The organism is Streptomyces sp. NPDC101165, from assembly GCF_044768135.1.
Classification (GTDB): Bacteria; Actinomycetota; Actinomycetes; order Streptomycetales; family Streptomycetaceae; genus Streptomyces.
Map to the genome: position 1 here is coordinate 263720 of NZ_JBIWPG010000006.1, position 57671 is coordinate 321390.

The 57671-nt window shown below is 69.9% G+C and carries 48 protein-coding genes and 2 tRNA genes; 25 read left to right on the top strand and 25 right to left on the bottom strand.

What is annotated here, in order from left to right; translation table 11 throughout:
- Positions 1-250 precede the first annotated feature (250 nt).
- From ACIRVH_RS15005 to ACIRVH_RS15030, 6 genes are all read left to right on the top strand, one after another.
- Positions 251-1075 (top strand): SDR family oxidoreductase, encoded by an 825-nt coding sequence (locus ACIRVH_RS15005; RefSeq protein WP_403952600.1) that lies wholly within the window; start codon positions 251-253, stop codon positions 1073-1075.
- 388 nt (positions 1076-1463) lie between these two features.
- The gene (locus ACIRVH_RS15010; protein WP_403952602.1) at positions 1464-3176 is read left to right on the top strand and encodes a SulP family inorganic anion transporter; all 1713 of its coding nucleotides are present in this window, start codon (positions 1464-1466) and stop codon (positions 3174-3176) included.
- Positions 3176-3601 carry an ATP-binding protein gene (locus ACIRVH_RS15015; RefSeq protein ID WP_403952604.1) on the top strand — a complete coding sequence of 142 codons (426 nt, stop codon included), beginning with the start codon at positions 3176-3178 and terminating at the stop codon, positions 3599-3601. Before ACIRVH_RS15010 ends, ACIRVH_RS15015 begins: the two co-directional genes overlap by 1 nt.
- Before the next feature lie 49 nt (positions 3602-3650).
- A complete protein-coding gene (locus tag ACIRVH_RS15020) occupies positions 3651-4046 on the top strand; it encodes an anti-sigma factor antagonist (RefSeq protein ID WP_403952606.1) in 396 nt (131 codons plus the stop codon).
- 49 nt (positions 4047-4095) lie between these two features.
- On the top strand, positions 4096-4461 hold the full coding sequence (locus tag ACIRVH_RS15025) for a zinc ribbon domain-containing protein YjdM (RefSeq protein WP_403952608.1): 366 nt from the start codon (positions 4096-4098) through the stop codon (positions 4459-4461).
- Positions 4462-4621: 160 nt separating this feature from the next.
- Complete coding sequence (locus tag ACIRVH_RS15030) at positions 4622-4972, top strand: ArsR/SmtB family transcription factor (protein WP_403952610.1); 351 nt, start codon at positions 4622-4624, stop codon at positions 4970-4972.
- Between the two features lie 93 nt (positions 4973-5065).
- Here the strand turns inward: ACIRVH_RS15030 and ACIRVH_RS15035 are convergent.
- Positions 5066-5138: transfer RNA gene (locus ACIRVH_RS15035), tRNA-Ala, on the bottom strand.
- Between the two features lie 182 nt (positions 5139-5320).
- Here ACIRVH_RS15035 and ACIRVH_RS15040 point away from each other — a divergent pair.
- Both ACIRVH_RS15040 and ACIRVH_RS15045 read left to right on the top strand, forming a co-directional pair.
- Positions 5321-5869: a helix-turn-helix domain-containing protein gene (locus ACIRVH_RS15040; protein ID WP_393474798.1), complete on the top strand. Its 549-nt coding sequence runs from the start codon at positions 5321-5323 to the stop codon at positions 5867-5869.
- Positions 5870-6000: 131 nt separating this feature from the next.
- Complete coding sequence (locus tag ACIRVH_RS15045; RefSeq protein ID WP_403952614.1) at positions 6001-7356, top strand: serine/threonine-protein kinase; 1356 nt, start codon at positions 6001-6003, stop codon at positions 7354-7356.
- On the opposite strand, the gene ACIRVH_RS15050 is transcribed toward ACIRVH_RS15045, so the two are convergent.
- Positions 7320-8582, bottom strand: coding sequence for a hypothetical protein (locus tag ACIRVH_RS15050; RefSeq protein ID WP_403952617.1), 1263 nt, complete (start codon positions 8580-8582; stop codon positions 7320-7322). The genes ACIRVH_RS15045 and ACIRVH_RS15050 overlap by 37 nt on opposite strands.
- Before the next feature lie 304 nt (positions 8583-8886).
- A complete protein-coding gene (locus ACIRVH_RS15055; RefSeq protein ID WP_003999697.1) occupies positions 8887-9015 on the bottom strand; it encodes a DLW-39 family protein in 129 nt (42 codons plus the stop codon).
- Positions 9016-9363: 348 nt separating this feature from the next.
- On the opposite strand from ACIRVH_RS15055, the gene ACIRVH_RS15060 reads away from it, so the two are divergent.
- The 3 genes from ACIRVH_RS15060 to ACIRVH_RS15070 all read left to right on the top strand — a co-directional run bounded on the left by ACIRVH_RS15060 (position 9364) and on the right by ACIRVH_RS15070 (position 11286).
- Complete coding sequence (locus tag ACIRVH_RS15060) at positions 9364-9702, top strand: DUF6344 domain-containing protein (RefSeq protein ID WP_403952620.1); 339 nt, start codon at positions 9364-9366, stop codon at positions 9700-9702.
- 169 nt (positions 9703-9871) lie between these two features.
- On the top strand, positions 9872-10519 hold the full coding sequence (locus tag ACIRVH_RS15065; RefSeq protein WP_403952623.1) for a UTRA domain-containing protein: 648 nt from the start codon (positions 9872-9874) through the stop codon (positions 10517-10519).
- Positions 10516-11286 carry a glycosyltransferase family 2 protein gene (locus ACIRVH_RS15070; RefSeq protein ID WP_403953036.1) on the top strand — a complete coding sequence of 257 codons (771 nt, stop codon included), beginning with the start codon at positions 10516-10518 and terminating at the stop codon, positions 11284-11286. The genes ACIRVH_RS15065 and ACIRVH_RS15070 overlap by 4 nt, the downstream gene beginning before the upstream one ends.
- On the opposite strand, the gene ACIRVH_RS15075 is transcribed toward ACIRVH_RS15070, so the two are convergent.
- Positions 11268-11492, bottom strand: a complete 225-nt coding sequence (locus tag ACIRVH_RS15075) for a ferredoxin (RefSeq protein WP_403952625.1) — start codon at positions 11490-11492, stop codon at positions 11268-11270. The genes ACIRVH_RS15070 and ACIRVH_RS15075 overlap by 19 nt on opposite strands.
- 70 nt (positions 11493-11562) lie before the next feature.
- Positions 11563-12033 carry a hypothetical protein gene (locus tag ACIRVH_RS15080; protein WP_403952628.1) on the bottom strand — a complete coding sequence of 157 codons (471 nt, stop codon included), beginning with the start codon at positions 12031-12033 and terminating at the stop codon, positions 11563-11565.
- 169 nt (positions 12034-12202) lie between these two features.
- On the opposite strand from ACIRVH_RS15080, the gene ACIRVH_RS15085 reads away from it, so the two are divergent.
- Together ACIRVH_RS15085 and ACIRVH_RS15090 are read left to right on the top strand one after the other, a co-directional pair.
- A complete protein-coding gene (locus ACIRVH_RS15085) occupies positions 12203-12679 on the top strand; it encodes a hypothetical protein (RefSeq protein WP_403952630.1) in 477 nt (158 codons plus the stop codon).
- A gap of 406 nt (positions 12680-13085) precedes the next feature.
- Positions 13086-17219 carry an AAA family ATPase gene (locus tag ACIRVH_RS15090; RefSeq protein WP_403952633.1) on the top strand — a complete coding sequence of 1378 codons (4134 nt, stop codon included), beginning with the start codon at positions 13086-13088 and terminating at the stop codon, positions 17217-17219.
- Between the two features lie 200 nt (positions 17220-17419).
- Here ACIRVH_RS15090 and ACIRVH_RS15095 read toward each other — a convergent pair whose 3' ends face one another.
- The 10 genes from ACIRVH_RS15095 to dnaA form a co-directional block, all read right to left on the bottom strand.
- Complete coding sequence (locus ACIRVH_RS15095; protein ID WP_403952636.1) at positions 17420-17593, bottom strand: hypothetical protein; 174 nt, start codon at positions 17591-17593, stop codon at positions 17420-17422.
- A gap of 77 nt (positions 17594-17670) precedes the next feature.
- Positions 17671-17747, bottom strand: a tRNA-Ile gene (locus ACIRVH_RS15100).
- A 112-nt stretch (positions 17748-17859) separates the two neighbouring features.
- On the bottom strand, positions 17860-18585 hold the full coding sequence (locus tag ACIRVH_RS15105) for a DUF3566 domain-containing protein (RefSeq protein WP_403952639.1): 726 nt from the start codon (positions 18583-18585) through the stop codon (positions 17860-17862).
- A 19-nt stretch (positions 18586-18604) separates the two neighbouring features.
- Positions 18605-21199 (bottom strand): DNA gyrase subunit A, encoded by a 2595-nt coding sequence (gene gyrA, locus ACIRVH_RS15110; protein ID WP_403952641.1) that lies wholly within the window; start codon positions 21197-21199, stop codon positions 18605-18607.
- 42 nt (positions 21200-21241) lie between these two features.
- Positions 21242-23311, bottom strand: a complete 2070-nt coding sequence (gene gyrB / locus ACIRVH_RS15115; RefSeq protein ID WP_403952643.1) for a DNA topoisomerase (ATP-hydrolyzing) subunit B — start codon at positions 23309-23311, stop codon at positions 21242-21244.
- Positions 23312-23675: 364 nt separating this feature from the next.
- Positions 23676-24227, bottom strand: a complete 552-nt coding sequence (locus ACIRVH_RS15120; protein ID WP_403952645.1) for a DUF721 domain-containing protein — start codon at positions 24225-24227, stop codon at positions 23676-23678.
- The gene (gene recF / locus ACIRVH_RS15125; protein ID WP_403952647.1) at positions 24224-25345 is read right to left on the bottom strand and encodes a DNA replication/repair protein RecF; all 1122 of its coding nucleotides are present in this window, start codon (positions 25343-25345) and stop codon (positions 24224-24226) included. Before recF ends, ACIRVH_RS15120 begins: the two co-directional genes overlap by 4 nt.
- A gap of 52 nt (positions 25346-25397) precedes the next feature.
- Positions 25398-26273 (bottom strand): phosphogluconate dehydrogenase (NAD(+)-dependent, decarboxylating), encoded by an 876-nt coding sequence (gene gnd / locus ACIRVH_RS15130; RefSeq protein WP_403952650.1) that lies wholly within the window; start codon positions 26271-26273, stop codon positions 25398-25400.
- Between the two features lie 154 nt (positions 26274-26427).
- Positions 26428-27558 (bottom strand): DNA polymerase III subunit beta, encoded by a 1131-nt coding sequence (gene dnaN, locus ACIRVH_RS15135; RefSeq protein WP_403952653.1) that lies wholly within the window; start codon positions 27556-27558, stop codon positions 26428-26430.
- 1133 nt (positions 27559-28691) lie between these two features.
- Complete coding sequence (dnaA, locus tag ACIRVH_RS15140; protein ID WP_403952656.1) at positions 28692-30680, bottom strand: chromosomal replication initiator protein DnaA; 1989 nt, start codon at positions 30678-30680, stop codon at positions 28692-28694.
- Positions 30681-31054: 374 nt separating this feature from the next.
- Here dnaA and rpmH point away from each other — a divergent pair, with 374 nt between their 5' ends.
- The 9 genes from rpmH to ACIRVH_RS15185 all read left to right on the top strand — a co-directional run bounded on the left by rpmH (position 31055) and on the right by ACIRVH_RS15185 (position 38010).
- Positions 31055-31192: a 50S ribosomal protein L34 gene (gene rpmH, locus ACIRVH_RS15145; RefSeq protein WP_015659252.1), complete on the top strand. Its 138-nt coding sequence runs from the start codon at positions 31055-31057 to the stop codon at positions 31190-31192.
- Between the two features lie 21 nt (positions 31193-31213).
- Positions 31214-31585 carry a ribonuclease P protein component gene (gene rnpA / locus ACIRVH_RS15150; RefSeq protein ID WP_389179025.1) on the top strand — a complete coding sequence of 124 codons (372 nt, stop codon included), beginning with the start codon at positions 31214-31216 and terminating at the stop codon, positions 31583-31585.
- Positions 31582-31947 (top strand): membrane protein insertion efficiency factor YidD, encoded by a 366-nt coding sequence (gene yidD, locus ACIRVH_RS15155; RefSeq protein WP_403952659.1) that lies wholly within the window; start codon positions 31582-31584, stop codon positions 31945-31947. The genes rnpA and yidD overlap by 4 nt, the downstream gene beginning before the upstream one ends.
- A 3-nt stretch (positions 31948-31950) precedes the next feature.
- Positions 31951-33231 (top strand): membrane protein insertase YidC, encoded by a 1281-nt coding sequence (yidC, locus tag ACIRVH_RS15160; RefSeq protein WP_403952662.1) that lies wholly within the window; start codon positions 31951-31953, stop codon positions 33229-33231.
- 15 nt (positions 33232-33246) lie between these two features.
- The gene (locus ACIRVH_RS15165; protein ID WP_393474735.1) at positions 33247-33759 is read left to right on the top strand and encodes a protein jag; all 513 of its coding nucleotides are present in this window, start codon (positions 33247-33249) and stop codon (positions 33757-33759) included.
- 117 nt (positions 33760-33876) lie between these two features.
- Positions 33877-34593, top strand: coding sequence for a 16S rRNA (guanine(527)-N(7))-methyltransferase RsmG (gene rsmG / locus ACIRVH_RS15170; RefSeq protein ID WP_403952665.1), 717 nt, complete (start codon positions 33877-33879; stop codon positions 34591-34593).
- Positions 34594-34902: 309 nt separating this feature from the next.
- Positions 34903-35976: a ParA family protein gene (locus ACIRVH_RS15175; protein WP_403953039.1), complete on the top strand. Its 1074-nt coding sequence runs from the start codon at positions 34903-34905 to the stop codon at positions 35974-35976.
- Positions 35973-37073: a ParB/RepB/Spo0J family partition protein gene (locus tag ACIRVH_RS15180; protein ID WP_403952668.1), complete on the top strand. Its 1101-nt coding sequence runs from the start codon at positions 35973-35975 to the stop codon at positions 37071-37073. Before ACIRVH_RS15175 ends, ACIRVH_RS15180 begins: the two co-directional genes overlap by 4 nt.
- 319 nt (positions 37074-37392) lie before the next feature.
- Positions 37393-38010 carry a GNAT family N-acetyltransferase gene (locus ACIRVH_RS15185; protein ID WP_403952671.1) on the top strand — a complete coding sequence of 206 codons (618 nt, stop codon included), beginning with the start codon at positions 37393-37395 and terminating at the stop codon, positions 38008-38010.
- A 77-nt stretch (positions 38011-38087) separates the two neighbouring features.
- Here the strand turns inward: ACIRVH_RS15185 and trxA are convergent, their stop codons facing one another.
- From trxA to ACIRVH_RS15220, 7 genes are all read right to left on the bottom strand, one after another.
- Complete coding sequence (trxA, locus tag ACIRVH_RS15190) at positions 38088-38414, bottom strand: thioredoxin (RefSeq protein WP_403952674.1); 327 nt, start codon at positions 38412-38414, stop codon at positions 38088-38090.
- A 44-nt stretch (positions 38415-38458) separates the two neighbouring features.
- Positions 38459-39424, bottom strand: coding sequence for a thioredoxin-disulfide reductase (trxB, locus tag ACIRVH_RS15195; protein ID WP_403952676.1), 966 nt, complete (start codon positions 39422-39424; stop codon positions 38459-38461).
- Positions 39425-39594: 170 nt separating this feature from the next.
- The gene (locus ACIRVH_RS15200) at positions 39595-40524 is read right to left on the bottom strand and encodes an anti-sigma factor family protein (RefSeq protein ID WP_403952679.1); all 930 of its coding nucleotides are present in this window, start codon (positions 40522-40524) and stop codon (positions 39595-39597) included.
- Positions 40521-41246: an RNA polymerase sigma factor SigM gene (sigM, locus tag ACIRVH_RS15205; protein WP_403952681.1), complete on the bottom strand. Its 726-nt coding sequence runs from the start codon at positions 41244-41246 to the stop codon at positions 40521-40523. Before sigM ends, ACIRVH_RS15200 begins: the two co-directional genes overlap by 4 nt.
- A 26-nt stretch (positions 41247-41272) precedes the next feature.
- Entirely contained in the window at positions 41273-42991 is a 1719-nt protein-coding gene (locus tag ACIRVH_RS15210) for a serine/threonine protein kinase (RefSeq protein WP_403952683.1), read from the bottom strand.
- A 118-nt stretch (positions 42992-43109) separates the two neighbouring features.
- Complete coding sequence (gene murJ / locus ACIRVH_RS15215; RefSeq protein WP_403952686.1) at positions 43110-45476, bottom strand: murein biosynthesis integral membrane protein MurJ; 2367 nt, start codon at positions 45474-45476, stop codon at positions 43110-43112.
- A gap of 46 nt (positions 45477-45522) precedes the next feature.
- A complete protein-coding gene (locus tag ACIRVH_RS15220; protein WP_403952689.1) occupies positions 45523-47889 on the bottom strand; it encodes a DUF6049 family protein in 2367 nt (788 codons plus the stop codon).
- 257 nt (positions 47890-48146) lie between these two features.
- Here ACIRVH_RS15220 and ACIRVH_RS15225 point away from each other — a divergent pair, with 257 nt between their 5' ends.
- Complete coding sequence (locus ACIRVH_RS15225; RefSeq protein ID WP_403952692.1) at positions 48147-49613, top strand: CCA tRNA nucleotidyltransferase; 1467 nt, start codon at positions 48147-48149, stop codon at positions 49611-49613.
- 44 nt (positions 49614-49657) lie between these two features.
- Here ACIRVH_RS15225 and ACIRVH_RS15230 read toward each other — a convergent pair whose 3' ends face one another.
- The 3 genes from ACIRVH_RS15230 to ACIRVH_RS15240 all read right to left on the bottom strand — a co-directional run bounded on the left by ACIRVH_RS15230 (position 49658) and on the right by ACIRVH_RS15240 (position 52886).
- Positions 49658-50968 carry an MFS transporter gene (locus ACIRVH_RS15230; RefSeq protein WP_403952695.1) on the bottom strand — a complete coding sequence of 437 codons (1311 nt, stop codon included), beginning with the start codon at positions 50966-50968 and terminating at the stop codon, positions 49658-49660.
- Between the two features lie 111 nt (positions 50969-51079).
- Positions 51080-52162, bottom strand: coding sequence for an inositol-3-phosphate synthase (locus tag ACIRVH_RS15235; RefSeq protein WP_403952698.1), 1083 nt, complete (start codon positions 52160-52162; stop codon positions 51080-51082).
- 43 nt (positions 52163-52205) lie between these two features.
- Complete coding sequence (locus ACIRVH_RS15240; protein ID WP_403952700.1) at positions 52206-52886, bottom strand: helix-turn-helix transcriptional regulator; 681 nt, start codon at positions 52884-52886, stop codon at positions 52206-52208.
- A gap of 363 nt (positions 52887-53249) precedes the next feature.
- Between ACIRVH_RS15240 and ACIRVH_RS15245 the strand changes: the two genes are divergently transcribed.
- Positions 53250-55913 carry a transglycosylase domain-containing protein gene (locus ACIRVH_RS15245; RefSeq protein WP_403952703.1) on the top strand — a complete coding sequence of 888 codons (2664 nt, stop codon included), beginning with the start codon at positions 53250-53252 and terminating at the stop codon, positions 55911-55913.
- 128 nt (positions 55914-56041) lie between these two features.
- Positions 56042-57574: a glycosyltransferase family 87 protein gene (locus ACIRVH_RS15250; RefSeq protein ID WP_403952706.1), complete on the top strand. Its 1533-nt coding sequence runs from the start codon at positions 56042-56044 to the stop codon at positions 57572-57574.
- Positions 57575-57671: the final 97 nt, after the last annotated feature.

The window sequence follows — 57671 nt, forward strand, 5'->3', positions numbered from 1 at the left end:
AATCCCCTTTGTGGGGGGGCCCGCCCCGGGGGGGGGGGGGGGGGGGGGGGGGGGGGGGGGGGGGGGCGCCGGGGGGGGGGGCCCCCCCCCCCACGGCTCGTTCTTGCCGCCCCTCGTTCGTTCCGGTCTGCGGACCGCATACGCGCCTTGAATGGATATTCACCCCATATGCGACATAGTTGTATAGAAAGTGATCAAGTATCCCGAGAGGCGGCCCGGCCCGCCCCACCCTCCTCACAAGGACCGCCCCTTGAAGACCGTCGTCGTCACCGGAGCCACCAGCGGCATCGGCAAGGCCACCGCGCTCGACCTGGCCGCCCGCCGCTTCCACGTCATCGGCACCGCCCGTACCCCCGACAAGGCCGAGAAGCTCATGGCCGCCGCGGCCGAAGTCGGCCTCACCGTGCGCACCGTCCTCCTCGACGTGACGGACCGGCGCTCCTGCCAGGACGCCGTCACGGAGATCGACGAGCTGACGGACGGGGGCCCCTGGGCCCTGGTCAACAACGCGGGAATCGCACCGGTCGGCGCCTTCGAGGACGTGTCCGAGGAGGACGCCCGGGACGCCCTGGAGGTCAATCTGCTGGGCGTGGCCCGGATGACCCGGCTGGTGCTGCCGGGCATGCGGCGCCGGGGCGAGGGGCGGATCGTCCAGATGAGTTCGCTCGGGGGGCTGGTCTCGGTCCCGTTCACCGGCTGGTACTGCGCGAGCAAGTACGCGCTGGAGGGCCTGACCGACAGCCTGCGCATGGAGATCGCCGGCAGCGGCGTCCACGCCTGTCTGATCGAGCCCGGCTTCATCAACACGCCCATGCTCTCCAAGGGGCTGGCGGATTTTCCGGCCGACTCGCGGTACGCGCACGGCTACATGGCCGCCCGCCGGCTCGTCGCCTCGTGGTCACCGCCCGGCCCGGAGGCCGTCGCCCGCACCGTGCGCCGTGCCCTCCTCGCCCAGAAGCCGCGCCGCCGCTACCGCGTGGGTCCCGGGGCGGTACCGGCCCCCCTGCTGCGTCTCGCGCCCGCCGCCTTCAGCGACCTCGTCGCCCGCACCGCCCTGCGTCTCAAGAAGGGGTGAGAGGGCGCCCGTGACGGGCGCTTCGACCGATCCGGCCCGGGCCGGCGGCCGCTGCCGTCAGGCCGCCATGGGATGCCGGACGGCGTCGGTGGCAGATGCCGCCGGAGCGGCACGTCCCGCGGCGCCCGTATGACGGAGCAGAGCTGGACCTGCCCGTTCACGGCCCGCACCGGAGACTGACGGCCCCGTGCCGGCACGTCGGTTCCGGATACAGGAATTGCCAAATTTCGCAATTGCTTAGATGCTATGTCTGCTGTGCTCGCAGGTAGCCGCGGGCACAGCTTCTGCCCGTCTCGCATCCGGCGGGGGTTCTGCAAGGAGGTCGAGGGGTCGTGTCGGTTCCGCTGTGCCTCAGCTCCACGCAGGTGGAAGCGCCGGTCACCGCCCGATGAGTACGGCGTCGAACACGGCGTTCGCCCGGTCGGTCCGGGGACGGATCGCCTCGCTGCTGCCCTCCCGCTCCGATCTGACCCGGATGCGGCGTGATCCGCGCCGGGACCTGCTCGCCGGGCTCACCGTGGCGATCGTCGCGCTGCCCCTCGCCCTGGGCTTCGGTGTCTCCTCCGGGCTCGGTGCCGAGGCGGGCCTGGCCACCGCGGTGGTCGCCGGCGCGCTCGCGGCCCTGTTCGGCGGGTCCGATCTGCAGGTGTCGGGACCGACCGGGGCGATGACCGTCGTCCTCGTACCGATCGTCGGCCGGCACGGGCCCGCCGGGGTGCTCGCCGTCGGGCTGATGGCGGGCGTCATGCTCGTCGCCCTGGCCGCGCTGCGGACCGGGAAGTACATGCAGTACGTGCCCGCGCCCGTGGTGGAGGGCTTCACCCTCGGCATCGCCTGCGTGATCGGACTGCAGCAGGTCCCGAACGCGCTCGGCGTGGCCAAGCCCGAGGGCGACCGGGTGCTCGTCGTCACCTGGCGGGCGGTCGAGGAGTTCGCGAAGACGCCGAACTGGACCGCCGTCGGCCTCGCGGTCGCCGTGGCCGCGGTCATGCTGGCCGGTGCCCGGTGGCGGCCGACGATCCCCTTCTCCGTCCTTGCCGTGATCGCCGCCACCGTCGTCGCGCAGGCCGCCCGGCTGGACGCGGCCGAGCCGATCGGCGACCTGCCGTCCGGGCTGCCCGCACCCTCCCTCTCCTTCCTCGACCTCGGCTCGCTCGGCTCCCTGCTCGCCCCGGCCGTGGCGGTCGCCGCGCTGGCCGCCCTGGAGTCCCTGCTGTCGGCGTCGGTCGCGGACGGCATGACGGTGGGGCAGAAGCACGACCCGGACCGCGAGCTGTTCGGACAAGGCCTGGCCAACATCGCCGCCCCGCTGTTCGGCGGCGTACCGGCCACCGGGGCGATCGCCCGTACCGCGGTGAACGTGCGGACCGGAGCGAGCTCCCGGCTGGCCGCGTTCACGCACGCCGCCGTCCTCGCGGTGATCGTCTTCGTGGCGGCACCGCTGGTGGCGAAGATCCCGCTGGCGGCGCTGGCCGGCGTCCTGCTGGCCACCGCGATCCGCATGGTCGAGGTCGGCTCGCTGAAGGCGATGGCCAGGGCCACGCGGTCCGACGCCGTGATACTCGTCCTGACCGCGGTCGCGACCCTCGCCCTCGACCTCGTCTACGCCGTCATCCTCGGCCTGGTCGTCGCCGGCGCCCTCGCCCTGGGCGCCGTGGCCAGGCAGGCCCGCCTGGACCAGATGCCCCTCGACCGCGGCGACCACACCGCCGAGGAGCACGCGCTGCTCGCCGAGCACATCGTGGCGTACCGGATCGACGGGCCGCTGTTCTTCGCCGCCGCGCACCGCTTCCTGCTGGAACTGACCGAGGTCGCGGACGTACGGGTCGTCGTGCTGCGCATGTCCCGGGTGTCCACGATGGACGCGACCGGCGCCCTCGTCCTCAAGGACGCCGTCGAGAAGCTGAACCGGCGCGGCATCCTCGTCCTGGCCTCCGGCATACGCCCGGGCCAGCGCCAGGTCCTCGAATCCGTCGGCGCCCTCGAACTGCTGCGGCACGAAGGCCGGGACCACGCCACCACACCCGAGGCCCTCGAGGCCGCGCGGAACCACCTGGAGCACGCCGGAGTCCTGCCCGCCCAGCCCGCCGCGGAGGCGTGATGCCGAGGGAGGCCGACGTCCTGCCGCTACGGCATGTACTCACCCTGCCGGCCGTGCCGGCGGCGGTGCGCACGGCCCGCGAGACGACGGAGCAGGTCCTGACGGAATGGGGGATCGGGCTGCGGCACCCCACCGCCGGCCCGGCCCTGCTGATCCTGAGCGAGCTGGTGACCAACGGCGTGCGGCACGCCGCCGTGCTCTCCCCGCAGCTCACCGTGGTCTACGCGGCGAGCCGGGACTGCCTGTCCTTCGCCGTCCACGACCGTCACCCCTACCAGCCCCAGCTGTACGGCGCCCTCGCCGACACCGGGGCCGGCGGGCTGGCCACCGTCATGGAGCTCACCCTCGGCCTGGGCGGCACCGCAGTCGTGCGCGCACACGCCGACGGCAAAGGCAAGGGCATCTGGATCACCTTGCCCCTGTGACCCCGGACCACAGCCCCTCCCCGCCACCGCACGAGGAAGTTCCATCCGCATGACCATCGACTGGCGCTACACCATCGAGCAGGATCTCGGCATCCTCTCCGTCACCGGCTACCTGGGCCCGGAGGCGGTACGCCGTTTCGGCGGTGCGATCGGCTGGGTCGTCGCCCGCGGCACCGGACCGGTCGTCCTGGACCTGACCGAGCTGCGCGGCTGGTCCGCCGAGGGCCAGCTGGCCATCACCGAGGCCGCCCGCCGCCTCGCCGATTCCGGCCGGAGCCTGGAGCTGGCCGCCATACCCGCCGACGGGTCCCTGGTCCCGGCCGGTGACTGCCCGGACATCCCGGTCCACTGCGACCTGGCCGCCGCGCTCGCCGCCCACGGCCGAGGGCCGTCGGCTCCGGAGGAGGGGCAGCAGGAGTGGCGCACCGACGGCTGGCCCGCCTGACACCCACATGACATCCGTAGCGGCTCACTGAATGAAAGAGACTGTTCCCATGAGCGAAAACCTTCCCTCTTGCCCCGAATGTTCCGGTACGTACACCTACGAGATGGGTGCACTCCTCGTCTGCCCCGAATGCGGCCACGAGTGGTCGACGGCCGAGGGGGCGACGGCCGAGGGGGCGGCCGACGTGGGCGGGGACCGGGTGATCAGGGACGCGGTCGGTAACGTGCTCGCCGACGGCGACACCGTGACCGTGGTGAAGACGCTCAAGGTCAAGGGCAGCCCGACCGGCATCAAGGCGGGTACCAAGGTGCGCAACATCCGGCTCGTCGACGGCGTGGACGGCCACGACATCGACTGCAAGGTCGACGGGTTCGGCGCCATGCAGCTGAAGTCCGGCGTGGTGAAGAAGGTCTGAACCGCGCTCCCGGCATCCGTGCGGCCCGCCTCCTCGGTGCGGGTTCGGTTCTGCCGGTGCCGCGCGCGAGGATGGGGCGCATGTTCGTGACGAGTGGGTGGATGCGATGGCGAGTGGTCCGGCCAGTGGGGCCGTGCCGCGCTGGGGAGGGGACGGCAGGGTGAGTACGCCGCTCTACCAGATGAAGGCCGAGTTCTTCAAAACACTCGGTCACCCGGCCCGCATCCGCGTCCTGGAACTGCTGAGCCAGCGCGAGCACTCGGTGGCGGAGATGCTGCCCGAGGTGGGGATCGAGCCCGCGCACCTGTCCCAGCAACTGGCCGTGCTGCGGCGGGCCAACCTGGTGCGGACCCGCAAGGAGGGCTCGAACGTGTACTACTCGCTGACCAGCCCGGAGGTGGCGGAACTGCTGCGGGTGGCACGCACGATCCTGTCGGGCGTACTGGCGGGGCAGGCGGAACTGCTCGCCGACCTGAAGGCGGCCCAGCCGGAGGGGAAGCAGCCGTCGTAGCGCCGGCCCGGCACTCGCGCCCACACGATCGCGGGCCACGCACGCAAAGACCCCTCCGACCACGTTTCCGCAGTTCAGAGGGGTCATACGTTGTGGAGCCTAGGGGAGTCGAACCCCTGACATCCGCCATGCAAAGACGGCGCTCTACCAACTGAGCTAAGGCCCCGGAAAGGGAAGCGTCAGCCGGATCTTGCGTTCCGGCGGGCGCCGCAGACCAGAGTACCGGGTCACCCCCCGTATCCCGCAAAAAGATTGGGGGTCCCCGCGGATGACCACTCTCCGTAAGATGCTCGTCGTGGTTCGCTACAGCGAACCGCGGATTGTTTGGGGAAGCGATGGGGAGACGCAATGGACGCCGCACAGCAGGAAGCGACCGCGAGAGCGCGGGAGCTGCAGCGGAACTGGTACGGGGAGCCGTTGGGGGCGCTCTTCCGTAAGCTCATCGACGATCTCGGGCTCAACCAGGCCCGTCTCGCGGCGGTTCTGGGCCTGTCGGCCCCGATGCTGTCGCAGCTGATGAGCGGCCAGCGCGCCAAGATCGGCAATCCCGCGGTGGTCCAGCGGGTGCAGCTGCTGCAGGAGCTGGCGGCACAGGTCGCGGACGGCAGCGTCAGCGCGGCCGAGGCGACCGACCGGATGGACGAGATCAAGAAGTCCCAGGGGGGATCCGTGCTCAGCAACACCACTCAGACCACGAGCGGTTCGGGGGCACCGACGGTCAAGCGCGTGGTGCGCGAGATCCAGTCGCTGCTGCGCTCGGTGGCCGCCGCCGGCGACATCATCGAGGCCGCCGACACCCTCGCCCCGAGCCACCCCGAACTGGCAGAGTTCCTCCGGGTCTACGGCGCCGGCCGCACCTCGGACGCGGTCGCGCACTACCAGTCCCACCAGAACTGACCCCGGGGCCCGGTTCCTCGGAGGGGGTCCGGGGCCGGGCCCAGGGGCGTAAGAGGGGGGATGCAGGGGGCACAGGGGGTAGAGGGGGTACACGGGGAACGCGAGGCTAGGGGGAGGAGCGGCGGACTGTCATGGGTGAGGTCTTCGCCGGCCGGTACGAGCTGGCCGACCCGATCGGGCGTGGCGGCGCGGGTGCCGTGTGGCGTGCCTGGGACCACCGGCGCCGGCGCTATGTGGCCGCCAAGGTGCTCCAACAGCGCGACGCCCACTCGCTGCTGCGCTTCGTACGGGAACAGGCGTTGCGCATCGACCACCCCCATGTCCTCGCCCCGGCCAGCTGGGCCGCCGACGACGACAAGGTCCTGTTCACCATGGACCTGGTCGGGGGCGGCTCACTGGTCCACCTCGTCGGCGACTACGGACCACTGCCGCCGGCGTACGTGTGCCTCCTGCTCGACCAGCTGCTGTCGGGACTCGCCGCGGTGCACGCGGAAGGGGTCGTCCACCGGGACATCAAGCCCGCCAACCTGCTGCTCGAAGTGACCGGCACCGGCCGGCCGCGGCTCAGGCTGTCCGACTTCGGCATCGCCATGCGGTTCGGTGAACCACGGCTGACGGAGACCAACCTCGTGGTGGGCACGCCCGGTTACCTGGCGCCCGAGCAGATGCTGGGCTCCGACCCGGACTTCCCCGCCGACCTGTTCGCCGTGGGCCTGGTCGCCCTGTATCTGCTCGAAGGTGCCAAGCCCGACGCCAAGGCCCTGGTGCAGTACTTCGTGGAGCACGGAACTCCCGGCCCGCCCAAGGGAGTTCCCGAGCCTCTCTGGCAGGTCGTCGCCACCCTGCTCCAGCCCGACCCGATGGCCCGTTTCCGCACCGCCACGGGAGCGCGCAAGGCGCTCGCCTCCGCCGCCGAACTCCTGCAGGAGCCCGGCCCCGACGACGAGTTGATCGAGATCTTCGACCAACTCGGGCCGCTGCCCTCCGGGTTCGGCCCCGACGGCCCGCTCAAGCGCGCGTCCGGAGTCCGGGTACGGGAACCACAGTCGGCCACGGACACCGACAGCACCGGGAGACCGGCAGCCGACCCCCGCCTGAGCGACGGCGACTCGCAGCACTACGCGCTTCCCCCGATGTCGGACACCGGCAGCTTCCCTCTCCCGCCCCCACAGCCGACCCCGAGCCCCCAGCCGTACGCCCAGCAGGCACACCCCGGCACCCGGCACGGCATGCCCCCCGCCCCGGCAGCCCCGCCGCCCCCGGTCCCCGAGGCGCAGCCGCACGTCGACACCTCCACCGCTTCGTACACCGCTCAGGACCCGCGGATCCCGCCTCCCGCGTGGCCGACAGGAATGCCCCGCGCGCACGGCCGCCGGGCCCGCCGCGCCGCCCGCCGCCCCGGTCCCCCGGCCAAGGCGGCGATCCCGATCCTGCTTCTGGCGCTGGCCTGCTACGCCGTGGGCTTCTGGGCGCTGACCCGCATCTGAGCCCGCCGGGCCGCCACGGTCCACCCGCCCAGCACCAGCAACAGCACGGTCCCGGTACCGATCCCCCCGACGGCCAGCGCCCGCATCGCGGTGTCACCGCCGCCGGTGCTCCCGGTCGCCGCCACCACCCGGTCCTGTTCCGTGAGCGTGAAGACGTCGTCCGGCACGGGTCGCCCGGCGTACCGGGGCCCGCTCCGCCCTTGCCCGTCGAGCCGTACCCGCAGCGTCACGTCGTACGGCCCCTGCCCGAAGGTGTCGGCCATCTGCTCGCTGAGGTGCACGACCAGGTAGTAGTCACCGGCGAAGCGCATCGCGCTCTCCCCGGTGAGCACGGCGTACCGGTTGGCGTACTCGACCGGCGGCAGCGGTGCGAGGGCGACGGGCTTGCGGGAACCGGTGTAGCCGAGCGAGGCGTCGTCGGCGAGTCCGCGGACCGGGTTGTAGAGCGACAGGTTCAGGGCGCCGCCGACATAACCGTGGCCGCTCGTGGAGCCGTCCAGTTCGGCGACGGCGTGCACCCGGCGTCCCCAGTCGACCGGCACCTTGTAGAAGAGGGTCCGCCCCGGGGTGATGCGGGTCCGCCAGACTCCCTCGCCCAGCAGGCGGGCGGTGGTGAAGCCGGTGCCGCCGGTCCGGTCGCGGGGGTCGCCGGCGAGAGGCTCGGGGGAGGCGGAGTCCCAGGCCTGGGGCGCGGTGGTGGGCCCCGCCTTCGCCAGGCGGGGTTCCGTGACCGGCTTGATCTCCAGATCCCATGGCTGCGCCTGGCCCGCCGTACCGGAGTCGACGCGTTCCACGAGCACGTAGTACGTCCCCGCGCCCGGGCACAGCGTCCGGCCGGGCTCACGTTCGGCCAGGGCCGTGACCGGACGGGGGCTCAGTGCGGCGCCGAAGCGGGCGGAGGCGTTGGAGCAGGAGCCGCCCGAGGCGTCCTGGACCGAGACACGGATGCCGTCGGTGGCCGTGACCGTGGCGTCGGCGGCAGGTACGGCGGTGACGGGAACGTACGCCGTGGTGGTCGCGGTGGCGAGGTCCAGGCGGTAGAAACGCCTGCCGTTCCTCGGGAGGGAACTGCGGTAGGTCCGGCCGGGCTCCAGCCCTGGGGCCTCGGCGGGGCTCGCCGCGCCGGTGACCGGCAGCGCATCCGGAGCGAAGGCGTACGCCCCCGGCTCGCCGGCTGCCGCGACCCCGCCCGGCAGTGCGGCCACGGCGCACAGCACGGCGCTCACGACAGCCGCCCGGCCGCCCCGCCGCCACCATGTCGTACGCCCTCGCCCCCGCACGTGCCACCCCTCCGTCGCCGCGTACCCGACCGGGGCCCATCCTTCCCCGGGCACCCCTGCGCCATCCGTGGAATCCGTACGACCGTCCGAAACACCCGCCCCGTCCGTCCCCGTGTCTCCGCGCCCCGCAGGAACGCCTACACCACCCGCCGGGGACCCGCAACACGAGTCGTACCGAGGGACCCGCCCGGACAACACAAAACCCCGACCGCGCAGGCGGCCGGGGTCTGATCAGATTCTGGATCGGTACTCACGAACCCGTGGGCACGGAGTCAGTCGCCTCCGTCCACAGGTCCTGCTCGGCGCGATCCGCCTGGATCTGGCGGTACACGAGGAGCCCGCCGATGGCGGCCAGTGCGACCAGGAGCAGCTTCTTCACCGCGCGACCTCGTCTTTCCTTGACGTAGGGGACCTCTGGCGCCCGACTATACACACCGACCGATATCGATCGGTGACCTGCGCCGACCCCCAACTCCCGCCCCCGGAAGCGCAATAGACCAGGTCGGCGCCGCTCCGATCGGAGGGTGATCACACCCCCACGGACCGTGACTTTGCTCCCCCTTCGCACTCCCTCACCTGGTTTTGGCGCTTTTCCGACCTTCTTGCGTCCATCCGAGTGGTGTTCATCGGAACATCGACGCGCCACGGGCGGAGGTCCACCACTTCGCGAACCTCATACACATCATGAGGAAAGTACGCAAATCGCCCAACCCGAAAGTGAGGGGCCATGACCCAGAACAAGGTCATGAAGCTGTGGACCGCCATCGTCACCGCCTTCTTCGCGCTGTGCACGGCGCTCGGACTCGCCACCGCCACCGCCACCACCGCGACGGCCGCACCCCGGACCGAGAGCCCGCAGAGCACCACCGCGGAGCGGACGGTCCCGACGATCACGGCGATGCACCCCTGGGCCTGGTCCCATGGCAAGTCACTGCCCCCCACGATGAAGCAGCGGATCCGGGCCGAGGCCCACGGAAAGTCCCCCAGTTGCCGGCACCGCCCCCTCGACGAGACGGAAGCGCAGACGGACCCGGCGAACCAGACCACGGCACCCCTCGACTGCTGAGCCGCACGGCAGCACGCAGCACCGCAGACGTTTCGACATGACGGCGACTTGCGTACGCACCAGTCGACACGGACAGACCCCCGGCCGGGACGGCCGGGGGTCTTGCGCGTTTCACGGGACCACGACCGCCAGGTCGTCGGGTCCTCTTCAGGAGTCGTAGCCTGGACGCGTGGCCAGGGCCTACGAGGAGATCGCGGACGACAGGCCGCCCGGGCGCGACACGTATGTACGGCGTCCTCGCACCCGGGTGGTGCGCGACAGCGGCCGTCACCAGTGGGAGAAGGACCGGGCCCGGCAGCCCCGGACCACCCGGGCCGCGACCGGCGCCACGGAGCACGACACCGGTCTGGTGTCGGCCGACCTCGTCTTCCTCGCGCGCTACCGCACCATCGAGGCACCCGCACCGCTGGCCGAGGTCTTCGGCGTGCCGGAGGGAACACCCCTCCTGGAACGGAGCTACCGCACGCGGTGCGCGGCGGAGACGGCCCCCTTCAGTCTCGTCACCTCTTATCTCCTGCACGCCGTGGCGGCGGCCGACCCCGACCTCCTGGACGTGTCCAAGGAGCCCTGGCCCGGCGGCACCCACCACCAGCTCGCCACCGTGGACGTGGAGATCGACCGTGTCGAGGAACGATTCACCGCGCGTCCGCCGACCCCGGAGGAGACCCGGGAGCTGGAGCTGCCGGCCGGCAGCGCGGTGATCCTGGTCCGGAAGACCTCGTACGACACCCGCGGCCGGGTCGCGGAGGTCTCCGACGTCGTGCTGCCCGGCGACCGTACCGAACTGCTCTTCACCACTCGACTGGAAAGGTGGTGAATGCCGCCGTGCCCCGGCGCATCACCGTAGTCACCGCTGTCCACGCCCCGTCCGCCCGCTTCCTGCCGGAGGCCCACAAGTCCCTGTGCGAGCAGTGGCTTCCGGACGGCTGGGAGTGGAACTGGGTGATCCAGGAGGACGGTACGACGGACGCGGTCCGCCCGTACGTCCCGGACGACGAGCGGGTGAGCTTCCGTCAGGGCCGGCCGGGCGGGCCCGGTGTCGCCCGCACGATCGCGCTGGCGCACGCCACCGGGGAGTACGTGAAGGTCCTGGACGCCGACGACCAGCTCGCGCCCGGCGCCCTCGCCCGCGACCTGGCCGTGCTGGAGGCGGACCGCACGATCGGCTGGACGACCTCCCGGGTCCTGGACCTGCTGCCCGACGGCTCCACGGCCGGCTTCCCCGGCGACCCGGACGACGGCCCGGTCGAGCGCGGGGCGGTCCTCCGCTTCTGGCAGGACAACGGGTTCCGGGCCCAGGTGCATCCGGCGACGCTCTTCGTCCGCCGGGACCTGCTGACGGCCCTGGGCGGCTGGATGGCCCTGCCCGCCTCCGAGGACACCGGCCTGCTGCTGGCGCTGAACGCGGTCAGCCGCGGCTGGTTCTCCGCCGAGGTGGGGCTGCTGTACCGGAAGTGGGAGGGGCAGGCGACCGGGCAGGCCTCGCACGTCGACCCGGCCGAGCGGGAGGCGCGCATGGCCGTGGCGGAGGCCAGGGCGCGGGCGCTCGCGGACTTCGGGTGGACCTACCCCGCCGGTGGCTGACCGCGGCCCGCTCCGTCCCGTCCGGTGAGCACGATGGCCTGCGAGGGACATTTCTCGGCCGCCTCGCGCACCTGTGGATCCTCCCCGGACTCTTCCCGGCCGGGCCGGACCACGCCGTACTCGTCCTCGAACGCGAACACGGACGGGGCCCGGTGCGCGCACTCGGCGGAGCCGTAGCACGCGGCACGGTCGACGGAGACCTTCATACGTCCTCCAGCCTCGACTGACGTTCAGGACGTCACTGCCCCTGTGGGCCGCCCGGTGAACCGGTGCTTCCTAGCCGCGCCGCGGCCCGCCCGCTGCGGCGAGCCAGTGGGCGACCCGGCGGACCGTCGGTTCGTCGAGCCGGTCGACCAGCGCCCGCACCGCCTCGGCGTCCTCGGGGGAGAGGTCGTACAGACCCGCCTTGCTCAGGCCCGCCATGAGCACCTGGTGGCGGCGGTCCGACATCCGCTCGGCGAGCTTGGCCGGCGCCTCGGGGCGGGCCGGGGACGCCTCGGGCGCGGACGGCTGGGCGGCCGGGGTGTCGAAGCGGCGCCAGGCGCCGTCCTGCGGACCCCACACCGCGACCGTCACGTCGGCTCCGCGCGCGCGTACGGTCTGGGCCATGTCTCCCACGGCGTAGAGCACCGGGGTTCGGTCGGGGGACTCCGCGCCCACCCGCCAGGAGGCCTGGGAGGGCTGGTAGAACATCGCGACCCAGCGCGGGGTACCGGGAGGTTGCGGGCAATCAGGACGATTCACCATGGCACTCATCCCTTCGGGAACGGCAGGCGGGCCGACCCTAGCTGACGGACCGTCAGGTTTCCAGGGCGATCCGCGGCACGCTTCTGGCCTCTTCACGGCCGGCATGGCACCCTGCCCGCGCCCCGTCCCCGACAGCACACGGAGCCGTCTCGGCAGAGGGAGAGCGAAGATGAGCGGACTCGAAGAGGCAGTGACCAGGGCCGCGGCGCCGGCGGCGCTGAGAAGGATCCACGCCGACCGCGCCCGCAGCGCGTACGACCGTGCCGCCGCCACCTGCCGCCACGCCGGTGTCACCCAGGAGGCCGCCCAGCTCGTGCCGACGAGCCCCGTCGGCAGGGCCGCGGCCGCGCTGCGCCTGTCGGCCGGATCGCTGGACGCGCTGACGGCGAGTGCACCCGATCCCGCGGCGGACGCCCGCTGCGCCCGGAACGCCGCCGCGGCGGCCGCCCTGGCGGCCCAGGTGGCCGCCGCGCGCGACACCGCCGGCGCCGCCCCGGCCCTGCGCGCCGCTCTGACCGCCTCCCAGGCGGCGGCAGCCGCCGCGGGCGGCACGGCCCCCGGCCGGAACGCGGCACTGAACGCCACGGCCGACGAGGCCGAACACCATGCCGTCACCGCCGCCCGCACGGCGGGGTGGATCGACTAGGAGGCGATCGTCCGGGAGGTACCGGTACCCGGCCCGTTCGGCACCGGCCCCTCCCCACGTGGGGGCCGGTGCCGAACGGAGCGGGTGTCGTCGGTCCGTGCCGCGTCGGCGTATCGGCACGAACCGAAGTGCATGTCCGTGATGTCGCTGGATGTCGTCGATGTCGCCGACGCCCTCGGGGAAATTGACCGAGAACGTTCGGCGCGCCGGGTGTCTTTCCGAGCGCTGAGCCGGTGGCCTGTTCGGACGGTGTGTGATGAGGCGGATACCGCGTCGTGATCCTGCCATTTGTCGTCCACGACGAGGAGGTTCCGGTCTCCGGAGCACCGTGTAACCGCAGGTCAGCCGTATAGGGTGAGTTTTCCGGTCCGGACGTCCAGACACGGGGGGAGTGAGGGGTGGGGCCTTGGGTTCCGACTCGGGGGCACGCGTGGCCTTCGCCGAGCGTCTCGCGCTGCTCTACAAGGAGGCCGGCAACCCTCCCCTGAAGAGCGTGTCCGAGGCGGTCGTACGGCTGCATCGCGTGGACGAGCGCGGGCGCCCCGTGCGGGTGTCCGCCCAGCGCATCAGCGACTGGCGGCGCGCCAAGAACGTACCGGCCCAGTTCGCCGCCCTCGCGGCCGTCCTGCAGATCCTGATCCCGGAGGCCCGGCGCGCCCGGCCCGTTCCCGTCTCCGGCGGCCTGTACGACCTCGCGCAGTGGCAGCGCCTGTGGGAGCGCGCGCTGGCCGACCCGGCCGGCGAGCGCCCCGCGGCGCCCCCGGAGGAGAACCGGCAGGCACCGGCCGAGGCCCCGCCCGTCGCCGGCGGTGTGTGCCCCTACCGGGGACTGGCCCCCTACCGGCAGGAGGACGCCCGCTGGTTCTTCGGGCGGGAGCGGAGCACGGAGGCCGTCGTGACCCAGCTGCGCGCGACGGAGCGGTCGGGCGGCCTGATCATGCTCGTCGGCGCCTCGGGGGCCGGGAAGTCGTCGCTGCTGAACGCCGGCCTGGTGCCCGCGGTGGAGAGCGGCGCCCTCGCGGACGGCGGCGGCCGGCCGAGCGCCGTGCTCCAGTTCGTACCGGGCGCCGATCCGCTCGGCGAGCTGACCCGCCGCATCCCGGAACTCGCCACCCTGGCCGCGAAGGCACGGCAGGCCGAGGAGGACGCCGCGGAGAACCCGGCGGCGCCGGGATCCGACGCCCCGCACTTCGCCGGGGCGGTACGCAAGGCGGTCACGGCGTGGGCGCACCGGGAGACACCCTCGGACGCGTCGGTCACCTCTGACGCCTCGGACGCCTCGGACGCCTCGGACAAGGCCACGTCCGGCGACGCATCCCCCACCAACCCCGCGGACGCGCTTCCGGCCACCCGCCCGGTCATCATCGTCGACCAGTTCGAAGAGACCTTCACCCTCTGCCCCGACGAGTCCAACCGCCGCACCTTCCTCCAGTTCCTGCACGCGGCCTGCACCCCGCCCGCGGACTCGCCCGGCCCCGCGCCCGTCGTCGTGGTCCTCGGCATCCGCGCCGACTTCTACGAGCAGTGCCTGGTCTATCCGGAACTGGCCGACGCACTGCAGCACCGGCACATGGTGCTCGGGCCGCTGACCACGGCCGAGCTGCGCGAGGCGGTGACCGGACCCGCCAAGGCCGTGGGCCTGGAGCTGGAGCCGGGGCTGGCCGAGCTGATCGTCCGGGAGGTGAGCGCCGACGGCCCGCGCGGCGCCCACGACGCCGGAGTGCTCCCCCTTCTCTCCCACGCCCTGCTCGCCACCTGGCAGCGCCGCAAGTCGGGACGGCTGACCCTGGCCGGCTACCGCGCGGCCGGCGGCATCCAGGGCGCGGTCGCGGCGACCGCCGAGCGCGCCTGGTCCGGCCTCGACCCCGCCGCCCGCACGGCCGCCCGGCTGCTCCTGCTGCGGCTCGTCCGGCTGGGCGAGGACACCCAGGCCACACGCCGGCGCGGCACGCGGCGCCAGCTGGCGCAGGAGTCGACGGACCCCGGCAAGACCGAGGAGTCGCTCGAAGCCCTGGTCCGCGCCCGGCTGGTGACGCTCGACGCGGAGACCGTGGAGATCACCCACGAGGCGCTGCTGCACGCCTGGCCGCGGCTGCGCCACTGGATCGACGAGGACCGCAGCGACCATCTGGTGCGCCAGCGGCTGGAGGAGGACGGCCGCGCCTGGGAGGCCACGGAACGGGACAGCTCGCTGCTCTACCGCGGCTCCCGGCTGGAGCAGGCCCGCGGCTGGGCGAAGTCCGCCGGTGACACCTATCTGACCCGCAGCGCGGTGCAGTTCCTGGCCGCCTCGGTCCGGCTGCGCAAGCGCACGGTCCTGATCAGCCGCGGGGCCGTGGCGGCGCTGGTCGTCCTCGCCGTGCTGGCCGCCGGTTCGGCGGTGGTGGCGTGGCAGCAGCGGGACGACGCCGTGTTCGAACAGGTGCTCGCCGAGGCGGACCGGGTGCAGCACACGGACCCCTCACTGGCGGCCCAGCTCGACCTGGTGGCCCACCGCCTGCGGCCCGGCGACGAGGGCACGTACAGCCGCCTGATCTCGATCGTGAACGCGCCCCTGGCCACCCCCCTGCTCGGCCACACCGGCGCCGTCTACCTCACCTCCTTCAGCCCCGACGGCAGGACACTGGCCACGGCGAGCTACGACCGGACCGTCCGCCTGTGGAACGTGGCCGACCGCAGCCGCCCCAAGCCGCTCGGCAAACCCCTCACCGGACACACCAGCTGGGTGAGCAGCGCGGTCTTCAGCCCGGACGGACACACCCTGGCCAGCGCCGGCGACGACGGCACCATCCGGCTGTGGGACGTGCGCGACCCCGCCCACCCGGTACCGCTGGGCCGGCCCCTGACCGGCCACACGGGCACGATCTACCTGGTCGCCTTCAGCCCCGACGGACACACGCTGGCCTCCGCGAGCGAGGACCGCACCGTCCGGCTGTGGAACGTGGCGGACCCGCGCCGGCCCAAGCCGCTGCGCACGCTGGGCGGCCACACGGCGGCGGTGCGCTGCGTGGCGTTCAGCCCCGACGGGCGCACGCTCGCGGCGGGCGGCGACGACGACACGATCCGGCTGTGGAACACCGCCGATCCGGGGCACCCCGAGGCCCTGCCCACGGTGCTGAGCGGCCACACGGACATCGTCCACTCGGTGGCCTTCAGCCCCGACGGGCGCACGCTCGCCAGCGGCAGTGCGGACGACACCATCCGGCTGTGGAACGTGTCCGACCCCACGCACGCGGCACCGATCGGCTCACCGCTGACCGGGCACACCGGCCCCGTCTGGTCGGTGGCCTTCAGCCCCGACGGCGGCCGGCTCGCCGCGGCCAGCGCGGACAGCACGGCGAGCCTGTGGAACGTCAGCGATCCGGCATCCCCCGCGCAGGTCGGCGCGCCGCTCGCGGGCAGCAGCGGCGAGATGTTCGCGCTGGGGTTCAGCCCCGACGGCCGCACCCTCGCCACCGGCAGCGGTGACGGCAAGGTCCGCCTGTGGTCGGTGCCGACGCGGGACATGATCGGCCGCAGCGGGTCCTTCCGCCCGGACGGCAAGGTGCTGGCCACGGCCGCGCGCGACGGCAGGGTCCGGCTGTGGAACGTGGCGGCGCCCGACCGGCCCGTGGCGCTGGGCAAGCCGTTCATGCGCGCGGACGGCGGCCACCGTTCGATGATGTTCTCCCCCGACGGCCGCACCCTCGCCGTGCTGAACGGGACGGGGACGCTGTACCTGTGGAACGTCACCGACCCGGCCCGTCCGGTCCCCGCCGGGCCGCCCATCGCCCTGCGCACCCGCTTCGCGGGCTTCCACACAGTGGCGTACAGCCCGGACGGCCACACCCTGGCCACCGCCTACGAGGACCGCACCATCCAGCTGTGGAACGTCACCGACCCCTCCCACACCGTCCCGCTCGGAAAGCCGCTCACCGGCCACCGGGGTTACGTCAACGCCCTCGCCTTCAGCCCCGACGGGCACACCCTCGCCAGTGGCAGCGCGGACCTCACCATACGGTTCTGGAACGTGACCGACCCCGGCCATGTCGCCCGGATCGGGCATCCGCTCGCCGGGCACTCCGGCCCCGTCAACGCTCTCGCCTACAGCCCCGACGGCCGCACCCTCGTCAGCGGCAGCGACGACGACACCGTACGGCTCTGGAACGTCACCGACCCCCGGGCGGCGACCGCGCTCGGCTCCCCCCTCACCGGCCACACCGAGGCGGTCACCTCGCTGACGTTCACCGCGGACGGCCAGTACCTGGCGAGCGGCGGCGACGACAACACGGTCCGGCTCTGGAACGTCGCCCACCCTTCGTCGGCCACTCCCATCGGCCAGTCGATGAGCCCCTACGCCAAGACGGGCAACTGGCTGTCCTTCAGCCCCGACAGCCACGTCCTCGGGGTGTCCAGCGGCGCCGACACGATCCGCCTGTGGCGCCTGGACTCCGACGCGGCCATCCGGCACATCTGCTCGGTGACCAGGGACGTTCTGACCCCGCAGAGGTGGCACGAGTACCTCCCGCGCCTCTCGTACGACCCTCCGTGCGCCGACTGACCGATCAAGATCAGCCAACTACCCCAACCAACGGGCCCGTTATCTCCCGCAAGCGGCTCAACCTTGTTACCCTTGGCCATAGCCCGATCGCTGGTGCATCCCCCGTCGCCAGCGGTCGGGCCTTTTTTCGTACCGTGAAGCGGAAGCCGTACGTTCCACGAGAGTTCCGCACCGGCAGAAGCATGCTCGCCGAGAACTGGCTAGCGGCGGCTCTGACCGGCGCCGACCGCTATGGCGAACACGAGGCCGACGCTCACCGTGAGGATGAACCCGGCCAGGAGAATCCAGCGGAGGTACGCCCAATCCAGTTTCCCGCGTTCGTAGGGATCGTCGAACAACTGGGAATCGCTGCCAGGTCTGTCGAGATCGGTCATCACACCTCGTCCGGCGGGTTGATGTCAGTTGTAGATGGCAAAGACCCCCGGCCCAAGTGGACCGGGGGTCTTTGCACTGGTGGGGCTAACAGGATTTGAACCTGTGGCCTCATCCTTATCAGGGATGCGCTCTAACCAACTGAGCTATAGCCCCGCCGCGCTCTGCGGTGTGTGTCCCGCGCGCTGACTCCTGAAGATTAGCGCACGAGGGCGGCAGTCCCAAAATCGGTTGTCGGGGGACTGCCAGGAGAGCCCGGTAGGTGGGATCACTCGTCCTCGGCCAGCGTCAGTTCGACACCGCCCACGAAGCCCGCGGAGAGGTTGTAGATGAACGCGCCGAGGGTGGCCAGCGCCGTCGCGAGGACCACGTCGATCACCGCGATGATCGTCGTGAACGTCAGGACGTGCGGAAGCGAGAGGAAGGCCTGGAGGTCGAAGCCGTTCGCCTCGTTGGAACCGGTGGCCTCCGAGATCGTGCCGCCGACCGTGGAGAACACGCCCATCGCGTCCATGACCATCCACAGCACCGCCGAGGCGACGATCGTGCAGATGCCCAGCGCGATGGAGAGCAGGAAGCTGACCTTCATCACCGACCACGGGTCGGCCTTGGCGACCCGCAGCCGGGCCTTGCGGGTGCGGGGCGCGGTCTTCGCGCCGGTGCGCGGCCGGCGTACGGCCCCGGCGGGAGCCTGCGCCGGATAGGCCTGCGGCGGGTGGTAGGGCTCCGAGGACTCGGGGCGCCGCTCACCGGGCAGCGGGGACGCCTGCTGCCGCTCGGCGGGGCCGGGCTGGGTCTGCGGGCCGCGGGTGTCCGTCACAGTTCCCCCCTGGGATCCATGAGTGTCGGGCGAGGGCGAGTCGGCCGTGCCTGCTTCGATCTTGCGCAGTTGGGTCGTGTGCGGGTCCGCCGCACGCGCGGCGGAGCCACGGCCGCCGTCCGTTTCCGTACCCACAGAGGTACCGGCCGATCCCGCGCCCGTGGCTCCGCTCACGATGACTCACTCCTCGTGCCTACTCGGCCGAGGGCGCCTCACCCTCGTCCGTGCCGGTGGTCGCGGCACCCTCGGCGGTCTCGTCGACGGCATCCTCGCCGTCGACCTCCTCCGCCTCGCGCCCCGCCTCGGCGTTACGTGCGATACCGACCACGGCATCGCGCTTGCCCAGGTTGATCAGTTGGACGCCCATGGTGTCACGGCCCGTCTCCCTGACCTCGTTGACTCGCGTACGAATCACACCGCCGGACAGGGTGATCGCGAGGATCTCGTCGTTCTCCTCGACAACCAGCGCGCCGACGAGAGAACCGCGGTCCTCCACGATCTTGGCGGCCTTGATGCCGAGGCCGCCGCGACCCTGGACGCGGTACTCGTCGACAGCGGTCCGCTTCGCGTACCCGCCGTCCGTGGCAGTGAACACGAACGTACCGGGTCGAACAACATTCATCGACAGAAGTTCATCGCTCTCACGGAAACTCATCCCCTTGACGCCGGAGGTGGCGCGGCCCATCGGGCGCAGGGTGTCGTCCGAGGCGGTGAACCTGATCGACTGTGCCTTCTTGCTGATCAGAAGCAGATCGTCGTCGGCCGAGACCAGCTCGGCACCGATCAGCTCATCGTCCGAGCCGTCCTCCCGCTCGCGCAGGTTGATCGCGATCACACCGCCGGAGCGAGGCGAATCGTAATCCTTCAGAGGCGTCTTCTTGACCAGGCCGGACTTGGTGGCCAGGACCAGGTACGGCGCCGCCTCGTAGTCACGGATCGCGAGGATCTCGGCGATCGCCTCGTCCGGCTGGAAGGCGAGCAGGTTCGCCACGTGCTGGCCGCGCGCGTCCCGGCCGGCCTCGGGCAGCTCGTACGCCTTCGCCCGGTACACCCGGCCCTTGTTGGTGAAGAACAGCAGCCAGTGGTGCGTGGTGGAGACGAAGAAGTGGTCGACGATGTCGTCTTCCTTCAGCTTCGTACCGCGCACACCCTTGCCGCCGCGCTTCTGCGCCCGGTAGTCGTCCGTCTTCGTGCGCTTGACGTAACCGCCGCGCGAGACGGTGACGACGATGTCCTCCTCGGCGATCAGGTCCTCGATGGACATGTCGCCCTCGTACGGGATCAGCTTGGTCTGACGGTCGTCGCCGTACTTCTCGACGATCGCGGCCAGCTCCTCGCTGACGATCCCGCGCTGGCGGACCGGGGAGGCCAGGATCTCGTTGTACTCGTTGATCTTCACCTGGAGCTCGTCGTGCTCCTGGACGATCTTCTGGCGCTCCAGGGCGGCCAGCCGGCGCAGCTGCATCTCGAGGATGGCGTTCGCCTGGATCTCGTCGATCTCCAGGAGGCCCATCAGGCCGGTGCGCGCGACGTCGACGGTCTCACTGCGCCGGATCAGCGCGATGACCTCGTCGATGGCGTCCAGGGCCTTCAGCAGACCGCGCAGGATGTGGGCGCGCTCCTCGGCCTTGCGCAGCCGGAAGCGGGTCCGGCGGACGACGACCTCGATCTGGTGCGTCACCCAGTGGCGGATGAACGCGTCCAGGGACAGCGTGCGCGGCACGCCGTCGACCAGCGCCAGCATGTTGGCGCCGAAGTTCGTCTGCAGGTCGGTGTGCTTGTACAGGTTGTTCAGGACGACCTTGGCGACCGCGTCCCGCTTCAGGACGATCACCAGGCGCTGGCCCGTACGGGACGACGTCTCGTCGCGGACGTCCGCGATGCCGCCGATCTTGCCGTCCTTCACCAGGTCGGCGATCTTCTGCGCGAGGTTGTCCGGGTTGACCTGGTACGGCAGCTCCGTGACCACCAGGCACTGGCGGTTCTGGATCTCCTCGACCTCGACCACGGCGCGCATCGTGATGGAGCCGCGACCGGTGCGGTACGCCTCCTCGATGCCCTTGCGGCCGACGACGAGGGCGCCGGTCGGGAAGTCGGGGCCCTTGATGCGCTCGATCAGCGCGTCCAGGAGCTCCTCGTGCGAGGCATCCGGGTTCTCCAGGCACCACTGGGCGCCGGCCGCGACCTCGCGCAGGTTGTGCGACGGGATGTTGGTCGCCATACCGACCGCGATGCCGGCGGAGCCGTTGATCAGCAGGTTCGGGAAGCGGGAAGGCAGGACGGTCGGCTCCTGGGAGCGGCCGTCGTAGTTGTCCGTGAAGTCGACGGTCTCCTCGTCGATGTCGCGGACCATCTCCATCGACAGCGGCGCCATCTTGCACTCGGTGTAGCGCATGGCGGCCGCCGGGTCGTTGCCCGGAGAGCCGAAGTTGCCGTTGGAGTCCACCAGCGGCATCCGCATCGACCACGGCTGGGCGAGGCGCACCAGGGCGTCGTAGATCGAGGAGTCGCCGTGCGGGTGGTAGTTGCCCATGACGTCGCCGACCACGCGCGCGCACTTGTAGAAGCCGCGCTCGGGGCGGTAGCCGCCGTCGTACATCGCGTACAGCACACGGCGGTGGACGGGCTTGAGACCGTCCCGGACGTCGGGCAGCGCGCGGGACACGATGACGGACATCGCGTAGTCCAGGTACGAGCGCTGCATCTCCGTCTCGAGCCCGACGGGCTCGATGCGGACGGTGCTGTCGCCGCCCTCTTCAGGAGTGACTGGAGTGTTCTCGTCGGCCATTGCTGGTGAAGATCCTTTCCGGTGCGGTCAGCTGAGACCGACTCAGATGTCGAGGAAGCGGACGTCCTTGGCGTTGCGCTGAATGAACGCACGGCGGGCCTCGACGTCCTCGCCCATCAGGACCGAGAACAGGTCGTCGGCCTGGGCGGCGTCGTCGAGGGTGACCTGACCGAGGACGCGGTGCTCGATGTCCATGGTGGTCACGCGCAGCTCCTCGGCGTTCATCTCGCCGAGACCCTTGAAGCGCTGGATGGAGTCCTCGCGGACCCGCTTGCCGCGCTGACGGCCCATCTCCAGCAGGGCGTCGCGCTCACGGTCGGAGTACGCGTACTCGACCTCGTCCCGGCCCCACTTGATCTTGTAGAGCGGGGGACGGGACAGGAACACGTGCCCGGCCTCGACCAGCGGCCGCATGAAGCGGAACAGGAAGGTCAGCAGCAGAGTGTTGATGTGCTGGCCGTCGACGTCGGCGTCCGCCATCAGGATGATCTTGTGATAGCGGAGCTTCTCGATGTCGAAGTCCTCGTGCACACCCGTGCCGAAGGCGGAGATCAGCGCCTGGATCTCCTGGTTCTGCAGGATCTTGTCGATCCTGGCCTTCTCCACGTTGAGGATCTTGCCGCGGATCGGGAGGATCGCCTGGTACTGCGGGTTGCGGCCGGACTTGGCCGAGCCACCGGCGGAGTCACCCTCGACGATGAAGATCTCGCACTTGGTGGGGTCGTTGGACTGGCAGTCCGACAGCTTGCCCGGCAGGGACGCGCTCTCCAGCAGGCCCTTGCGGCGGGTCAGGTCGCGGGCCTTGCGGGCCGCCACGCGCGCGGTGGCCGCCTGGATGCCCTTGCGGACGATGTCCGCCGCCTCGACCGGGTTGCGGTCCAGCCAGTCGTTGAGGTGCTCGTAGACCGCCTTCTGCACGAAGGTCTTGGCCTCCGTGTTGCCCAGCTTGGTCTTCGTCTGGCCCTCGAACTGCGGCTCGCTCAGCTTGACCGAGATGATCGCGGTCAGACCCTCACGGATGTCGTCACCGGTGAGGTTGTCGTCCTTCTCGCGCAGCAGCTTCTTGTCGCGCGCGTACTTGTTGATCAGGCTCGTGAGGGCCGCGCGGAAGCCCTCCTCGTGGGTACCGCCCTCGTGGGTGTGGATGATGTTCGCGAAGGAGTACACGCCCTCGCTGTAACCGCTGTTCCACTGCATGGCGACCTCGAGGGACAGGCTCTTGTCCCTGTCCTCGGCCTCCAGGTCGATCACGGTGGCGTGGACCGCGTCTCCCTTGCGGGAGTTCAGGTACTTCACGAAGTCGACGATGCCGCCCTCGTAGTGGTACGTGACGGTCTTGACCTCGGCCTTCTCGTCCGCGCCCGCCTCGTCCGCACCACTGGTCGCCTTCGCCGACTCGCGCTCGTCGGTGAGCCGCAGGGTCAGGCCCTTGTTGAGGAAGGCCATCTCCTGGAAGCGCCGGGACAGCGTCTCGAAGGAGTACTCGGTGGTCTCGAAGATGTCGGGGTCGGCCCAGAAGGTGACCGAGGTGCCGGTCTCGTCCGTCGCCTCGTGCTGGTCGAGCGGGGCCGTCGGGACGCCGAGCTTGTAGTCCTGCGTCCAGCGGTGGCCTTCCGTCCTGATCTCGACGGCGACCTTCGTGGACAGCGCGTTCACGACGGACACACCCACACCGTGCAGACCGCCGGACACGGCGTAACCGCCGCCGCCGAACTTGCCGCCCGCGTGCAGCACGGTCAGCACGACCTCGACGGCCGGCTTGCCCTCCGAGGGCACGATGCCCACGGGGATGCCACGGCCGTTGTCGACGACGCGCACGCCGCCGTCGGGGAGGATCGTCACGTCGATGGTGTCCGCGTAGCCGGCCAGCGCCTCGTCGACCGAGTTGTCGACGACCTCGTACACCAGGTGGTGCAGACCGCGTTCGCCCGTGGAGCCGATGTACATACCGGGCCGCTTGCGGACCGCGTCCAGCCCTTCGAGCACGGTGATGGCGCTGGCGTCGTAGGACGCGGAGGCGGTGGCCTCGGCAGTCACGCCGGCGTCGGTGGACGGGATGTTCTCGTTGGGGTTGCCGGAATCGGCCACGAAGCGCCCTTTCTGGCACAGCACGAGCCGGGCTCGTCGGCGGGTTGCCGGAGCGGCTGCGGCATGTTGCGTTGGTAAGCCTTGATCAGCGTTGCTCAGCTTTTCCCGGGCGGTCCCCACGATTGGGGCGGGATTGGCTTCCAGTCTACCGGTAGCGCCGACAGTGATGGGGGTTTGCCGGTACCTGAGTCCTCATGTGCCGCCCTCAACCGGTCTCGGCCGGGTCCCGATATACGGATGGGGGCTCCAAGGGGCTCACAGCGCCACTCAGCGCTTCGGGCCGTCAACCCTTGGCTACTGGGGGGTCAGCTCGTGATCCACACCTGTGCACAGGGCCGCGACAAGGCGCACGACGGCACCACACGTCGACCGCGCAACGTGAGGTACGTCACCCGTAGGTATCGCCCGGGCCCGTGCTCCCCGGCGCCCGCAGCGGGCCGTAGCGCCGGGCGGGACCACCGGGACCGTTGACCTTGAGCAGGCGGACCGTGCCGTGGCCGAGGTCCTCGTTGAGCCGGGCGACCAGGGTCGGAGCGAGCAGCCGCAGCTGGGTCGCCCACGCCGTCGAGTCGCACTGCACGGACAGCACCCGCTCGTCCTCGTCGTACCGCTGCGGCACACAGTGCTTCGCCAGGTCCTCGCCGACGATCTGCGGCCAGCGGCCCATCACACCGCCCACCGCGGCCGGCGTCTCCCAGCCGCGCTCGTTGAGCAGCCGGTTGATCGCGGCACCGAGCGCCATCGGGTCGCGTCCGTCGGCGTGCGCACCCGAGCGCAGACCGCCACCGCGCCGGGCCTGCTTCTTCTGCCGCGCCGCGTCGCCACGCGCGCGTGCCTGCTCCTTCGCGGCGCGCAACGCCACGCGCGCGAGATCGACACCGGAAGGCTCCGGAGACTTCCCGGGGGTCTTCGGAGCGGGGGTGGGTTCGTCGGTGCTCATACGCGCTCCACCGTCCCGTCGGCCACCGCATAGCGGGCGCCGACCAGTACATCCGGTACGTCGTCGTCCACAGCGGCGGTGACCAGCACCTGCTCGCCGGGCGCGACCAGCTCGGCCAGCCGCTCACGGCGGCGGGCGTCCAGCTCGGCGAACACGTCGTCGAGGATCAGCACCGGCTCGTTGCCCTCCGCGCGCAGCAGGTCGTACGAGGCCAGGCGCAGAGCGAGGGCGTAGGACCACGACTCGCCGTGCGAGGCGTAGCCCTTGGCGGGCAGCTGACCGAGTTTGAGAATCAAATCGTCCCGGTGCGGGCCCACAAGGGTGACGCCCCGCTCGATCTCCTGCTTGCGCGCCTCGTTGAGCGCCGCCATCAGCTGGGCGTACAGGTCCTCGCGGGTCTGCGCCTCGCCGGGCGCGGACGGCTTGTACTCCAGCGCGATCGGACCACCGCCCGGGGCCAGCTGCTCGTACGCCTTGTCGGCCAGCGGCTGCAGCGTGGCGACCAGGTCCACGCGCTGGGCGAGCAGCTCGGCGCCCGCGCGCGCGAGGTGCTGGTCCCACACGTCGAGCGTGGACAGATCCATGGAGCGGCCGCCGTGCCTGCGCGCGAGCGCCGCGGTCTTGAGGAGCGTGTTGCGCTGCTTGAGCACCCGCTCGTAGTCCGAACGCACACCCGCCATGCGCGGCGAGCGCGCGGTGATCAGCTCGTCCAGGAACCGGCGCCGCTCACCGGGATCGCCCTTGACCAGCGCGAGGTCCTCCGGAGCGAACAGCACGGTCCGTACGATCCCCAGCACGTCCCTCGGCCTGACCTGCGAGGACCGGTTGATGCGGGCGCGGTTGGCCCTGCCGGGGTTCAGCTCCAGCTCGACCAGCTGCTGCCGCTCGCCCTGTCTGACCTGCGCCCGGATCACGGCCCGCTCGGCGCCCATACGGACCAGCGGGGCGTCGGAGGCGACGCGGTGGCTGCCGAGGGTGGCGAGATAGCCGACCGCCTCGACCAGATTGGTCTTGCCCTGCCCGTTGGGCCCGACGAAGGCGGTGACGCCCGGGTCGAGCGGGACCTCGACCCGGGCGTACGAGCGGAAGTCGGCCAGCGAAAGATGCGTGACGTGCATGGTCGTTCGCCGACCTCCCCCAGGGTTGTGGATCGCGGAGCGACCCTGTGGATTACTTCTTCTCTACGGCGTGGCCGCCGAACTGGTTGCGCAGCGCGGCGATCATCTTCATCTGCGGCGAGTCCTCCTGGCGGGAGGCGAACCGCGCGAACAGCGACGCGGTGATCGCGGGCAGCGGCACCGCGTTGTCGATGGCGGCTTCCACAGTCCAGCGTCCCTCACCGGAGTCCTGTGCATAACCGCGCAGCTGTCCGAGGTGCTCGTCCTCGTCCAGCGCGTTCACCGCGAGGTCGAGCAGCCAGGAGCGGATGACCGTGCCCTCCTGCCAGGAGCGGAAGACCTCGCGGACGTTCTCCACGGAGTCGACCTTCTCCAGCAGCTCCCAGCCCTCGGCGTAGGCCTGCATCATCGCGTACTCGATGCCGTTGTGGACCATCTTCGCGAAGTGGCCCGCGCCGACCTTGCCGGCGTGCACCGAACCGAAGTCGCCCTCCGGCTTGAGCGCGTCGAAGACGGGCTGCACCTTGGCGACGTTCTCGGCGTCGCCGCCGTACATCAGCGCGTACCCGTTCTCCAGGCCCCAGACGCCGCCGGAGACACCGCAGTCGACGAAACCTATGCCCTTGGCGGCCAGCTCCTCGGCGTGCCTCTCGTCGTCCGTCCAGCGGGAGTTGCCGCCGTCCACGACCACGTCGCCGGGCTCCAGCAGCTCGCCGAGCTGGTCGACCGTGGACTGCGTGGCCTCGCCGGCGGGGACCATCACCCAGACCACGCGGGGCCCATTGAGCTTGCCCACAAGCTCTTCCAGGCTGTGGACATCCGCGAGGTCGGCGTTGCGGTCGTATCCGATGACGGTGTGGCCCGCGCGGCGGATCCGCTCGCGCATGTTGCCGCCCATCTTGCCGAGGCCGACGAGACCGAGCTCCATCAGTTGTGTTCCTTAGGTTGCTGTGTGGCGTGTGGGGCACCTGCGTACCCGGGTCCGAGCCTAGTCCCGGACCCTCACGCACAGCTGTGGGCATACGCGCTCATACGTATGCCCTCACCTGGGGCTTTGTCCTGTGGATACCGGCGGCTGCGGCTCAGCCGCTGAGCCGCACCGGCATGATCAGGTACTTGTAGGCCTCGTCCGCCTCGGCGTCCAGCGCCGGCTTGCCACTGAGCAGCGCGGGCTTGGTGGACGTCGTGAACGACAGCTGGGCCACCGGGGAGTCGATGGCGCTCAGACCGTCCAGCAGGAACGTCGGGTTGAAGGCGATCGAGATGTCGTCGCCCTCCAGCTGTGCATCCACCCTTTCCACAGCCTGTGCGTCGTCGCTGGAGCCGGCCTCCAGGATCAGCACGCCCTGCTCGAAGCTCAGCCGCACCGGGGTGTTCCGCTCGGCGACCAGGGCCACACGCTTGACGGCCTCCACGAAGGGGGCGGTCTCGATCACGGCGACGGAGTTGAACTCGGTCGGGAACAGCGTGCGGTACTTCGGCAGGTCTCCCTCGAGCAGACGCGTGGTCGTACGACGGCCCGCGCCCTCGAAACCGATCAGGCCCTCGCCCGCGCCCGAGCCGGACAGCGCCAGGGTGACGCTGTCGCCCGCACCGAGCGACTTGGCGGTGTCCAGGAGCGTCTTGGCCGGGACCAGGGCGACCGCCGAGGTGTCCGGGTTCTCCGGCTTCCACAGGAACTCGCGGACCGCGAAGCGGTAGCGGTCGGTGGAGGCCAGGGTGACCGTGTCGCCCTCGATCTCGATGCGCACACCGGTGAGGACGGGCAGGGTGTCGTCACGCCCGGCGGCGATGGCCACCTGGGACACGGCGGCGGCGAAGACCTCGCCCGGGACGGTACCCGTCGCGGTCGGCATCTGCGGCAGCGCCGGGTACTCCTCCACAGGCAGGGTGTGGAGTGTGAACCGCGAGGAGCCGCAGACCACGGTCGCCCGTACACCGTCTGTGGAAATCTCCACCGGGCGGTTGGGGAGGGCGCGGGAGATGTCGGCGAGCAGCCGGCCGGAGACGAGGACCGTGCCCTCCTCCTCGACCTCGGCCTCGACGCTCACCCGAGCGGAGACCTCGTAGTCGAAGCTCGACAGGCTCAGCTGGCCGTCCTCGGCCTTCAGCAGGAGGCCGGCGAGGACAGGCGCCGGCGGACGGGCCGGCAGGCTGCGTGCAGCCCACGCCACTGCCTCCGCGAGTACGTCGCGTTCCACCCGGATCTTCACCGTAAGCCGCCTCCTGCTGTTGCTACTGAGTCCTCCGACTCGGTGTCACCGCCCACTGCGAAGGGCAGGACACCGGGGACCAGTCTGACGCACCGCACTGACAGTAGGTGCCTGTCGGGGTCAAGTCGCTCCGAGGGGCAGCCGGGCTCGAGAGCGCGAGTTGTGCACAGGCCCCGCTTCGAAACGGATTCCGAGCTCTCTCTAGTCGGAAGTAGTAGTAGGGGCTGTGGATACCGTGGATAACCACGTTTGCCCAGCTCAGAGCGCGAATTTTGTCCACTGACCCTGTGGGTGGAGGCGGTGGACAACTAGGGATCTCTGTGGAGAACAGAAAGTTCTGCACACACCGCCCACAGCTCGAGGGCAGTTCTCCCCAGCTGTGTCCCCAGGTTTACCCACGTTTCCCACACCCCAACCTGGCAGCTTCATGTGACGGCTTTCACTCGACGCGGTGAGAGGGTGCGTCGCGTTGCCGAACAGTGGACAGCCATGTGGAGAAGGCAGGGTTCGCTGGGGACAACCGGCCTCAGCCTGTGGGCTACCCGTGGAAAACTTCGTCCACAGTCTGTGGATCTCCGCTTCGTCCACAGTCTGTGGAGATCGTTCGTCCACGATTCCACAGGCAGCTGAGCTGGGCGGACGCCGCTTCCTCAGGCTCCCTGTGGATGCAGTTCGGGACAACTCCGCAGTCCCCAGGATGTGGACGGAAAAAACTCACCGAATCTGTGGAGAGTGGCCGTAACCAGGCACTTAATCGAACAGTCGGTGGCCGCGGAGGGACGTCCGCGGCGCGGCGACGAGCCGCCGGCAGGGCGCGATGAGGGGGCCGGCGGCTGCCTGGGACCCGAAGGATGGCGGCCGGGGACGCGAAGGGTCGCGGCTGGGGACGTGGAGGACGGCCGCCAGGTTCGTTGCGAAGGACGGCGGCCAGGGGCGTGAAGAACGGCCGCTGGGGATGTGAAGGACGGGCCGCCAGGGTCGTCGCGGAGAACGGCGGCCGGGGACGCGATGGCCGGCGCTCAGGGTCGCGAAGATCGGCCGCCGGAAGACGCGAGAGCGGCTGCCTCGGACGCGAGAAGGCGCCCCCGGGATGTCCTCCCCAGGGGCGCCCTCAGTGTCGCCTGCGGCTGCTGTCAGCCGTTCTTGATGCGGTTCGTCAGCTCGGTCACCTGGTTGTAGATCGAGCGCCGCTCCGCCATCAGCGCGCGGATCTTCCGGTCCGCGTGCATGACGGTCGTGTGGTCGCGGCCGCCGAAGTGCGCGCCGATCTTCGGCAGGGACAGGTCCGTGAGCTCACGGCACAGGTACATGGCGATCTGGCGGGCCGTGACCAGCTGGCGGCCGCGTGAGGTGCCGCACAGGTCGTCGACCGTGAGGCCGAAGTAGTCGGCGGTCGACGCCATGATGGCCGACGCGGTGATCTCGGGAGTCGAGTCCTCGCCCCCGGGGATCAGGTCCTTGAGGACGATCTCGGTGAGGCCCAGGTCCACCGGCTGCCGGTTGAGCGAGGCGAACGCCGTCACCCGGATCAGCGCGCCCTCCAGCTCACGGATGTTCCGCGAGATCCGGGAGGCGATGAACTCCAGTACCTCCGGCGGGGCGTTGAGCTGCTCCTGCACCGCCTTCTTGCGCAGGATCGCGATGCGCGTCTCCAGCTCGGGCGGCTGGACGTCGGTGATCAGACCCCACTCGAAACGGTTCCGCAGCCGGTCCTCCAGGGTCACCAGCTGCTTGGGCGGCCGGTCGCTGGAGAGCACGATCTGCTTGTTCGCGTTGTGGAGCGTGTTGAACGTGTGGAAGAACTCCTCCTGCGTCGACTCCTTGTCCGCGAGGAACTGGATGTCGTCGACGAGCAGGATGTCCATCTCGCGGTAGCGCTTGCGGAAGCTGTCGCCCTTGCCGTCGCGGATGGAGTTGATGAACTCGTTGGTGAACTCCTCGGAGCTCACGTACCGGACGCGCGTGCCCGGGTAGAGGCTGCGCGCGTAGTGCCCGATCGCGTGCAGCAGGTGCGTCTTGCCGAGCCCCGACTCCCCATAGATGAAGAGGGGGTTGTACGCCTTCGCGGGCGCCTCGGCGACGGCCACCGCGGCCGCGTGCGCGAACCGGTTGGAGGCGCCGATGACGAACGTGTCGAAGAGGTACTTCGGGTTCAGTCGTGCGGTCGGCTCACCGGGACCGCTCGCCGGCGCGGGCTTCGCGGCCAGCGGACCGGGCGCACCGCTCCCGCCGGCCGCCGGCAGGTCCGGGCGGCCGGGACCGCCGCGGTGCACCGGGCCGGCTCCGGCCGACTGGTCGGGCAGGTCACGGCGGACGGGGTCGCGCTGGTCGTACTCCGCGCGCGGATTGTCGTAGTCCGGACGGGAGTCGTAGTTCGGGCGCTCGTACTCCGAGCGGTCGTAGTCCGGACGGTCGTACTCCGGGCGCGGGGCGTCGTAGTCGCCGCGCTGCTGGTCGTACGACGGGCGCTCCATGCCCTTCGGGCGGTAGTCCTGGGACGGCGAGTCGTAGGTGGCCTGCCCCGAGGAGCCGTAGGAGTCCTGGGACGGCGAGGCGTACGGGTCGCGCTCGGGGAAGCCGAGGCGCTGCTGCTGCCAGCCGTACTCGTCCTGTCCGGGCCGCGGCCAGGCGCCGGGCGCGGGCCGCTGGTACTCGGACGGATATGCGGGCCGGGCGGTCGGCAGCTGGTCCCCGCGGGAGGCCGGCTCGTTGCCCGGGAGCGGTTCGGCGGCACGGTGCCGGCCGTAGCCCTCGTACGGTCCGGAGGGCAGCTCCGGCTCCTCGTAGCGCGGCTGTCGCTGCCGCTGCGGCTGGGCGGGAGGTGCCTGCGGGGCCGGCGACTCGCCCGCGGAGTCGTCCACGGTGATCGCGATGCGGATGGGGCGGCCGCACTCGCGGCTCAGGGTCTCGCTGACGATCGGCGCGAGACGGCCCTCCAGTACGTTCTTCGCGAATTCGTTCGGTACGGCGAGCAGAGCGGTGTCCGCGACCAGCGCGAGCGGCTGGCAGCGCCGGATCCAGTGCTCGTCCTTCGCCTCGACACCCTGTCCGCGGCCCTCACCGAGGAGCTGCTCGAGTACGCGTGGCCACACTGCGGCAAGATCGGCAGGTACGTCAGCCACAGGGCACGCTCTCTCACAGGTCCCACGAACGTGTGGTTGTGGGACGGGTCGGGATGAAAATCGGGTCGGGCGGGGATAAGGGAACGAATCGGAGTCCAGCCACGGTAGTCAGCGCGGCGGGTACGGTTCAAGTTGTTGTCCCCAGCCTGTGGATAGTGTCTCTCGGCGACCCCCGGTTTGACCGGATGGCGTAGCCCCGCGTACCGTAACCAGGTCGAGTTGTCGATGGCTGCTGCCGCCTGCCTCCGAAGGGCACAGGTCACGTCAGGTGATCGGGAAGCGGTGCACTCGGGCGTGACGCGAGCTACTCGTGGGCGCACGGTGACAGCCAAGACGGCACCCGCCACCACCGATTTGATTTCTGGAGCCCTCGAGTGAGCAAGCGCACCTTCCAGCCGAACAACCGTCGTCGCGCGAAGACCCACGGCTTCCGCCTGCGGATGCGCACCCGTGCGGGTCGCGCGATTCTCGCGAACCGTCGTGCCAAGGGTCGCGCCAGCCTGTCCGCCTGATCCCGATCAGGTCATGACGTCGTGCTGCCCACCGAGAACCGGCTGAGGCGGCGCGAGGACTTCGCGACCGCGGTACGACGAGGTCGTCGGGCAGGTCGTCCGACCCTCGTCGTCCACCTTCGTAGCGGTGCCACGGACCCGCACGCGCCAGGGGAGAGCGCTCCCCCGACGCGTGCGGGTTTCGTCGTGAGCAAGGCTGTGGGTGGAGCGGTCGTGCGCAACAAAGTGAAGCGCAGACTGCGCCATCTGATGCGTGACCGAGTCGTCCTGTTTGCCCCCGGTAGCCTGGTAGTCGTACGAGCGCTGCCCGGAGCGGGCGACGCAGACCACGCACAGCTGGCCCGAGACCTGGATGCCGCCCTCGAGCGGCTGCTGGGAGGGGGCGCGCGATGAAGTACCCGCTACTGGCTCTGATCAAGCTGTACCAGTGGACGATCAGTCCCCTGTTGGGGCCGGTGTGCAAGTACTACCCGTCGTGCTCCCACTACGGCTACACGGCCATCGACCGGCACGGTGCGATCAAGGGAACGGCACTCACCGCCTGGCGCATCCTCCGGTGCAATCCGTGGTCGCTAGGCGGTGTGGACCATGTTCCGCCGCGCAAGCGCCCGCGGTGGCACGAAATGCTGCGCGACGCTTGGCGCGCACGCAAGGGCGGGACCTCCGCCGCCGAACCGGCCACCGAGGAGAAGCCTCACTCCGAGCTTCCCTTGAGCCCGGCCGCAGAGACCTCGTCCCATGCCCAAGGAGCATGATTAGTGGACACGATTGCCAGCCTCTTCAGCTTCATCACGACACCTGTCTCCTGGGTCATTGTCCAGTTCCACACGGTGTACGGCGCCATCTTCGGCCCCGACACCGGGTGGGCCTGGGGCCTGTCGATCGTGTCCCTCGTGATTCTGATCCGTATCTGCCTGATCCCGCTCTTCGTGAAGCAGATCAAGGCGACCCGGGCCATGCAGACGCTCCAGCCCGAGATGAAGAAGATCCAGGAGCGCTACAAGAACGACAAGCAGCGTCAGTCCGAAGAGATGATGAAGCTGTACAAGGAGTCGGGCACCAACCCGCTCTCCTCGTGCCTTCCCATCCTGGCGCAGTCCCCGTTCTTCTTCGCCCTGTACCACGTGCTCAACGGCATTGCGTCGGGCCAGACCATCGGCGTCATCAACCAGTCGCTGCTGGAGAGCGCCCGTAAGGCGCACATCTTCGGGGCCCCGCTCGCGGCGAAGTTCAAGGACAGCGCCGAGACGATCCACGCGCTGGGCGCCTCGGTGGTCGACGTTCGCGTCGTGACCGTGGTCATGATCGTCATGATGTCGGCGTCGCAGTTCTACACGCAGCGCCAGCTGATGACGAAGAACGTCGACACCACGGTGAAGACGCCGTTCATGCAGCAGCAGAAGATGCTGATGTACGTCTTCCCCATCATGTTCGCCGTCTTCGGTATCAACTTCCCGGTCGGTGTCCTGATCTACTGGCTGACCACCAACGTGTGGACCATGGGCCAGCAGATGTACGTCATCCACAACAACCCGACCCCGGGTTCCAAGGCCCAGGCCGCCTACCTGGAGCGCCTCACCAAGCACGTCACGCACCACGGCAAGATCCGTCGCCGCAGCGAGAAGACCATCGTCAAGGCGATCGTCGCCAAGGGCCGCGACCGCAACGAGTTCGAGCGCAAGTTCATCAACGGCCTGAGCAAGGCGGGCCTCGCGGCCCAGACCGACGGCGCCGTGGTGAAGAGCGAGAGCCAGGCCGTGGCGCAGGCCGAGGACGGCACGACGACGGCCACCGCCGCCGCCCGGCGCCAGCAGCCCAAGCGTCAGAGCAAGGCGCAGCGCCAGTCGGGCGGGACCAAGCAGGCGGACGACGAGACGTCGAACACCTCGCTGGAGAAGTCCGACGCCGACGAGCCGCAGGACGCCAAGCCCGCTGCTGCCAAGCAGCCTCAGAAGCCCGGCTCCGGCACCCGCAGCAAGGCCCAGTCCGGCCAGCGCAAGGGTGGCCCGCAGCGGCCCAAGTCCCCGTCCAAGAAGTAAGAAGGAGCCCATCCCGTGACGGAAGGCACCACCTCCGCCGCTGCCGAGGGTGCAGACACCCTCACCCGCCTGGAGCAGGAGGGCGAGATCGCGGCGGACTACCTGGAGGGTCTGCTGGACATCGCCGACCTCGACGGCGACATCGACATGGATGTCGAGGCCGACCGCGCCTCCGTGTCGATCATCAGCGACACCAGTAGCCGCGACCTGCAGAAGCTGGTCGGCCGCGACGGCGAGGTGCTGGAGGCGCTGCAGGAGCTGACGCGCCTGGCTGTGCACCGGGAGACCGGCGACCGCAGCCGTCTGATGCTGGACATCGCGGGCTACCGCGCCAAGAAGCGCACCGAGCTGTCCGAGCTGGGCGCCAAGGCCGCCGCCGAGGTCAAGAACACCGGCGAGCCCGTGAAGCTCAAGCCGATGACCCCGTTCGAGCGCAAGGTCGTCCACGACGCGGTCAAGGCCGCCGGGCTGCGCAGCGAGTCGGAGGGCGAGGAGCCGCAGCGGTTCGTCGTCGTGCTGCCCGCCTGATAGGTCCCTCACGTTTCACCGGCCCCGTCTGCCCGCAGACGGGGCCGAACTTTGTCAGCCTGGTAGTTCTGGTGGTCGGTGCGCGGAGCACCGGCGCTGTACGGAAGGACGGTCCCCGTGACGGAGGCAGCGGAGCTTCCCCCCGCGCCCGAGCAGGCGCGGGAAGTGTTTGGTGATCGCTTCGCCGATGCGGTCCGCTATGCGGAGCTGCTCGCCGAGGCGGGCGTGCAGCGTGGCCTGATCGGCCCACGCGAAGTGCCCCGCCTGTGGGAGCGGCACCTGCTGAACTGCGCGGTGCTCTCGGAGGCGGTCCCCGAGGGAGTGACGGTGTGCGACGTCGGCTCGGGCGCCGGCCTGCCGGGCATTCCGCTGGCCCTGGTCCGGGACGACCTGAACATCACGCTGTTGGAGCCCCTGCTGCGGCGCACCACCTTCCTCACCGAGGTCGTCGAGCTGCTGGGTCTGGATCACGTCACCGTGGTGCGCGGCCGGGCCGAGGAGGTCATGGGCAAGCTGCCGCCGGTCCATGTGGTGACGGCCCGTGCCGTGGCCCCGCTGGACCGTCTGGCCACCTGGGGCATTCCGCTGCTGCGCCCGTACGGCGAGATGCTCGCGCTCAAGGGGGACACTGCCGAGGAGGAGCTGAAGGCGGCGGCTACCGCGCTCAGCAAGCTCGGTGCGGTGTCCACCTCCATCCTGCATGTGGGCGAGGGCGTGGTGGATCCCCCGTCCACGGTTGTACGGGTCGAGGTGGGTGAGAGCCCGGGCGGTGTGCGTTTCGCGGCCAAGCGGGCCAAGGCGGCCCGGACGGGGCGGGCACGGCGACGTCGCTGATACGCGAGATCGGCGTTGCCGGCCTCGGAGGCAGGCGTCTCTGAACCGCCCTGACGACGAGACGTACTCCACACAAGCTGCCAAACGTACGCAAGCCGGAGTGTCGCGAAGATCCGGCCGCCGTTGCTGTGCATCGTGTTTCACGTGAAACGTCGCTCACTGCTGCACGGCATCATCAGTCGTGGCCGCGCCGCGGCCGAACCTCGCGACCGGAAGCCTCTCGGTTCACTCGGGGAGGCACCGGAGTTGTCCACAGAGGTGGATTTCTCCACAGAACACCAGGCCTCACTGGTTCACGACCCCGAAGACATGGGAGGCTCTGTTCATTGCGAGCCTGAAGTCGAGGAGAGTGAATCCGTGCGGTCCGACGCCAACATCGCGGGACCGATGACCGATCCGGTCCCCGGTCCCCGTACCGAGTCGATGGGGGCGGATGTTTCACGTGAAACACCGCCCCCGATGGACGACACTCCCATCGGTCGCGCTGCCCAACTGGCGGTGGAGGCTCTGGGCCGCGCCGGTGAAGGCCTGCCGCGCCCCGAGCAGACCCGAGTCATCGTGGTCGCCAACCAGAAGGGCGGCGTGGGCAAGACCACGACGACCGTCAACCTTGCCGCTTCGCTGGCTCTGCATGGCGCCCGCGTTCTGGTGATCGACCTCGACCCGCAGGGCAATGCGTCCACGGCGCTGGGTATCGATCATCACGCGGAAGTGCCGTCGATCTATGACGTGTTGGTGGAGAGCAGGCCGCTCGCCGAGGTCGTCCAGCCCGTCCCCGATGTTGAAGGCCTCTTCTGTGCCCCCGCCACCATCGATCTCGCCGGTGCGGAGATCGAGCTGGTGTCCCTGGTGGCCCGTGAGAGCCGGCTGCAGCGCGCGATCCAGGCGTACGAGCAGCCGTTGGACTACATCCTCATCGACTGCCCGCCTTCGCTTGGCCTGCTGACGGTCAACGCGCTCGTCGCGGGCCAGGAGGTCCTCATCCCCATCCAGTGCGAGTACTACGCGCTGGAGGGACTGGGCCAGCTGCTTCGCAACGTCGACCTGGTGCGGGGGCACCTCAACCCCACCTTGCATGTGTCGACCATCCTGCTCACTATGTACGACGGCCGGACGCGTCTCGCCTCGCAGGTCGCGGAAGAGGTGCGCACCCACTTCGGTGACGAGGTGCTGCGGACGAGCATTCCCCGCTCGGTCCGTATCTCCGAGGCGCCGAGCTACGGGCAGACGGTGCTGACTTACGATCCTGGATCGAGCGGTGCCCTCTCCTATCTTGAGGCGGCCCGAGAAATCGCGCTGAAGGGCATTGGCATCAGCTATGACGGCAGCCAGGCCCACATCGGCGCCCAGAACGACCCGAGCATGGTGGAGGGGATCCAGTGAGCGAGCGACGGAGGGGGCTGGGCCGTGGACTCGGCGCGCTGATCCCTGCTGCCCCGACCGAGAAGAACCCGGCCCCGGCCGCGATGGGGAGTGGAACGTCCACGTCCCCGGCAGCGGTCCCGGTGCTGACGACCGACCGTGGCGTGGCCGCGGCGAAGGTGGCCACGCTGCCGCCTGTTTCACATGAAACCGAGGAGCCCTCGGTGAGCCCTGCCGCGGAGGCTCCCGCGCCTCCGGTGGGCGCCCACTTCGCCGAGCTGCCCCTCGACGCCATCACGCCGAACCCGCGCCAGCCGCGTGAGGTCTTCGACGAGGACGCGCTGCAGGAGCTGGTCACCTCCATCAAGGAGGTCGGTCTCCTCCAGCCTGTCGTCGTACGACAGCTGAGTTCCGGCCGCTATGAGCTGATCATGGGTGAGCGCCGCTGGCGGGCCTGCCGTGAGGCCGGCCTCGAGGCCATCCCGGCGATCGTCCGGGCCACCGATGACGAGAAGCTCCTCCTGGACGCCCTGCTGGAGAACCTGCACCGGGCGCAGCTGAACCCACTGGAAGAGGCCGCCGCCTACGACCAGCTGCTGAAGGACTTCAACTGCACGCACGACCAGCTGGCGGACCGCATCGGGCGCTCCCGCCCGCAGGTCTCCAACACCCTGCGGCTGCTGAAGCTGTCGCCGGCGGTCCAGCGCAGGGTCGCCGCCGGGGTCCTCTCCGCCGGTCACGCCCGGGCGCTGCTGTCCGTCGAGGACTCGGACGAGCAGGACCGGCTGGCGCATCGCATCGTGGCCGAGGGCCTCTCGGTGCGGGCCGTCGAGGAGATCGTGACCCTGATGGGTTCGCGGCCCCAGACGACCCAGCGCTCCAAGGGCCCGCGGGCCGGTGCCCGGGTCTCCCCGGCGCTGAGCGAGCTTGCCACCCGTCTGTCGGACCGCTTCGAGACCCGGGTGAAAGTCGACCTCGGTCAGAAGAAGGGCAAGATCACCGTCGAGTTCGCCTCCATGGAGGACCTTGAGCGGATCCTCGGCAGCCTCGCCCCGGGCGAGGGGCCGGTTCTGCAGAAGGGTCTCCACGACGGCGACTCCGAGGAGCAGGACGACTGAACCTCCGGCGGTCCCGCCGAAGGGGTGCAGGGGAGCGGATCGCATCCGGTGCGTACCGGAAGGCGGTCCGCTCTTTGCTTTGAGGCAGGTATCGAGGGAATCGCTTCGTGGATACGATGCGGATGGGGTAGGCGCATCCACCTGGCGGATCTCTGAGTGGGGAGACAGGGGCCATGCGATCGATGAGCCGCACCGGACTGGTGAGCGCTGGCTTGGGCCTTGGGGCCGTCGGCGGATTCGTCGGCAGCCTGCTCAGGGAACGCAGCGCTCTGACAGCCGCTCGCGACGCAGCGGGCGAAGGAAGCGAGGAACAGCCTTCATGGGGCGTCGGCTTGTACCGCTCACGCTGGACAACCTTCAGGACCTTCCCAAGCGCTGTCGCTCGTGCGTCTTCTGGGAGCTCGACCCCGTCAGCGGCGAAGCCGCGCTGAAGGCGGGCACCTCCGCGCTGGAGAAGGAGTCCTGGATCTCCGCCGTCCTGCTGGACTGGGGATCGTGCGGCCGGGTGGTCTACGTCGACGACGTCCCCGTGGGCTTCGTTCTCTATGCGCCGCCGGCCTACGTGCCGCGCTCTACGGCGTTCCCCACGAGTCCGGTGTCGCCGGATGCCGTTCAGCTCATCACCGCGTTCATCATGCCCGGCTACCAGGGGCAGGGGCTGGGCCGGGTGCTGGTCCAGACGGTGGCCAAGGACCTGCTGCGTCGGGGCTTCAAGGCGATCGAGGCGTTCGGTGACTCCCGCTGGAAAGAGCCCGCCTGTCTGTTGCCCGCCGACCATCTCCTGGCCGTGGGCTTCAAGACGGTCCGGCAGCATCCCAAGCACCCTCGTCTGCGGCTGGAGCTGCGCTCGACGCTCTCCTGGAAGGAAGACGTGGAGATGGCGCTCGACCGGCTGCTGGGAGCCGTACAGAAGGAACCGGTGCTGCGACCGCTGTAGAGGTAGGTGTCAGCCGAAGGCCTCATGCAAATGGGCCAACCCAGAGGGGTTGGCCCATTCGTGTTTCACGTGAAACGTCACTCGGCGATGAACTCGTCGAGGTCACGCACCAGCGCAGCCTTCGGCTTGGCACCGACGATCGTCTTGACGACCTCGCCGCCCTGGTAGACGTTGAGGGTCGGGATGGACATGACGCCGTACTTGGCGGCCGTGCCCGGGTTCTCGTCGATGTTCAGCTTGACGATCTCGATCTTGTCGCCGTGCTCGGCGGCAATGGCCTCGAGAGACGGAGCGATCTGGCGGCACGGGCCGCACCAGTCGGCCCAGAAGTCCACCAGGACGGGCTTCTCGCTCTTGAGGACGTCCTCGTCGAAGGACGCGTCGGTCGTGCTCTTCAGGGCCACGGTGGGCTCCTTATCTTCTGCGGTGGGGCGGGGGAAGAGGAAGGTCAGACGGTGGCGGCGGCCTCGGCCTTGTCCTCGTCCGCGAGGGCGGAGAGGAAGCGCTCGGCGTCGAGGGCGGCGGAGCAGCCGGTGCCGGCCGCGGTGATCGCCTGTCGGTAGGTGTGGTCGACCACGTCACCGGCGGCGAAGACACCGGTCAGGTTGGTGCGGGTGGACGGGGCGGCGACCTTCAGGTAGCCCTCCTCGTCCAGGTCCAGCTGACCCTTGAACAGCTCGGTGCGCGGGTCGTGGCCGATCGCGATGAACAGGCCCGTCACCGGCAGGTCGGAGAGCTCGCCGGTCTTGACGTTGCGCAGCTTCAGACCGGAGAGCTTCTGGTCGCCCTGAACCTCGGCAACCTCGCTGTCCCAGACGAACTTGATCTTCGGGTCGCCGAAGGCACGCTCCTGCATCGCCTTGGAGGCGCGCAGAGTGTCACGGCGGTGGACGATCGTCACGGACTTGGCGAACCGTGAGAGGAAGGTGGCCTCCTCCATCGCGGTGTCGCCACCGCCGATCACGGCGATGTCCTGGTCCTTGAAGAAGAACCCGTCACAGGTGGCGCACCAGGAGACACCCCGGCCGGAGAGCGCGTCCTCGTTCGGGAGGGCGAGCTTGCGGTGCTGGGAGCCGGTGGTGACGATGACGGCCTTCGCCCGGTGAACCGTGCCCGCGGTGTCGGTGACGGTCTTGATCTCACCGGTCAGGTCGACGGAGACGATGTCGTCCGGGATCAGCTCGGCGCCGAAGCGCTCGGCCTGCGCCCGCATGTTGTCCATCAGCTCAGGCCCCATGATGCCGTCGCGGAAGCCCGGGAAGTTCTCCACCTCGGTGGTGTTCATCAGCGCGCCACCGGCGGTGACGGCCCCCTCGAACACCAGGGGCTTCAGCGAGGCGCGCGCGGTGTAGAGCGCCGCCGTGTAGCCTGCCGGCCCGGAGCCGATGATGATCACGTTACGGACGTCGCTCACGGCTTGGTTCCTCGTCTCTGGTCTGCGTCAGTCGACCGGTGGGAGCCCCTTTCGGAACTCTCACCCCACCCAACGGATCCTAAGGGGCGCGCATTCCCGCTGTGTCCGGGCACACGCGTATCGCACACGGTACGGATGACCGCACAGACGGAGACGAATCCTCCCCGGACTCAGGTTCGAGGGAGGGACTGCTTGAGCAGGACCTTGCCGACGGACGAGGGGGCCTGGTGGACGCAGTCCGCGTCGACGACATAGGCCGTGACCCGGGCGCTGTCGCCGTCGTCGGGCATCACGACGAGATAGGCGCTCCTGCCGGCATAGGTGCCGGTCTTGGCGCCGAGGACGTCGTCGCTGCTGTTGATCGCCTTCCGGACGCAGTCGGGAACCGAGGGCTGCGTCTGGATCAGGGTGTTCGCGCTCTGCGTGGACCCGGGGGTGTTCTGCTCGGATTCGACGCCCGAGCGCGGCCGCTGGCTCTCGGAGCCTCGCTCCGTGCCCTTCTTCGTGGCGAGCAGATCCTTCACCTGGCTCTGCACGCTGTCCCCGGAGAACGTGCTGGCGGTCGGTGTCGGCCGGCCGTGAGCCGTTGTGTTGGAGCCACCGCTGACGAGTGACTGGAGGACGAGGGACCCGGCCCCCAGGACGGCGGCGGTGAGAACGGCACCCAGGGCGACGGTCCTGCGGCGCCGACCGCGCTCGCGCCCCTTCCGCCCCGGGCCGGTAGATCCGCTGGGGCGCCCGAGGGGGCGGTCCGACGGGACCGATGTTTCACGTGAAACACGACCGCCGGTGCGTGCCGGCTCTTCGGAAACCAGGAGAGGTGCGTCCAGAGCTTCAGGTGCGGTGGAGGCCAACAGTGCTTCGGCGGCGAGGGCGGCATCGATACGCCCGGAGACATCCGCCGGCATCCGCGGCGGGCCCGGCATGGTGCCGAGCAGCCCCCGGATCTCCTCCAGCGAGGCATGCACGTCCGCGCACAGCTCGCACCCTTCCAGGTGGCGCCGTACCTCCGTGCTTCGGTCCGGTGGGAGGAGGCCTTCGGTGAGGTCGGAGATCTCGGCGACGTCCGGGTGCTCGGCCGTGTCAGTCGAGGAAGTCACGCTCGCCCACCTCCGCCCTTCACTACGGTTGAATCGCTCGGACCCGTACGTCCCGGACCCTTGTCATGAGGATCTGTCGCAGGTGGGACGGATTTCCCTTCCACCCGGTTCCGTCCCGGCCCGGGTTCCTTTTCGTCACCAGTGCTTCCGGGCCGCAGATGGGTGAGCAGCGGAAGAAGTCTGGCCCGGCCTCGGGCGCACCGGCTCTTCACCGTCCCCGTGGGCACATCGAGGATCCGGGCGGCCTCGGCCACGGGGTAACCCTGCATGTCCACGAGGACCAGAGCCGCACGCTGCTCGTACGGAAGCGTGCCGAGCGCCTCGAGGAGCTGGCGGTGCACATCGTTCCGCTCGGCGGGAGCGGAAGCCGACTCGTGCGGCTCCAGCAGCTGCTCCAGCCGCTCGGTGTCGTCGACCGGGGCGGTCTTCCTGGAGGCGGCCTTGCGGGCCCGGTCCAGGCAGGCGTTCACAGTGATGCGATGCAGCCAGGTCGTGACGGCCGACTGCCCCCGGAAGGTGTGCGCGGCCCGGTAGGCGGACACCAGCGCGTCCTGGACCGCGTCAGCGGCCTCCTCCCGGTCCCCCAGCGTCCGCAGCGCCACCGCCCAGAGCCGGTCCCGATGCCGCCGCACGATCTCACCGAAGGCATCGGGGTCGCCTTCCACATGGCGGGCGAGCAGGTCCTGGTCGCTCACTCCGTCGTATCCGGCGCCCTCCGCCATCTGCCCCCTCCGGTTCGGGTGAGACGTCAGCCCGTGAACCGCACTTCGCCGATGGCCTGCTTGAAGCCGGCCTGGGAATACGTGACCGAGTCCGGACCCGAGTACGGCACAGCGGTCAGCCACACGAGGACGTATTGCGTCTTCACCGACTTGGTGACCTTCACCGTAGCGGTACTACCCGAGGTTGTGACGCTGCCGATCTGCTTCATCGAGTCGAGTGATGCCGGCGCCAGCGCGTCGGCCGCGTACAACTCGACGGTCGTGTGGTTGCCGCCGTAACGAAGGTCCAGGGTGGCCGTGCTGAGATTCTTCGCCGAACCGAGGTCGTAGACGATGCCGACACCCGGCTTGAGCGGCGCGATCGAGGGGCCTTCGGTGAAGGTTTTGGTCCTCCAGTACGTCGACGCGTTGTGGTCGTAGGTCTTGGTGACATCGTTGGGGTGCTGGGGGTCGCCCTCGGCGACGAACTCCTGGCTGTTGACGATCTTTATTGGCGCGGTCTTCGGCTTTGCGGCGTTCTTGTCCCCGCCGTCCTGGACCTGCGTCTTGTTGGTGTCGTCCGACTTGTCGCCCTGGCCCATCAGGGCGTCCGCCAGCTGCCAGCTGCCCAGGCCCAGCGCGGCGATGAGGAGCGCCGAGACAGCCCACTTCAGCGCCTTGCCGGTGCGGCTCTGCAGCGGGGGCGGCGGGGCCGCGATCGGCTGCGTGGCACCATGGCGCGCTGCAGGGCGGCCGTACGTGCCCTGCTGATACGTCGTGCGCTGGTACTCCGGCGGGGCCGTGAACGCCGGCTCCGGCGGGCGGATGCGGGGCATCTCGCCGATCGCCTTGACCAGTTCCTCCGGCGTCGTGCACGGAGCCTCGTGCCGGGACGCGGTGGCCCCGTCGTTGACGAGGGCGCGCATGGCGAGTTCGGACAGGCCGCGGTGGACCCCGGCGCGCACCTGGTCCGGGGCGATGAGGCCGATGTCCTTGGGCAGGCCGGACAGGCCGTAGGCGTCGTTCTCGTACGGCCAGCGCTGGGTCAGCGCCGCGTACAGCAGGGCGCCGATCGACTCGGTGTCGGTGCGCTGCGGGGTGTCGGAACTGATACCGCGCAGCGCCGCGTTCACGGCGAGGCCGCGGATGCGCCACTGACCGGTGGAGGCGCGCAGGACCGCGTTCGGGTTCAGCCGCAGATGGGCGAGGCCCTCGCGGTGTGCGGCGGCCATGGCGGAGGCGACCTGACTGACCATCTGGTAGGCGTCGTGCGGCTCCAGCGGGCCGGCCGCCAGCAGTGCGGTCAGTTCGGTCGCGTCGGGCAGCCATTCGTGCACGACGTAGACGAGGTCGTTCTCCTCGACGGCATCCAGCACCTGGACGAAGCGCGGATCGCCGAGCAGCGCCGAGGAACGCGCGGCGGCCAGTACCGACCGGGCCCGCGTATGGTCCGCGGGCAGGATGTGGACGCCGACGGCGCGACGGAGTTTCTCGTCGACCGCACGCCAGCTGCTGAATCCGTCCAGACGGGTGACGCACTCCTCGAGACGGTAGCGTCTGGCGAGTTTGTGACCGCTGTGCAGTTCCGGCGGTGAGGCCTTCTTTCCGTGACCGTCCGTTCCGCCGCTCCCCTGCCCCTCGCTGTCCGTGTCCCGCTCCGGGTTCTGGGCCACCCCGTCGGCCGTGGACTGGTCCGCCTTGGCGGTCAGCGGCTGCTCGCCGCTGTTGTCTGCCACGTCGACGGCAGCCGTGCTCCGTTCCGCCACCGTCGTCCCTGCCTCCCCATCCGTTGCACGCTGTCCGACGCCGAATCCAATTGTGCCCACAGTCTGCCGCTATGCACGACACACAGCTGCGGACGATGGTTGTGCGCCTACCCCCGACTCAGCGACCCAGGCGCCCGCGCACCATGCCCACGAGCGAGTTGAGTTCGTCGATCCGCATCCGGCGGGCTGCCACGAAGAAGACGCCGAACAGGACCGCACCGCCGACGACCAGCGCCGCGAAGGAGCCGACGACGCCCTGGCCGAGAGTGTGCCCGATGCCGTAGCAGGCCGCACCGCTGAGCAGGGCCGCCGGCACCGAGGCGATGCCGAGCCGCGCGTACGTCCGCAGCACCCGTGCGCCGTCCAGGTCACCACCGAGCCTCTTGCGCAGCCTCCGCCAGGCGACGCCCACACCGATCGCGTAGGCGAGGCCGTACGCGGCGGCCATGCCCGCGACCGCCCAGCGGGACGGCAGCAGGAGGTAGCAGAGCCCGGAGGCGCACGCGTTGACCGCCGCCACGATGACGGTGTTGTAGAAGGGCGTCCGGGTGTCTTCGTAGGCGTAGAAGGCGCGCAGGACCACGTACTGCACCGAGTACGGGATCAGACCGAGGGCGAAGGCCATCAGCATGTAACCCATGTTGACGGCTGAGCCGGTGCCCGCCGAGCCGAAGATCAGCGTGCACATCGGGATGCCGAGCGAGAGGAAACCGAAGGCGATGGGCACGATGGCGACCGCGGTGGTGCGCAGGCCCTGGGAGATGTCGTCGCGGACGGCGCCGCCGTCACCTTCGGAGGCCGAGCGGGAGATGCGTGGCAGCAGCGCGGCCATGAGGGACACCGTGATGATGGCCTGCGGCAGGCCCCAGATCAGCTGGGCGTTGGCGTAGGCGGCGAAGCCGGTGCCCTTGACACCGGAGGCGTCGCCGGCAGCGGTGGAGAGCTGCGTCACGACCATGGCGCCCACCTGGTTGGCGAGGACGAACAGGATCGTCCACTTGGCGAGCATCGCGGCCTTGCCCAGGCCATGGCCCTTCCAGTCGAAGCGCAGCCGGATCCGGAATCCGGTCTCGCGCAGGTAGGGGATCATCGCGAGGGCCTGGACGACCAGGCCGAGCAGCACACCGACACCGAGCAGTCGCTGACCCTGCGGCGGGATGTTGGTGACGGCCAGGTGGGAGTTGGCTGCGGTGCCGTAGACCCAGATGAACGCGCCGAGCGAGATGATGATGACGATGTTGTTCAGGACCGGCGTCCACATCATCGCGCCGAACTTCCCGCGCGCGTTCAGGATCTGACCCATCACCACGTGGATGCCCATGAAGAAGATCGAGGGCAGGAAGTAGCGAGTGAAGGTGACCGCGACGTCGTTGGCCGCAGGGTTGTCGGCGATGGTGGGAGACAGTGCCCGCACCAGCAGCGGCGCCGCGAGCATCGCGAGAGCGGTCAGCGCGGCCAGGGCCACCATCACGAGGGTCAGCAGCCGGTTGGCGAAGGCCTCGCCGCCGTCCTCGTCCTCCTTCATCGAGCGCACCAGCTGGGGCACGAAGACGGAGTTGAGACCGCCGCCGACCGTGAGGATGTAGATCATCGTCGGCAGCTGGTAGGCCACCTGGAAGGAGTCGGCGAGGAAGCCGAGGCCCAGCGCGGCGGCGATCAGCGCGGAGCGGATGAAACCGGTGAGCCGGGACACCATCGTGCCCGCCGCCATGACCGCGCTGGACTTGAGCAGCCCGCCGGCCTTCCCGCCCTTCTTCGGGGCGGGAGCGGCGGGTGCGGAGGCCTCCGCGGGAGCGGACGGACCGGTGGGCTCGGGAGCCGCGGCCGGGGCCGGCACCGGCGGCTGGACCGGTTGTCCAGCTGCGGGCGGACCGGTCTGGTACGGCGTCTCGGCGTACTGGTTCGCGTACTGCGGGCTCTGGGCGTGCGGCGGCGCCGGGTACGGAGCCGCAGGGCTCTGCCCGGGGCCCGGCCCGGCAGCCGGGCCGGGAACGGCCGGGGGGTCCATCGGCGCGGGCGCACCGCCCTGCTGCTGGTCCCGGAAGAGGTGCGCGAAGGCGTCGGGCTGGTGGTACTCCTCGCCGGAGTGCGTCACCAGGTCGTCCACGCCCACGAACTGGGTCGTACGGGGGTCGTCACCGTACGGCAGGTACTGGGCCGATCCCTCCGGTTCCGGCGCCGGGGTCTGCGCCCACACGCGCGGGTCGGGAGGGTAGGGCGACTGGGCCGGCGCGCCGTACAGCGGCTGCTGCTGCTCGTACGTGCCCGGCGGCGGCGGGGGGTGCGCGGCACGGTCGTAGAGCGCCTCGGCGACCGGGTCCTGGGCGGCGAGATCGTGGTCCCGGTAGGGGTCCTGGTCGTAGGCGTCCTGGAGGTACATGTCCGCAGCGTGCTGCGGCGGCACCTGTCCGGGCTCGGGCGTCGGCTCGGGGTAACCGGAGCCGGCCGCGCCCTGACCGCGGTCACCGTCGTACGGCGCGTTCATCGTTACCCCACCTCATCGTCCCGGGCCACACCGGCCACGACATCGCTCAACGGTCCACTCTCTCACCCGTCCCGGACGGGTCGGTGCTTTCCGGTGCGGTGTCCGGTGCAGGGTCACTCGGCTGCTCCGGGTCGTCTGCCCCGGAGGGGGCGTCGGACTCCTCCGGGAGACGGTCCCCGGGGGCGCCGGGGTTCCCGGGCTGGTCGCCGGGGTCCTCCCCCGCGGCGTCGGGGCCGTCGTGCTCGGCCTGGCGGGCGGCCGCGCGCTTGCGCTGGGTGTACATCCGGAAGCCAGCCAGGACGAGCAGGAGCACGCCGCCGCCGATGACCAGCATGACCGTGGGCGTGACCTCGGTGACCTTCACGTCGAACTGGACGGGGTCGCCGTATGCCTGGCCGTCCTCGGTGTACAGCTGGGCGAAGACCGAGACCCGGCCGTTGGCGTTGGCGGAAGTGGTGAATTTCACGGACTGGCTGTGGCCGCCGGAGACCTCGACGGGCCGCTCGTAGTAGGCCCTGCCGCCGATCTTCAGGCGGGTAGGGTTCGTCGAGGTGAGCCGCAGCACGAGGTGGTTCACGGGCTGGACGAGGTTGTTCTGGACGGTCACCGGGATGGTGGCGCTGCGCCCGGAGAGCTTGGTCTCGGACTTGTCGATCAACTTGACCTGGTCGGCCAGTTCGTCGAGCCAGTTCTCCACGTCGCCCCGGAAGCTGTCCGCCTCCGTGCCGCGGCCCCGCCACGACGTGGACATCTCACGGTTTATGGCCCTGCCGAACGGCGTGACCACGCGGGACTGGTCGCTGAGGATCACCTTGAAGTTGTCGAGCTTGTCCTGCGTGCGCGCGATCTGCTCGAAGGCCGTCCTGGGCAGCTCCTGCTTGCGCAGCGAGGAGGGGTAGACGGACGTGGACGGGATGCGCGTGGTGGCGTCCGGGTCGGGCTTGGCCTTGGCGGCCGCGGTGAGGTTCTGCGACTGCGACCAGGTGTCGTCCTGGAGCGCCTTCAGCGCCGTCGCCATCGCCTGGGCCTGGCTCGCCGACGGCATGCGCTGCGGAGCGACGACGATGCTGCGCTGCTCGTCCGTCTGCGCGTTCAGCTCCAGGCTCTGCGCCAGGAACTCCTGCACGGCGAGCGTGGCCGAGTCCGCCTTGGTCAGATCGTCCTCGAAGGCCGTGGACAGACGAGCGTCGGCCACCACCGCTGTCGTACCGCCGCCGACGGGGCGGGCGGCGGAGGGGGTGTAGGACAGCCCGGCGGTCTCCTGGAGGCTGTCGCTGCGGGCGATCACCCGGTCGGCGCCGGCCGAGGTGGCGACCTTCATGATCGACGGGTCTACGGCGCCTTCCACCGGCCAGGCGAAGTCCGTGGTCGGTGTGACATGAAGCACGGTCTTCACGGTGGTGGCGGCGACGTCGGTGGCGTCCTTGAGGTGGCTGAGCGAGCCGGTGACGCTGGTGCCGTTGTGCGCGAGGGAGGCCAGGTCCGGGTCGGCGAAGGGCAGGGCGACGACCTCCTTGCCCGCCACGGCCTTCTGCAGACCGGCCAGCCACTGCTTGGCGTCCGCCTGGTGGGTGCCGGCCGTGGTGGTGTTGCCGTCGCCCTGGACGCGGTAGTTGCCCGCCATCGCGTCCACCGACGCCAGCAGGTCCGGGTCGATCACCCAGGTGACGTCGAGGTCCTTGCCCAGCTCCAGCATCTGCGCCAGCCGACCGCCCGGGGCGATCTCCTTGGCCAGGTCGTCGTTGAGGAAGACCGGCGTCTGCAGCTCACCGGCACCCGTCCTGGCCGTCATGTGGACCGTGGAGATCAGCGGCCACAGGAACGTCGTCTTCGTCTTCGTGTCGGCCTCGGAGGGCTGCCACGGCAGGAAGGTCCGCTGGACGCCGAGCACCTGCTCCCAGGGCTGCGCGGAGGTCTGGCCGGACAGGGCGACGCCGAATTCGTAGACGCCGTCGTCGCCGAGGTCGAGCTTGTCCACCGGGACCGAGATGCTGAAGTGCTCGGCGACGCCCGGGGGCAGCTTGGAGAACTTCTCCTCGTACTTACCGCCGACCTCGGTGCCGGTGCTGCTCTGGAGGCCGTCGGAGTGCTGGGCGATGCCGTCGATCGCCGAGCGCGTGTTCAGCATGCGCCCCACCCGCAGGCCCACGTGGGCGCCGGTGACGGCCTGCTTGCCGTTGTTGGTCACGGTGCCGGACACGGTCAGCGTGTCGCCGTCCGTGGGGGCACTGGGGCTGAGCGAGTCCACAGAGACGGACACGGGGTCCGAGGAGGCGGCCTGTGCCGGCCCCGCCGCGGGCAGCTGGAGGAGTCCGGCCAGCAGGGGCGCCCCGGCGAGCAGTCCTCCGGTGCGCCGCAGCCACCGGCGCACGGGTGAGGCACTGGTCCCCTGGAAGTCAGCCGCCTCGGCCACGCGCTCGCCCGTCCCTCGTCGTCGTCAGTGGTCGTCGGAATGTGCGTCCCCGCATGGTAACGAGGCGCGCTGAGATGAAGTGCCGCGGTCTGCTCCGCAAGATCGGGAGACAGTAGCGACCCGTCCTCTATATCCAGTATCGAGGAGAGAGCGGATGTACGTCGTAAGCGCAGCCCTTGTGCGCTTATGGCAGGAGGCATCCGTGCCCGTCTAATCGAGGCGCCCCGGGGCGCCGGGGCCACGTACCCTCTTCTGTTGTGCCGAACCCCAACGATGACAATCCCTCTGCCCTGAGCCAGGCGCAGCAACGCGCTGTGAGCGAGCTGCTACGAGTGGCCCCCGTGGCCGACGATCTCGCCCGCCGTTTCCAGGAGGCCGGGTTCTCGCTCGCCCTGGTGGGCGGCTCGGTCCGCGACGCGCTGCTCGGCCGGCTCGGCAACGATCTGGATTTCACCACCGACGCGCGCCCCGAGGACGTACTGAAGATCGTGCGGCCCTGGGCGGACGCCGTCTGGGAGGTCGGGATCGCCTTCGGCACGGTCGGGGCGCAGAAGGATGCCCGTGTCGGAGACACTGATTGGCGCTTTCAGATCGAGGTGACCACCTACCGGTCCGAGGCGTACGACCGCACCTCGCGCAAGCCCGAGGTGTCGTACGGCGACTCCATCGAGCAGGATCTGGTCCGCCGGGACTTCACGGTCAACGCGATGGCCGTGGCGCTTCCGGAGAAGGAGTTCATCGACCCGCACGGCGGCCTGGAGGACCTCGCGGCCCGGCTGCTTCGCACCCCCGGTACGCCGGAGGAGTCGTTCTCGGACGATCCGCTGCGGATGATGCGGGCCGCCCGGTTCGCCGCTCAGCTGGACTTCGACGTCGCTCCCGAGGTCGTCACGGCGATGACGGACATGGCCGGGCGGATCGAGATCGTCTCGGCCGAGCGGGTCCGGGACGAGCTGAACAAGCTGATCCTCTCCGCGAACCCGCGCAAGGGTCTGAGCCTTCTGGTCGACACCGGGCTCGCCGACCATGTCCTGCCCGAGCTGCCGGCCCTGCATCTGGAGCGTGACGAGCACCACCGGCACAAGGACGTCTACGACCACACGCTGATCGTGCTGGAGCAGGCGATGGCGCTGGAGGAGGACGGCCCCGACCTCACGCTGCGCCTGGCCGCGCTGCTGCACGACATCGGCAAGCCGCGCACCCGCCGCTTCGAGAAGGACGGCCGGGTCTCGTTCCACCACCACGAGGTGGTCGGCGCGAAGATGACCAAGAAGCGCATGACGGCCCTGAAGTACTCCAACGAGCTGGTGAAGGACGTCTCCCGTCTGGTCGAACTCCACCTGCGCTTCCACGGCTACGGCACCGGCGAGTGGACGGACTCGGCGGTGCGCCGCTACGTCCGTGACGCGGGCCCGCTCCTGGACCGCCTGCACAAGCTGACCCGCTCCGACTGCACCACGCGGAACAAGCGGAAGGCGGCCGCGCTGTCGCGGGCCTACGACGGTCTGGAGGGGCGCATCGGGCAGCTCCAGGAGCAGGAGGAGCTGGACTCGATCCGCCCGGACCTCGACGGCAACCAGATCATGGAGATCCTGGGTGTCGGTCCCGGCCCCGTCATCGGCAAGGCGTACAAGCACATGCTGGAGCTGCGTCTGGAGAACGGTCCGATGGAGCACGATGCGGCGATGGCGGCCCTCAAGGAGTGGTGGGCCGAACAGGGCTGAGCCCGTGGACTGGGTCATGTTTCACGTGAAACATGACCGAGGACCTAGCGAGGGGGCGATGTTTCACGTGAAACATCGCCCCCGCTGCTGTCTCGGCGCGCTTCGAAGCGGGCCATCGCTGCTGCGACCCCGCCGTAGATCAGGGCGACGAACAACACCAGCACCACTGAGCGGCCGTCCGGCGGAAGCATCAGGGCCGCCACTCCGGCAGCACTCACGAAGGCGACGTTGAAGAGGACGTCGTACACGGAGAAGATCCGGCCCCGGAAACCGTCCTCGACCGAGGACTGGACGATCGTGTCCGTGGCGATCTTGGCTCCCTGGGTGATCAACCCCAGGACGAAGGCCGCGACCATCAGGGGGGCGGTGGCGAACGGCAGACCCAGCGCCGGCTCCAGAACCGCGGCCGCTCCGGAGCAGACCGCGATCCAGCCCCCGGGGCCGAGCCGTCCCACCGCCCACGGTGTCACCACGGCGGCCGCGAAGAAGCCCGCGCCGGACGCCGCCACTGCGAGTCCGAGCAGCCGGAGTCCTTCGTCCGGGGTCGAGGCGAGGGTGTACCTGCACAGCATGAGGAGCAGGACGAAGACCGCGCCGTAGCAGAAGCGCATCAGCGTCATCGAGGCCAGCGCCCAGGCCGCTTCCCGGCGCCGGGGCTCGGCCAGATGCCGCACGGCCGCGAGCAGATCGCGTGCGGTGACGGCGACCGCGGTCCGCAGGTGGGGCTGCGTCGGCACCCGGTCGGGGCCCAGCAGCGCGGGAGCCATGCTCAGCGAGGTGAGCGCGGCACAGAGATAGAGGAAGGCGCCGAGCAGGACCACCGCGGCATCGGAGCCCGATGCCACGAGCCGTACGAGGAAGGCGAGGCCTCCGCCCGCGGTCGCGGCGAGAGTTCCGGCCGTCGGGGACAAAGAGTTGGCGATCACCAGGCGCTCGGCGTCGACCACGCGCGGCAGGGCGGCCGACAGCCCGGCGAGGACGAAGCGGTTGACGGCCGTGACACACAGCGCGGACACGTAGAACAGCCAGTCCGGCACCGAGCTGACCATCAGTACGGCGGTGGCCGTCGCCAGCAGAGCGCGCAGCAGGTTGCCGTACACGAGGACCTGGCGGCGCCGCCAGCGGTCCAGCAGCACACCCGCGAAGGGACCGATCAGCGAGTACGGGAGCAGCAGGACCGCCATCGCCGAGGCGATCGCCACGGCCGAGGTCTGTTTCTCCGGGGAGAAGACGACGTACGCGGCCAGCGCGACCTGGTAGACGCCGTCGGCGCCCTGCGAGAGGAGGCGTACGGACAGCAGGCGTCGGAAGTCCCGCAGACGCAGCAGGACGCGCAGGTCACGGACGACGGGCATGGAGCAAAGCCTCACATATGCCGAGGGTCCCCGGGTCAGGAAACCCGGGGACCCTCACAGCCCTGGCAGGAGCGTTCTGTGCTGTCGAGCTAGCGCACCGCGTGGTGCCGACTAGCGCTCGACGTCACCGTTGATGAACTTCTCGACGTTCTCGCGGGCCTCGTCGTCGAAGTACTGGACCGGCGGGGACTTCATGAAGTAGCTCGACGCCGACAGGATCGGGCCGCCGATGCCGCGGTCCTTGGCGATCTTCGCGGCGCGCAGGGCGTCGATGATGATGCCGGCGGAGTTCGGGGAGTCCCAGACCTCGAGCTTGTACTCCAGGTTCAGCGGGACGTCGCCGAAGGCGCGGCCCTCGAGGCGGACGTACGCCCACTTGCGGTCGTCCAGCCAGGCGACGTAGTCGGACGGGCCGATGTGGACGTTCTTCTCGCCGAGGTCCCGGTCGGGGATCTGGGAGGTGACGGCCTGCGTCTTGGAGATTTTCTTGGACTCCAGGCGGTCACGCTCGAGCATGTTCTTGAAGTCCATGTTGCCGCCGACGTTCAGCTGCATCGTGCGCTCGAGGCGCACACCACGGTCCTCGAACAGCTTCGCCATGACGCGGTGCGTGATGGTGGCGCCGACCTGGGACTTGATGTCGTCACCGACGATCGGGACGCCCGCCTCGGTGAACTTGTCCGCCCACTCCTTGGTGCCGGCGATGAAGACCGGAAGGGCGTTGACGAAGGCGACCTTGGCGTCGATGGCGCACTGGGCGTAGAACTTCGCCGCGTCCTCGGAACCGACGGGCAGGTAGCAGACGAGCACGTCGACCTGCTTGTCCTTGAGGACCTGGACGACGTCGACCGGCTCCTCGGCGGACTCCTCGATGGTCAGGCGGTAGTACTTGCCCAGGCCGTCGAGGGTGTGGCCGCGCTGGACCGTGACGCCGGTGTTCGGGACGTCGGCGATCTTGATGGTGTTGTTCTCGGAGGCGCCGATCGCGTCCGCGAGGTCGAGGCCGACCTTCTTGGCGTCCACGTCGAAGGCGGCGACGAACTCGACGTCACCGACGTGGTAGTCGCCGAACTGCACGTGCATCAGGCCGGGGACCTTCGACGCCGGGTCGGCGTCCTTGTAGTACTCGACTCCCTGCACCAGCGACGCGGCGCAGTTGCCCACGCCGACGATGGCTACGCGAACCGAACCCATTCCGGTTGCTCCCTGTGTGTACGAGTGAGGCCCTGAGTGGGTCTCACGTGGCGGTGTCGCCGGGCGTATCCGTCCGGGGGGTTTCCCCGGAACGGGGCAGGCCGCCCGTCGCTCCTGTTGTGGTGTCCTGCTGAGCGGACCCCCCGGATGCGGAACCCTTCAGGTCCCGACCGGCCCGCTCGCTCTCGATGAGCTCGTTCAGCCAGCGCACTTCGCGCTCCACGGACTCCATCCCGTGGCGCTGGAGCTCAAGCGTGTAGTCGTCGAGGCGCTCCCGGGTGCGCGCCAGGGAGGCGCGCATCTTCTCCAGGCGCTCCTCCAGCCGGCTGCGCCGGCCCTCCAGCACGCGCATGCGCACATCGCGCGACGTCTGCCCGAAGAAGGCGAACCGTGCGGCGAAGTGCTCGTCCTCGTACGCGTCAGGACCGGTTTGTGAAAGAAGCTCCTCGAAGTGCTCCTTACCTTCTGCCGTCAACCGGTACACGATTTTCGCGCGACGTCCGGCGAGGGCAGCGGCGAGGGCGTCCTCATGGGTACTGCCTTCCTCGATCAACCAGCCGTTGGCGACCAGCGTCTTGAGGCAGGGGTAGAGGGTCCCGTAGCTGAACGCCCGGAACACACCCAGAGACGTGTTGAGTCGTTTGCGCAGCTCATAGCCGTGCATCGGGGACTCGCGCAGCAGCCCGAGTACAGCGAACTCAAGGATGCCGGAACGCCGGCTCATGATCGCCTCCTCTCGGTCCGCAGCGCCTTTATCTCGCGCTGATGTATCGACTCGATACATCCCGACGATAGAACGGCCTTCCGCATGCGACAAGAGGAAGGACGGTGAACGGGATCACATCACCGATTCGTTGGAAGCGAGTTGCCTGTTTTGGGGTGAACTTCGGGGCTCGGCAGGTTTTGGCGGTGCGTAGTCTGTGCGGCATGCACGCCACCGGGAACCAAGTGACGCCTGGGGGGCGTCGTCGTCCCCGGTGCAGTACGGGTGAATGCGGAACCGACCACATCCGTACTTCGGGGGGACCGGAAACCAGCCGCCGTTCCAGGCGCGCACGGGTGCGCCTGCCCGAGGAGTAATCGTTCGATGAGCGAGCACCGTCGCAAACCGCCGCCGCCGCAGGGAGGCGGACGTGCCGCGGCCCGAGGCGGCCAGCCCGGCCCGTCCTCCGGCCGCCGTGCGGCACCGCGAGGCGCCACCGGGTCTTCTGCCGACTCCTATGGTTCCAGTTCCCATGGGTCGGATCCCTACGGCTCGGGGGGTGAGGAGCGCCCCTACGGCAGCCGTGCCGAGGCCCGCCGGGCGGCGCAGAGAGGCGGCGGCAGGCGTCGTGCCGCCGACAACGCAGGTCCGGGCGGCCGGCGCGGCGGTCCGGGCGGACCGACCGGGCCCGGACGCGGCAGAGGCCGTGCGGCGGCGCCGCCCGACAAGAAGCGGTTCATCGACTACCCGCGGGCGGGCAAGTACGGCTGGCACCGCTGGGTGCCGTCCTGGAAGCTCGTCTCGGGGCTGTTCATCGGCTTCGTCGGCGCTCTCGTCGCCGCGGTCGGCATCGGCTTCGCGATGGTGCAGATCCCCAGCGAGAACATCGCCGCCCAGTCGCAGAACAACGTCTACTACTGGGCCGACAACTCTCAGATGGTGGCCACCGGCACCGGCGTCAACCGCCAGAACGTCACCATCGACAAGATTCCCGAGGCCATGCAGTACGCGGTGATCTCGGCCGAGAACAAGAGCTTCTACAAGGACTCGGGTGTCGACCCCATGGGTATCGTCCGAGCCCTGGCCAACATGGCGCGAGGCGGTCAGACGCAGGGTGGTTCGACCATCACCCAGCAGTTCGTCAAGAACACGTACCTGAGCCAGGACCAGACCGTCACCCGCAAGTTCCGCGAGATGTTCATCTCCATAAAGGTGGGTGCCAAGCTCTCGAAGCCGCAGATCCTCCAGGGCTATCTGAACACCTCGTACTACGGCCGCGGTGCCTACGGCATCCAGGCCGCCGCCCAGACCTACTACAACGTGGACGCGGTCAAGCTCACGCCGAGCCAGTGCGCCGTCCTCGCGGCGCTGCTGAAGGGCCCGACGTACTACGACCCGGCGGGCAACCCGGACCTGGACAAGTCGGCGACCCAGAATGCCAACACCAAGCGCTCGGAGGACCGCTGGCGCTGGATCCTCGGTGAGATGCACAAGGACAAGCACCTCACCGACGCCCAGTACCAGAAGGCCATCAGCAAGTACCCCACGCCCCAGGGCCGCAAGGCGACCAAGGGCATGACCGGCCAGATCAGCTACCTGGCCGACACGGCGAAGAAGTACGTCCTGAGCCACTCCAAGATCTCGGAGGCGGATTTCGACCGGGGCGGCTACCAGATCTACACGACCTTCAAGAAGGACAGGGTCAACGCCCTGACCGCGGCCGTGAAGAAGATCCAGAAGTCGCGTCTCGACCCGAAGCACCGCGACCTGGACAAGTACGTCCAGTTCGGTGCGGCTTCGGTGGTGCCCAACGACGGTGCGATCGTCGCCCTCTACGGCGGTGACGGTTACGAGAACGGGCACTTCACCAACAACGCCGACACCTCGGGTGTCCCCGTCGGTTCGACGTGGAAGCCGTTCGTGCTGGCCGCGGCCATGGAGTACGGGACGTACAAGACCCAACCCGAGGGCCTCTCGCCGCTCAGCAAGTACAACGGCAACGACAAGCTCAAGGTCCTGAACCAGGACGGATCCACTGTCCTGAAGAAGGACGGCTCGCCTTTCTACCAGCGCAACGAGAGTGACCACCGCTGGGGCTACATCACCCTGCGCAAGGCGATGGAGCAGTCCATCAACACGCCGTTCGTCCAGCTCGGCATGGACGTGGGGATGTCGAAGGTCCGGGACGTCGCCCGCTCGACCGGCATCCTCGACCAGAGCATGTCGAAGGACCTCAATCCGTCGTTCGCCATCGGTACGTCCACTCCCAGCGCGATCCGCATGGCCGACGCCTACGCGACCTTCGCGGCGTCCGGCAAGCAGGCGGATCCGTACTCGGTGACCCGTCTCAAGAAGGACGGTGTGGACCAGCCCAACTTCGAGAAGCCCAAGGTCAGGCAGCCGATGGACTCGAACATCGCCAACAACGTCACGGACGTCCTGCAGAACGTCATCCAGAACGGTACGGGTCAGAACGCCAAGGCCCTGGGCCGCACGGCGGCGGGCAAGACCGGTACCACCGACAGCAACAAGTCGGCCTGGTTCGTGGGCTACACCAAGCAGCTGTCCACCTCGGTGGCGATGTTCCGCGAGAACCCGAAGGACCACGAGCTGCTCTCCATGAACGGCACGGCCGGCGTCCCGTCGATCCATGGTGGTGACATCCCGACGTCGGTGTGGACCGAGTACATGAAGGTCGCGCTGAAGGGGAGCAACGACCTGGGCTTCCCGCCTGCCACCGAGATCGGCAAGGTCCAGGACGAGGCGGGCGCGCCGTCTCCGACCCCCTCGGTCACGATCACGCCGAGCCAGACGCCGGACGACTCGCCCAGCCCGACGCCGAGCGAGACGATCACGTCCCCGTCTCCGACGCCGAGCGAGTCCTGCCAGTTCGGCTGGGGCAACAACTGCAACACCACCGGTGGCGGCACAGGGAACGGTGGCACGGACGGCGGGACGACACCCACGCCGACAGCCACTGACACCACCAGCACCGGCAACACCAGAGGCAACGGCAACGGAGGCATCTTCGCAGGTCAGACCGGCTAGCCAGGCAGTCTGACCGATTGGCGGCCATATGGCCGCCAAGGGTGTTTCACGTGAAACGAGGGCCGCCGCACCCACGAGGTGCGGCGGCCCTCGGCGTATTCCTAGACAGGTACGGCAGGATGTGGCCCATGCCCAGTGCAGAGATGACGCCCGCGAGCGTGCACGAGCCCGAACCCGTGCGGCCCGCCGATGCGGAGCCGGTGCGGCCGACCAGGGAGGACGAGGTCGCCGCGGCCGGGAGTGAGCTGATCGGTGGCCCCATGGGGCGGCGCGCCCTGCTCGGGACGACCTGGTGGACCCCCGTACGGGTCGTCGCGCTCGTCGCGATCGGCATGTTCGCGCTCGGCCTCGTCCAGAAGGCGCCCTGTTACAACAGCGGCTGGTTCTTCGGCGCGAGCTCGCAGTACACGCACGCCTGCTACTCGGACATCCCGCACCTCTATCAGGGGCGCGGCTTCGCCGACGGGCTGGTGCCGTACTTCGACAAGCTCCCGGGCGACATGGACTACCTCGAATACCCGGTGCTGACCGGTGTGTTCATGGAGGTGGCCGCCTGGCTCACGCCCGGCAGCGGCACCATCCAGCACCAGGAACAGTGGTACTGGTTCGTCAACGCAGGGATGCTGATGACCTGTGCGGCCGCCATCGCCGTCTGTGTGGCCCGCACCCACCGCCGTCGCCCCTGGGACGGTCTGCTGGTCGCTCTGGCGCCCGCCTTCGCCCTCACCGCCACCATCAACTGGGACCTGCTGGCGGTGGCTCTGACGGCCGCCGCGATGCTGATGTGGTCGCGGGGCCGCGCCCTGGCCTTCGGAGTCCTCCTGGGGCTCGCCACGGCCGCCAAGCTCTATCCGGTCTTCCTGCTCGGCCCGCTGCTGGTGCTGTGCTGGCGGGCCGGCAAGTGGCGGGAGTTCTTCCAGGCCGTGGGCGGAGCCGTCGTCGCCTGGCTCGTCGTGAACCTGCCGGTGATGCTCTTCGCCTTCCAGGGCTGGTCGAAGTTCTACACGTTCAGCCACGACCGGGGTGTCGACTTCGGCTCCTTCTGGCTGATCTGGGCGCAGAACTCCAGCAACCCGCCCACCACCGACTTCGTGAACACCGCCGCCACCGTGCTGGTGGTGCTGTGCTTCCTCGGCATCGCGGCACTCACACTCACCGCCCCGCGCCGGCCGCGCTTCGCCCAGCTCGCTTTCCTGATGGTGGCGGCCTTCATCCTCACCAACAAGGTCTACTCCCCGCAGTACGTCCTGTGGCTGGTACCGCTGGCCGTCCTCGCCCGGCCCAAGTGGCGGGACTTCCTGATCTGGCAGGCGTGCGAGGTGGCGTACTTCCTGGGCATCTGGCTGTACCTCGCCTACACGACCAGCGGAGACGCCCACAAGGGTCTGCCGACGCAGGGCTACCACTGGGCGATCGCGCTGCACCTGCTGGGCACGCTGTACCTGTGCGCCGTCGTCGTACGCGACATCCTCATGCCCGAGCGGGACGTGGTGCGCCTGTCCGGCGACGACGACCCCTCGGGCGGGGTGCTCGACGGAGCGGAGGACGTCTTCGTGCTCGGTGCGGCGGCCCATCCTCCGCGGCACGCCGCCCACTTCGACGCTCCTCAGGTGGACTGGGGAAGGCCGGAAATGCCGTCGCACGAGGACCGTTCGCTCTGAGCGAACACCTTCTCGGTGTCCCCTCGGCACCCCGTCGGAGCCCTCGGTGGCATGAAGAAGGCCGTACACGAACGTCGTGTACGGCCTTTCGCTTCGG

What these genes read in the sequence shown, in the direction of transcription:
- ACIRVH_RS15010 (WP_403952602.1), top strand. Translation starts at nt 1,464, where the DNA reads ATGAGTACGGCGTCGAACACGGCGTTCGCCCGGTCGGTCCGGGGACGG.
- ACIRVH_RS15015 (WP_403952604.1), top strand. Translation starts at nt 3,176, where the DNA reads ATGCCGAGGGAGGCCGACGTCCTGCCGCTACGGCATGTACTCACCCTG.
- ACIRVH_RS15020 (WP_403952606.1), top strand. Translation starts at nt 3,651, where the DNA reads ATGACCATCGACTGGCGCTACACCATCGAGCAGGATCTCGGCATCCTC.
- ACIRVH_RS15025 (WP_403952608.1), top strand. Translation starts at nt 4,096, where the DNA reads ATGAGCGAAAACCTTCCCTCTTGCCCCGAATGTTCCGGTACGTACACC.
- ACIRVH_RS15040 (WP_393474798.1), top strand. Translation starts at nt 5,321, where the DNA reads ATGGACGCCGCACAGCAGGAAGCGACCGCGAGAGCGCGGGAGCTGCAG.
- ACIRVH_RS15045 (WP_403952614.1), top strand. Translation starts at nt 6,001, where the DNA reads ATGGGTGAGGTCTTCGCCGGCCGGTACGAGCTGGCCGACCCGATCGGG.
- ACIRVH_RS15060 (WP_403952620.1), top strand. Translation starts at nt 9,364, where the DNA reads ATGACCCAGAACAAGGTCATGAAGCTGTGGACCGCCATCGTCACCGCC.
- ACIRVH_RS15075 (WP_403952625.1), bottom strand. Translation starts at nt 11,492, where the DNA reads ATGAAGGTCTCCGTCGACCGTGCCGCGTGCTACGGCTCCGCCGAGTGC.
- ACIRVH_RS15080 (WP_403952628.1), bottom strand. Translation starts at nt 12,033, where the DNA reads ATGGTGAATCGTCCTGATTGCCCGCAACCTCCCGGTACCCCGCGCTGG.
- ACIRVH_RS15085 (WP_403952630.1), top strand. Translation starts at nt 12,203, where the DNA reads ATGAGCGGACTCGAAGAGGCAGTGACCAGGGCCGCGGCGCCGGCGGCG.
- ACIRVH_RS15095 (WP_403952636.1), bottom strand. Translation starts at nt 17,593, where the DNA reads ATGACCGATCTCGACAGACCTGGCAGCGATTCCCAGTTGTTCGACGAT.
- gyrA (WP_403952641.1), bottom strand. Translation starts at nt 21,199, where the DNA reads ATGGCCGACGAGAACACTCCAGTCACTCCTGAAGAGGGCGGCGACAGC.
- ACIRVH_RS15120 (WP_403952645.1), bottom strand. Translation starts at nt 24,227, where the DNA reads ATGAGCACCGACGAACCCACCCCCGCTCCGAAGACCCCCGGGAAGTCT.
- recF (WP_403952647.1), bottom strand. Translation starts at nt 25,345, where the DNA reads ATGCACGTCACGCATCTTTCGCTGGCCGACTTCCGCTCGTACGCCCGG.
- gnd (WP_403952650.1), bottom strand. Translation starts at nt 26,273, where the DNA reads ATGGAGCTCGGTCTCGTCGGCCTCGGCAAGATGGGCGGCAACATGCGC.
- yidD (WP_403952659.1), top strand. Translation starts at nt 31,582, where the DNA reads ATGAAGTACCCGCTACTGGCTCTGATCAAGCTGTACCAGTGGACGATC.
- ACIRVH_RS15175 (WP_403953039.1), top strand. Translation starts at nt 34,903, where the DNA reads ATGGGAGGCTCTGTTCATTGCGAGCCTGAAGTCGAGGAGAGTGAATCC.
- ACIRVH_RS15185 (WP_403952671.1), top strand. Translation starts at nt 37,393, where the DNA reads ATGGGGCGTCGGCTTGTACCGCTCACGCTGGACAACCTTCAGGACCTT.
- sigM (WP_403952681.1), bottom strand. Translation starts at nt 41,246, where the DNA reads ATGGCGGAGGGCGCCGGATACGACGGAGTGAGCGACCAGGACCTGCTC.
- murJ (WP_403952686.1), bottom strand. Translation starts at nt 45,476, where the DNA reads ATGAACGCGCCGTACGACGGTGACCGCGGTCAGGGCGCGGCCGGCTCC.
- ACIRVH_RS15230 (WP_403952695.1), bottom strand. Translation starts at nt 50,968, where the DNA reads ATGCCCGTCGTCCGTGACCTGCGCGTCCTGCTGCGTCTGCGGGACTTC.
- ACIRVH_RS15235 (WP_403952698.1), bottom strand. Translation starts at nt 52,162, where the DNA reads ATGGGTTCGGTTCGCGTAGCCATCGTCGGCGTGGGCAACTGCGCCGCG.
- ACIRVH_RS15240 (WP_403952700.1), bottom strand. Translation starts at nt 52,886, where the DNA reads ATGAGCCGGCGTTCCGGCATCCTTGAGTTCGCTGTACTCGGGCTGCTG.
- ACIRVH_RS15245 (WP_403952703.1), top strand. Translation starts at nt 53,250, where the DNA reads ATGAGCGAGCACCGTCGCAAACCGCCGCCGCCGCAGGGAGGCGGACGT.
- ACIRVH_RS15250 (WP_403952706.1), top strand. Translation starts at nt 56,042, where the DNA reads ATGCCCAGTGCAGAGATGACGCCCGCGAGCGTGCACGAGCCCGAACCC.